Here is a 56378-nt window from a genome sequence, read left to right as displayed (position 1 = left end):
CGCTCGCAGGCCCAGCGCACGGCCATCGGTTCGATGGTGCGGCGCAGGTCGAGCAGATCGTCGACGAAGTTTTCCGGCAAGCCGCTGCGCGACAGCCAGCCGACGACTTGTGGATCGAAGAGGTTCCAGCGCCGCACCGGCAAAACCCGCGTGCCGACTTTCGGCCCGACCTCGAGCATGCCTTTGGCAACCAGGGTCTTGATGGCTTCACGGATGACCGTGCGGCTTACACCAAGTTGTTCGCCAAGGTCGGCTTCGACCTTGAGTGACTCACCCGGCTTGACCTGCCCCGTGGCGAGCCAGCAACCCAACCAGTCAACCGTCGATGCATGAAAGCTGCTGGACATGGACACCTCAAAGCCGTACGTGATGGAAGCTCACGCTAATCATCATACGATTGGATGTCAAATAAAAAAGATCGCAGCCTGCGGCAGCTCCTACAGGAGTCCACATTCCCCTGTAGGAGCTGCCGCAGGCTGCGATCTTTTCAAGGCTCAAGCCCGATGGGGAAGAACTCGCCGCCACTCCATACACCGAGCCAGCGCTGGCCGTCGATCTCGCGACTCACCGCCAGCTCCACCAATTGATAGAACACGTTGCGATGGATCAACGCTTCAAGATTGCTGCGCACGTGCACGTAAGGCGCTGGCTCCTGTGTTGCCGGGTCTATGACCACGCGCATCGGATGCCCGGCACCGGCCTCGCTGGTTTCATCGACGTTGGTGGTAAAGCGCAACACCTGCGCCTCGCCCTCGCCTTCCACGTCCACCGCAATTGCTACGAACGGCGCATCGTCGACCTTGATGCCGACCTTTTCCACCGGAGTGATCAGGAAGTAATCATCGCCGTCACGGCGAATGATGGTGGAGAACAGTTTGACCATCGGCTTGCGCCCGATCGGCGTGCCCAGGTAATACCAGGTGCCGTCCCGGGCGATGCGCATGTCGATGTCGCCACAGAAGTCGGGATTCCACAGGTGCACCGGCGGCAAGCCTTTGGTCTTGGGGATTTGCCCCAGCAAGTCGTTGGCTTTTTGCGGGTCACTCATGGCGTACTCCTTGGAATTACTGGTCGCTGAGCCCCAACAGGCTGCGCGCGTATTGCTCCAGCGGCGGGCCCATCAGGTCTTCGGGTTTTTTATCGTGGAACGTCAGTAAACCGCCACGACTCTTGATGGTTGCAGTATCAATCAAATACTGGGTGCTGGTCTCGATCAACATGATCTGAATCATACCGCTGTCGATGCCGAGACGATCCAGAGCTTCCTGGTCCAGCCACTCGTCCGAGTTGCCGATACGGTCGTCAGACTGGGCAAATCGGGTGTAGAGCAGATAGTGCGCACCGGCGGCACGGGCTTGACCCATGGCCTGGTCGAGGCCTTCCGGCGTGCGGGCACGGCGGACCATCGGAAAGTATTCGACGAAGCCATCGAACGCGACTTCGGCAATCACATTGGGCCGCGGGTAAACGGTGCTGCCCGGCGGCATGAAAGCGCCCTGGGCGATGTAGACGAACGAGTCCGGCTGAATGCGCAGGTTGTTTACACGACGGCTGTCACTGTGGTCGAGCAACCCCGCATCGCTCATATGGTAACGAGTCCCTTCGGCCATATCGCTGACGTTCATGCAGCCACCAAGTGCCAAAACGGCCAGCAGCAAAACCAGGCTACGCATCCTATCCTCCAGAGGCCGGTGTCGGAAAACCGGCGAATGGCCGTAGGATGCAGCTTTTGCGCCAGCTCATTCACATCAGCATCTGACAGACCGAATCGCGAGCAAGCTCGCTCCCACAGATGATATGCGATCCCCTGTGGGAGCGAGCTTGCTCGCGATTGCGAAGGATCAACCGCCGATAATCTTCATGACAGTCGCACCACCGGAGAACGCCACTTCCTGCTTGTCCCCCAAGGCTTTCACCAGCAGCCGCTGCAAGGCCGGCAGCGCCTGATGGCGCGGCTTGTCCAGCAGATCGCCGATGTAATGGCGATTGCTCGACGACAGGCAGCCATGCAGCCACCCGGTGGAAGATAAACGAAGGCGCGAGCAAGTACGGCAGAACGGCACACTTTCGTTGGCGATCACGCCGAAATGGCCTTGCCCCGGAATTTCATAGCGCACCGCTGTCGCATCGACGGGCGCGTCGGCTTGCAGATATTCGTAGCGCTCGCCGATCAGGCTCAGCAATTGCTGGAGGCTGACGAACTGTTGCAAAAAGGCATTGGAGTCGTTGGCCAGATGGCCCATGCGCATCAACTCGATAAAGCGCAGTTCATAACCGCGCTCCAGGCAGTAGTCGAGCAGCGGCATCACTTGATCGAGGTTCTGTCCGCGCAGCGGCACCATGTTGACCTTGATCTTCATGCCGGCCGCACTGGCCTCGTTCATGCCGTCGAGCACGGTGGCCAGGTCGCCGCCCCGGGCAATGCCGCGGAACGCACTGGCGTCGAGGGTATCGAGGGAAACGTTGAGGCGCCGAATGCCGGCGTTCACCAGCAGCGGCAGTTTCTTCGCCAGCAACTGGCCATTGGTGGTCAGGCTGATGTCTTCCAGGCCCATCTGCCCGACCGCCGTCATGAACGCTTCGAGTTTCGGGCTGACCAGCGGCTCGCCGCCGGTAATGCGCAGACGCTCGATGCCCGCTGCTTCAATCAGATAAGCCACGCCGCGCGCCATGGCTTCGGCCGACAATTCATCCTGCGCAGCCACCAGCCGCTTGCCGTTGGGCACGCAGTAGGTACAAGCGTAATTGCAGGCTGAGGTCAGACTGATTCGCAAGTTGCGAAAACGCCTGCCTTGACGGTCAACGATCATGGTCACTCCGGCGGAAGAATATCGGGCCGCTAAAACTTGACTCAGAAATCAAGTTTTAGCAAGTCCTCTACCTGAGTATATTCCTGCGGTACTGCGCCATGTAGCGAAATCATGGCGCAATAAAGCAACTGAATGGCTCAGCTGCCGGAAGTGTCGGTGTCACGCTTGCGCTTGTTGCCCATGCGCACGCCGATGTCCATCAGGAACTGGAAGAAACCTTCCTGATCTTCCAGCACATTGCTCCAGAACGGCGAGTGATACAGCGCGACGGCACCGTGCACCAGCGCCCAGGACGCGCAGTAGTGGAAGTAAGGCGGCACGTCTTCCAGCTTGCCTTCGCTGATCCGCCCCTTGATCAGCAGGGTCAGGCGTTCGAAGTTCGAGGCACGGATCTTGTGCAGCTCCTCGATCATCTCCGGCACCTGGTTGCCCTTGACCACTTTCTCTTCGAGGCGGTCGAACAGGCGATAGCGTTGTGGATCGCGCATGCGGAATTCGAAGTAGGCCCGGGACAGGGCTTCCTTGTCCTTGTCGACATCGGCCGAATGCAGAAGAGCGTTCAAATCGCGCTCGTAGTCGAGCATCAGGCGCAGATAGATTTCCGCCTTGGATTTGAAGTGCTTGTAGATCGTGCCTTTACCGATACCGACGGCATCAGCAATCATCTCGACGGTGACACTGTCTTCACCTTGTTCGAGGAACAGCTTGAGCGCGGTATCGAGAATTTCCTGCTCGCGGCGACGGAATTCACGGACCTTACGAGGTTCTTTATGCATAAGAAAAGGTCTGTCGGGGTCAAAATTCGAAGCCGCGTATTATGCCTAACTTGCGCAAAAATGCACGGATCATCCGACCATATCTGCGCTTTCTGGTCATTCCGCGTACGTTTACAGGGTGATGAGAACTCTTCCGAAGCGCACGTATTCCAAATTTGTTTAAAAACCCGTGCCGCTAAACTGGACGAGGCGCAATCCTGATCAATACTTGAACTGTCGGCGGGGCATCTCCCCCAAGTGTCACGCCGATATTGGTACCAACGGACCGCGTGCCATTGTTTTACTCCTAATGGTCTTAACCCGGATTCACCCCCCAGAACCCGGGTTTTTTTTGCCTGCGATTTAACCTTTTACGTGTGCCAGCGGGAACAGTCGCTTGAAATTCGCCGTGGTTTGCTCGGCAAACCGCTCGTAGGGCTCACCACGCAACATTGCCAGAAATTCCGCAACTTCACGCACGTACTGCGGCAGGTTTGGCTTGCCGCGATAGGGAATCGGCGCCAGGTACGGCGAGTCGGTTTCCACCAGCAATCGCTCGGCCGGCACCTTGCTGGCCACATCGCGCAACGCATCGGCATTGCGAAAAGTGACAATCCCGGACAGGGAAATGTAATAGCCCATGTCCAGCGCGGCCTTCGCCATCTCCCAGTCTTCGGTAAAGCAATGCAATACGCCCGCCTGGGGCAGCGCTGCTTCACGCAGCAAGTCCAGGGTATCGGCGCGGGCGCCACGGGTGTGGATGATCACCGGTTTGCCGGTCTGTTGCGCCGCTTGCAGATGCAGTCGGAAGGACTCCTGCTGCAACTCTGCCGCTTCCGGTTCGTAGTGATAGTCCAGGCCGGTTTCGCCGATCGCCACCACCCGCGGGTGATTGAGTTCCTGCAACAGCCAGTCCAGCGCCGGCGCGGCACCCGGCTGCACATCCAGCGGGTGTACGCCCACCGAGCAGTCGACGTCGTCATAACGTTCGGCCAGGGCCTTGACGTCGGCCGCGTTGTCCGCGCTGACACCGATACACAGAAAGTGCCCTACCCCGCGCTGCCGGGCTGCATCAAGGGCAGCATCCAGGGAGCCGTCGTGGGCGGTCAGGTCGAGGCGATCAAGGTGACAATGGGAATCTACGAGCATAAGGGGCTGCAACTTGTATCGAATGGGTGGGACGGTCGGATGTACCGATACTCAGAGTTTAGGCGCAGACGGTCATCGCTGGGCAGGCAACGACGCCCATTGCACCAGCAATGCCTCCAGCAGCAAGGCCGGATTGAGGTTGGCCTTGCTCAGGACTTTCTGCCGCTGGGCGAGGATCCAGTCCTGGATATCGAGGACTTTGCCCTGGGCGCTTTTCTGCGCCAGGTATTGCACGACCTTGCGCATGTCGGTCAGGCCGAGGCCGGCTTCGTCCTGGGTCAACTGATAGCGCAGGATCAGGCTCGACCAATCGCAGAACCAGTCGAACAGGCGCAACATCGGAATGTTTTTCCATTCTTCGGCCAGTTGCGTCGGCGACTGCTGTTGCTTGAGGAGTTTTTTCACCCCTTCCACCACGTGCGCGCGCTGTTCACGCACGCCCTGCCCCTGGAGGTTGACCGCCGCCAGCGGCGAACCGGCGGCCAGCGTGAGCAGTTCGACGCGCTCGTCTTCGGAACACTCCGGCAGCGCCTGGGCCAGCCACTTCAAACTCATGGCCTCGCCCGGTAGCGGGCAGGCCTGCTGCACGCAGCGACTCTTGATGGTTGGCAACAAGCGGCTCGGCTGATGGCTGACCAGCAACAGGACGGTATCGCCGGACGGTTCTTCAAGGCTTTTGAGCAAGGCGTTGGCGGCGTTGATGTTCATCGACTCGACCGGCTCGATCAGCACCACCTTGCGCCCGCCCAACTGCGCGGTCTGCACCACGAAACCGACCAGGTCGCGAACCTGGTCGACCTTGATCGCCTTGTCGGCTTCTTCGGGCTCCAGGATGTAGTTATCCGGGTGGCTGCCAGCCTTGAGCAGCAGGCATGATTTGCATTCGCCACAGGCCTCCAGTGCGTTCGGGCGCTGGCACAGCAAGCTGGCCATCAAGCGCTCGGCCAGTGCCCGCTTGCCGATCCCCGCCGGGCCATGCAGCAGGTAGGCGTGCGCATGCTGGGCGCGACCGGCCAGTTGCTGCCAGAGGGCTTCCTGCCACGGGTAGGCCTCAGCCACGGTTCAACTCCAGCAGGCGCGGCAGCAAGGCATCCAGCGATTGCTGGACCTTTGCCAACGGCTGGGCAGCATCGACCAGCACATAACGCGCCGGATCCGCCTTGGCGCGCTCGAGAAAGGCACTGCGCACGGCATCGAAAAAGGTCCGGCCTTCAAGCTCGAAGCGATCCAGACGACCACGAGCGCTGGCGCGGGCCAGGCCAACCTCGACAGGCAGATCGAAAATCAGTGTCAGGTCCGGGCGCAGATCGCCCTGGACGAAGGCTTCCAGGGTCGCGATGCGTTCCAGCGACAAGCCCCGACCGCCACCCTGGTAGGCGTATGTCGAATCGGTGAAACGATCACACAAGACCACGGCACCGCGAGCCAGCGCCGGGCGAATCACCTCGGCCAGGTGCTGGGCACGCGCCGCGAACACCAGCAGCAGCTCGGTGTCCGGGTTCATGACTTCATCGACCGGAGCCAGCAGCACGTCACGGATGCGCTCGGCCAACGGCGTGCCACCCGGCTCGCGGGTCAGCACCACCTCGATGCCGGCGGCGCGCAGGCGCTCGGCCAGGTATTCGCGATTGGTGCTCTTGCCGGCGCCTTCGGGGCCTTCCAGAGTAATAAACAAGCCGGTCACAGGCAGTCCTTAGTCAGAGTCATTGCGAGCTTTTCGGTGCGTTGGCATCGAGTTCGGGCGTTTCGGGGGTTGGCGCAGGTTCTTGCGCCGGCACTTGCGGCAGCGCCTCGGGAGCCGTATTCGGTGAAGCGGCCGGAATCGGTGTTTGTTCCTGCGAAGCCTTGGCCTCCTGCGTACCGTTTTGTTCAGTATCGGTCGGCGATGTCTCTGGCGTGGCAGTGGGTGCCGGGCTGGAGCGGTAATCGGCGCGACGCTTGATCTGGAACTCCTTCACGGCATTGTTGTGGGCATCCAGGTCGTCGGAGAACACGTGAGTGCCATCACCACGCGCCACGAAGTAAAGGCTGTTGCCCTCCACCGGATTGAGTGCCGCATGGATGGCTTCGCGACCGACCATGGAAATCGGGGTCGGCGGCAGGCCCGCATTCATGTAGGTGTTATAGGGCGTCGATTCCTTGAGGTGAGCCCGGGTCAGCTTGCCGCTGTAGCGGTCGCCGAGGCCGTAGATCACTGTCGGATCGGTCTGCAGCAGCATGCCTATTGCCATGCGGCGCACAAACACGCCGGCAATCTGTCCGCGTTCCTGTGGCACACCGGTTTCCTTTTCCACCAGCGAAGCCATGATCAGCGCCTGGTAGGGTTCGGTGTACGGCGTATCTGCAGCGCGCTTCTCCCACTCCTTGGCGAGCACTTCATCGAGGCGGTCGTAAGCGGTTTTCAGCACCTCGACATCGGACATGCCCCTTACGTATCGATAAGTGTCAGGGAAGAAGCGCCCTTCCGGAAAAATCCCGGTGTGGCCGAGCTTGTCCATGACCTGGCTATCGCTCAAACCGTCGAGGCTATGATCGAGTTTTTCTTCCTTGGCCAGCGCTGCGCGGACCTGACGAAAATTCCAGCCTTCGACCAGGGTCAGGCTGTATTGAACCATTTCCCCGCGTTTCCACAGATCGATCAGGCCTTCGACGGTCATGCCAGGTTGAATGCGGTATTCCCCGCTGTGCAGAGGTTGTTTGGCCAGGTTGAAGCGCCAATACACCCGCAGCCAGAATGCGTCCTTGATGACGCCATTGGCTTCGAGTCGGTAGAAGGTGCGGGTCGGCGTGGTGCCCTTGGGCACATCCAGCAATTGTTCCTGGGCAATGTTCAGCGGCTGTACCAGCGCCGAATGAATCTTCCAGGCAGAAGCCCCCATCAGCAGCCCCGCCAGAACCACTCCGGTTTCCAGCAGCAGCAAGAGTTTACGTCTCACGTATCAAGCATCCAGTAGCACACGGGCAATGGTTTGGAGTTTACGGGTGAGCGGCCCAACCGGCCAGTGAAGAGCAGCATAGGCGCGCACCGGCCAGATACCATACACGCTGTTGCAGACAAAGACTTCGTCAGCCCATTGCAGCTGCTCGAGGGGGATATCGGTGATTTGCGTGGGGATTCCCAGCGACTTGGCCTGAAACAATATTTCGGCACGCATCACGCCTGCCACGCCGCAGCGCTTGAGGTCGGCAGTGATGAGCACGCCATCACGCACCAGGAACAAGTTGCTGAACACGCCTTCAATCACGCGCCCGGCCTGATCGAGCATCAAGCCTTCGGCATGCTCGCTGTCCTGCCATTCGGCACGGGCGAGGACTTGCTCAAGACGATTCAGGTGCTTGAGGCCGGCCAGTAATGGCTGCCTGGACAATCGCGTGACGCAGGGAAACAGACGAACACCCTGCTCACCGTGGACCCCAGGGTAAGCCGCCGGTGGATTGCCTTGCAGAATGCGTCGGGCCTGGGCCGAAGGATCCGGGGCGTAACCGCGCAGTCCGTCGCCACGGGTGAGAATGAGCTTGAGCACCCCATCACCCAGTGCCGCGGCGTAGGCCAACAGTTCGCTGCGGATCAGCTCATGCTCGGCGGTTATCGCCAGGCGTGAGCAGCCATCCGCCAGACGCGACAGATGCCGGTCCAGCAACACGGGCCGACCACTGCGCACGGCGATGGTCTCGAACAGACCATCGCCATAAGCCAGGCCGCGATCCTTCAGCGACAAAGCGTCAGCCGGCTGACCGTCGACCCAGCTGTCCATCAGCCTGCGAACCGGCGGAACACCAGCGAGCCGTTGGTGCCACCAAAACCGAAGGAGTTGGAAACGACCACATCGATATCCATGTTGCGCGCCGTGTGCGGCACGAAATCGAGGTCGCAGCCTTCATCCGGCTCATCGAGGTTAATGGTCGGCGGCGCCACCTGGCCGTTGATCGCCAGCACGCTGAAGATCGCCTCGACCGCGCCCGCCGCACCCAGCAGGTGGCCGGTCATGGACTTGGTGGAACTGACGGCCAGCTTGTAGGCGTGCTCGCCGAACACCGACTTGATCGCATTGACTTCGGCCAGGTCGCCTGCCGGAGTCGAGGTGCCGTGGGCGTTGATGTACTGCACTTGATCGCCATTGATTTTGGCATCGCGCAGTGCATTGGTGATGCAGCGCGCAGCACCCGCGCCATCAGCTGGCGGCGAGGTCATGTGGTAAGCGTCGCCACTGGTGCCGAAGCCGATCAGCTCGGCATAGATGGTCGCGCCGCGGGCCTTGGCGTGCTCGAGTTCTTCCAATACCAGCGCGCCGGCACCATTGGACAATACAAAGCCATCGCGGCCCTTGTCCCATGGACGGCTGGCGCGGGTCGGCTCATCGTTGCGGGTCGACAGCGCGCGGGAGGCACCGAAGCCGCCCATGCCCAGACCGCAGGCCGCCATCTCGGCGCCGCCGGCAATCATCACGTCGGCTTCGTCGTACATGATGTTGCGGGCCGCCATGCCAATGCAGTGGGTACCGGTGGTACAGGCCGTGGCGATGGCGTAGTTGGGTCCCTGTGCACCGAGGTGGATGGACAGGAAACCGGAAATCATATTGATGATCGAGCCTGGCACGAAGAACGGAGAGATCCGTCGCGGGCCGGTCTCGTGCAGCGTGCGGGCGGTTTCTTCGATATTGGTCAGACCGCCAATACCCGAGCCCATGGCCACGCCGATACGCTCACGGTTGGCGTCGGTGACTTCCAGACCGGAATTGCGTACCGCCTGAAAACCTGCGGCCAGACCGTACTGAATGAACAGGTCGAGCTTGCGGGCTTCCTTGACCGAGAGGTATTCCTCGACATTGAAGTCCTTTACCGAGCCGCCAAAACGGGTGGAATAGGCAGAAAGGTCGGCGTGTTCGATCAGACCAATGCCACTACGGCCAGCCAGAATGCCCTGCCAGCTGCTCGGCACATCCGTGCCCAGTGGCGACAACATACCCATACCGGTGACTACGACGCGTCTACGCGACACAGCACTCTCCTTTTTTCAAATGACGACTTTGCATCAGGCCTAAAGAAAAAACCGCACGCCTTGATGGCAGTGCGGTTTTTCCATGACAGCGAGCAACGATTACAAACTATTACGCCTGGTGGCTAGTAACGTAGTCGATTGCAGCTTGTACAGTAGTGATCTTCTCGGCTTCTTCGTCAGGGATTTCGGTCTCGAATTCCTCTTCCAGAGCCATCACCAGCTCAACGGTGTCAAGGGAGTCGGCACCCAGGTCTTCAACGAAGGAAGCAGTGTTGACCACTTCTTCTTCTTTAACGCCCAGTTGCTCAGCAACGATTTTCTTGACGCGCTCTTCGATGGTGCTCATACCTTGTTTTCACTCCTAATGGACAAATTCAGGCAGCTGGCCAGTGGGTAAGTGTATAGAAAGACTTTTCAGCTTTTCAACTGAAAGCTTCACTCCTCGTACCCGGTGACCCTCTGCCTATAAATAGATTGCAGCTTTATAACGGATTTTAGACAGCTCGTATGACATTTTTTTGAAGCAATCCGTCACATTTGAATTACATGTACATCCCGCCGTTCACCGGGATTGTAGCTCCGGTAACGTAAGCCGCACCGTCCGACGCAAGAAAAGCGACCACGGACGCGATCTCTTGAGCCTGCCCCAGACGCCCCAGCGGAATCTGCGTCTGCAAGGCTTCACGCTGTGCCTCGGGCAGTTCACGGGTCATATCGGTATCGATGAACCCAGGGGCCACCGAGTTTACCGTAATCGAACGCGAACCGACTTCACGCGCCAGAGCACGGCTGAAACCTTCCAGGCCGGCCTTGGCGGCAGCGTAGTTTACTTGGCCTGCGTTGCCCATGGCACCCACAACCGAGCCAATACTGATAATTCGGCCCCAACGGGCTTTGGTCATGCCGCGCAAAACGCCCTTGGACAGGCGGAACAGACTGTTCAGATTGGTATCGACAACGTCGTGCCACTCGTCGTCTTTCATGCGCATCATCAGGTTATCGCGGGTGATACCGGCATTATTGACCAGAATTGCCGGCGCACCGAACTGCTCCTGAATGCTCGCCAGAACACTTGCCACGGACTCGTCGCTGGTGACATTGAGTTCCAGGCCTGTGCCCTGGATACCGTTTTCCTTCAGGGTCGCGGCGATGCGCTCAGCACCCGACGCGGTGGTCGCGGTACCCACAACGATAGCGCCCTGACGCCCCAGTTCCAGGGCGATGGCCTGGCCTATGCCACGGCTTGCACCGGTGACCAGTGCAACTTTACCTTGCAGACTCATGCAAGCTTCTCCTGATTCAGGCCAACGCTGCACGGGCGGCAGCGAAAGCGTCTGGGGTATTGAGGTTGGATGTCGACACGCCTTCGGCGCAACGTTTGTTCAGACCGGCGAGCACTTTGCCCGGGCCACACTCGACCAGGTTGGTCGCGCCTTTGGCGGCCAGCGCCTGGACCGATTCAACCCAGCGTACTGGCTTGTACAGTTGTTCGAGCAGATCGCGCTTGAGGGTTTCCAGATCGGCCGGCACCTGGGCACTGACGTTCTGTACCACGGGAATCTGCGGCGCCTGCCAGTCGATCGCAGCGATCGATTCGGCGAAACGTTCGGCAGCCGGACGCATCAGCTCGCAGTGCGACGGCACACTGACCGGCAGCGGCATGGCGCGCTTGGCACCACGCGCCTTGCAGCCTTCGATGGCGCGCTCGACGGCAGCCTTGGCACCAGCGATGACCACCTGGCCCGGCGAGTTGAAATTGACCGCGCTGACCACTTCGCCTTGCGCCGCTTCGGCACAGGCTGCCAGTACGTCGGCATCGTCCAGGCCCAGGATAGCGGCCATGCCGCCCTGCCCGGCCGGAACGGCTTCCTGCATCAACTGGCCACGACGCTCGACGAGTTTCACCGCGTCGCCCAGGCTCAGGCTGCCTGCCGCGACCAGCGCGCTGTATTCACCCAGGCTGTGCCCGGCAACGTAGGCCGGGCGTGCGCCACCTTCAGCCAGCCACAGACGCCACAAGGCGATGGAGGCGGTCAGAATGGCCGGCTGGGTTTTATCGGTTTGATTGAGTTGCTCTTCCGGCCCTTGCTGGGTCAGTGCCCACAGGTCGTAACCCAGTGCATCGGAAGCTTCTTTGAATGTTTCAAGGACAACCGGATGTTGCGCGCCCAGCTCGGCCAGCATGCCGAGGGACTGCGAACCCTGTCCTGGAAAGACGAATGCGAGGGAAGCAGACATGTAACAAGCCCCTAATGATCTTGTCGTCGGAGAGTTGGCGCCCCACTTCGGGGACGCAAGAAACTGACAGTTGGATGGCCCATCGAACCAAGCGGTCACATTTAAGCATTGTCCGACGAAAACGCCTAAAGCAACAAATCCTCCAGACGACCGTGCAGGCGCTCGGGAAGATTCTCCTGAATCTCGATCAAGGCGCGCTCAATGGCACTCTGAAACCCCTGGACCCCTGCAGAACCGTGGCTTTTCACCACAATACCCTGCAAGCCGAGAAAGCTCGCGCCGTTGTGTCGGGCAGGCGCCAGATCGGCCTGCAGGCGCTTCATCAAGGGCAGCGCCAGTGCGCCAACCACGCGAGAGGCCACGTTCTTCCTGAACAACGCCTCGATGCGCCCGGCAATCATGGTCGCCAGACCTTCGCTGGACTTGAGCAGGATGTTGCCGACAAAACCGTCACACACCACCACATCCGCTTCGCCACGGTACAAACCGTCGCCCTCGATAAAGCCGATGTAATTGATGCCACGGGCGCCTTGCAACAAAGTCGCTGCCAACTTGACCTGTTGATTGCCCTTGATGTCTTCGGTGCCGATGTTCAGCAACGCCACCCGAGGACGCGCGATACCCAGGGTCTCAGCCGCAACCGAGCCCATGACCGCAAACTGCAGCAGATGCTCGGCACTGCAATCGACGTTGGCGCCCAGGTCGAGCAATTGGCAGTAACCCTTTTGTGTCGGAATCGCCGCCACCATGGCCGGGCGGTCAATGCCCGGCAGGGTCTTGAGCACGAACCGCGACAACGCCATCAGCGCACCGGTATTGCCGGCACTGACACAGGCCTGGACCTTGCCGTCACGCAACAACTCAAGCGCCACGCGCATCGACGAGTCAGGTTTGCCACGCAGGGCCTGGGCCGGCTTCTCGTCCATTGTGATGACTTCGCTCGCCGGGGCAATCGACAGGCGCGCGCGATCCACAGCCGGATGGCCAGCGATCAATTCTTCAAGAAGGGAGGGTTGACCGACGAGGGTCAGGTGCAGCGAGGGCGTAGCAGACAGGCAAGCAAGGCTGGCCTGGACAATGCTGCGGGGACCGAAGTCCCCGCCCATTGCGTCAATCGCGATGACTTGAGCGGACAAGTGATTACTCGTCAGCGCCCTTGTCGATCACTTTACGGCCACGGTATACGCCTTCTGGCGATACGTGGTGACGCAGGTGAACTTCACCGGTGGTTTTTTCTACAGACAGGGTGCTAGCCTCGAGAGCGTCGTGCGAACGGCGCATGTCACGGGCAGAGCGGGATTTTTTGTTCTGCTGAACAGCCATAATTGATTAACTCCTAAACGTTTGGGTCACGCTTTAACTGCGCCAATACACTGAACGGGTTGGACCGCGTTACCTCGTCCTCGCTCGGTTCGGGCTCATCGAGACCCGCCGGCTGCTGGCATTCTTCCGGATGATGAGCAGGCACAATGGGCAAGGCGAGCAGAAGCTCCTCCTCGATCAGTGACTGCAGATCCAAAGGATCTTCGCCCAGTTCCAGCACGTCATAACCTTTCGGCAACGACTGGGTATTCGCACCCTCCTTCACCACAGCGTAACTGCATTCGCTGTGGATCGGCAGGGTGACCAGCTCAAGACAACGCTGGCAAACCATTTTGACCTCAGTGTCGATAAAGCTGTGGATGACCACAGATTTACGTTCATCTCGTTCAAAAACGAATTTAGCCTGCACCGTACCGACATTGTCGGAAAGCGGGTCGCAGAGTCTCTCCAAATCGGCCAGCAGCATTTCACCTTGAAGGGTGGTGCCACGATCAGCCAATTTGCGCGGGTCAACGTGAGGTGGAATCGGGTCATTCAACATAGGCGCAGCATTATAGGGATGCCCCCGCCCATGTCAAAGGAAATTCAGCCCTGTCCGTCACTTGGAAGCCTCGCTAGAATTCGCACACGCCTTATGGAGTTGCGCATGCTGCCTTTATTACTCGCTTCCAGCTCGGCCTATCGCCGGGAATTGCTGACCCGCCTGCAGCTGCCTTTCACTTGCAGCTCGCCGGATATCGATGAAAGCCATCGCCCGGGCGAGTCCGCCATCGAGCTGGTCAAGCGCCTCGCCGAAGAGAAAGCGCGCGCCCTGGCCGACAGCCATACCGCTCATCTGATAATCGGCTCCGACCAGGTCGCTGTGCTGGGTGAGCGGATTATCGGCAAGCCCCACACCTTCGAAAAGGCCAGCGAACAACTGCTGGCCGCCAGCGGTGCCAGCGTGACGTTCCTGACCGGCCTGGCCCTGCTCAACAGCCAGACCGGGTACTGCCAGGTCGATTGCGTGCCGTTCACCGTACACATGCGCACACTCGACGCAACCCGCATCGAACGCTACCTGCACGCAGAGCAACCCTACGACTGCGCAGGCAGCTTCAAGGCCGAAGGCCTGGGGGTCAGCCTGTTTCGCAGCACCGAGGGCCCTGACGCCACCAGCCTGATCGGCCTGCCACTGATTCGCCTGATCGACATGTTGCTGGCCGAAGGCGTGCAAATCCCCTGAAAGCAAAAGATCGCAGCTTGCGGCAGCCCCCACACGAATTAGCGTAGGAGCTGCCGCGGGCTGCGATCTTTTGACCCAAGGCCGGATCAGCGCAACGACGGACCGTTAAAGCCCATCCACATCGCCAAATGCTCAGCCACGCTGGCACCGAGTTTTTTCGAGAAGCGATCGAATGGCGACTCCTGAACGGTGAAGTCCACCAGCTCTTTCTCGCCGATCACATCCCGTGCAACCGAACTGGCATTGCCCAACCCATCGATCAACCCCAGCGGCAGCGCTTGCTCACCGGACCAGACCAGGCCGGAGAACAGCTCCGGATGCTCCTTGTCCTTCAGGCGATCGCCACGCCCCTGCTTGACGCTGTTGATGAACTGCTTGTGGGTCGTATCGAGCACGCCCTGCCAGAAAACGGTTTCTTCCGGCTTCTGCGGCTGGAACGGATCGAGGAACGACTTGTGCTCGCCAGAGGTGTAGGTGCGCCGCTCGACGCCCAGCTTCTCCATGGTGCCGACAAAACCATAACCGGCTGCCGTCACACCGATGGAGCCGACCAGGCTCGCCTTGTCGGCGTAGATCTGATCTGCCGCGCTGGCGATGTAGTAAGCGCCGGAAGCCCCCAGATCGGAAATGACCGCATAGAGCTTGATATCCGGGTGCAGGCCACGCAGACGACGGATCTCGTCATAGACATAACCCGACTGCACCGGACTGCCGCCCGGGCTGTTGATGCGCAGGATGACGCCCTTGACTTTCTTGTCCTCGAAAGCCGCGCGCAGGCTGCCAACGATATTGTCTGCGCTGGCCGATTCCTTGTCGGCAATCATGCCCGTCACATCGATCAGCGCCGTGTAATTGGCACTGAGGGTAGCGGCCTTCTCCATATCCATCAGTGGCGAAAACAGGGCAATTGCGCCGAACAGATACACAAAAGTCAGTAATTTGAAGAATATCCCCCAGCGACGGGACCGGCGCTGCTCCTGCACGCCAGCCAGCAGCGTTTTTTCCAGCAGCTTCCAGCTCTTGTCGTCACCGCTCTCTGCGCTCGCCTTGGCGGGCGCCTTCCATTCGTCGGCCATGCCATCCACCCCAAAAACAACCGGTTAAGCCCGCTGACTCAGCCAGGCATGCAATTCTGAAAAACGGTCGATGGCCAGTCGCGGCTCATACAACTTCAACGCATCGATCGATTGAGCACCATAACTGACGGCCACCGAACCCATGCCGGCGTTGCGTGCCATCTGCAAATCGAAGGACGAATCACCGACCATCAACGCCTGCTCCGGGCGAACCTCGCAATGGGCGAGGATCTGCTCGAGCATCAGCGGATGGGGCTTGCTGGCGGTCTCGTCGGCGGCGCGAGTGATATCGAAGTAATTCTCCCAACCATGGGACTTCAACACCCGATCCAGCCCGCGACGGGCCTTGCCGGTCGCCACGGCCAGATGATAGCCCTCGGCACGAAACGCCTCGAGCGATTCGACCACACCCTCGAACAGCGGCGAAGGCACAGCCTCCGACGCAATGTAATGCTCGGCATAGTGCTCGCGGAACGCGATCAGCCCGGCATCGTCGATTTCGGGGTACAGGGTGCGGATCGCTTCCGGCAAGCCCAGGCCGATGATCCCCTTGACGGCCAGATCATCGCGCAGCTCAAAACCGGAACGCCGGGAGGCAACGTGCATCGCCTCGACAATTCGGCCAATGGAGTCGGCCAGGGTGCCGTCCCAATCAAAGATCAGCAGCTTGTAATCAGATGGGCGCACTCAATCGCTCCACGGTTTTGGCCCACATATCGTCAACCGGCGCTTGCAGCTTCAGTTCACCGCCATCGGGGAGCGGCACGGTCAGCATGTAGGCGTGCAGGAACAGGCGCTTGCCGCCCAGATCACGGATTTCCTTACTGAAATCGTCATCGCCATACTTGGTGTCGCCGGCAATGCAGTGCCCGGCGTGCAACGTGTGGACACGGATCTGGTGAGTGCGGCCGGTGATCGGCCTGGCTTCAACCAGGGTGGCAAAGTCGCCAAAGCGACGCAGGACCTTGAACACGGTCACAGACTCCTTGCCCTCCTCCTCGTCGACCTCGACCATACGCTCACCGGAGCGCAGATTGCTCTTGCCGAGCGCCGCTCGGACTTGCTTGATCGAGGACGCCCAGTTACCGCGAACCAGCGCCATATAGCGCTTATCAACGCCATCACCGCGCAAGGCTGTGTGCAGGTGACGCAGCATGCTGCGTTTCTTGGCGATCATCAGCAAGCCGGAGGTGTCGCGGTCAAGACGATGAACCAGTTCGAGCTCCTTGCAATCGGGACGCAACTGACGAAAGGCTTCGATGACACCGTAATTCAAGCCGCTGCCGCCGTGAACGGCGATGCCGCAAGGCTTGTTGATCACGATCAGCGCCTTGTCTTCGAAGACAATCGAGGCTTCGAGCCGCTGCAGCAGGCCTTGTGCCAGCGGTACCGGCTCGTCGCGCTCGGGCACGCGAACCGGCGGCACGCGCACGATATCGCCCGCCTGCAGCTTGTACTCGGGCTTGATCCGACCCTTGTTCACGCGCACTTCGCCCTTGCGCAAAATGCGGTAAATCAAGGTCTTGGGCACGCCTTTGAGTCGGGCGAGAAGGAAATTATCAATGCGCTGGCCGGCATATTCCGGCGAGACCTCAAGCAGTTGTACGCCTGGAGTCGGGGGGGTAGTCGTCGTCATGGCGCGGATGATAACAATTTTTTATGGAATTGAAGCACTTAATCATTGCTGCTATAGTCGCGAACGCCGCCAAAAGCGGCCTGGACAGCGGACCAACGGTCAAAAACCGGCCCTGACCAACGCAATTCACCAGGACGCGAGGCCGTCCTACGGGGCTTTCGCTACGTAACGGTGGAGTTTGCAGGTGTAACGAGCGCAGGTGACATGAGGCCTGAATCACGCCACAAAGCAGAGTTTTCCACTCGTTTTGCGAGCCATATTCACGGCCAGTTCACAAAGTGCAGTCAGCTGCGAATGACCCCGAGCGAAGGCATCGGAAACAACGCCTAAATTAGCCATGATGCGTGACCTCCCCTTTCGGAGCTCACGGTAAATGCCAACCCGCTGCGGATTCTGCGCGCGGCAGCACCCGAATTATCAGGGATACGTGTAGGGTGGAGATGCACAACCGCCGGACTGTGTAGCAACAGGCTTTCTCAAGACGCTTCATCTCGTCCACAGCCGCTGGTTGATTCCTCCTCCTGACTGAGTGCTTAAGTAGCCACAGCAAGCAGGACGCGTACGTCGCGATGAAGGCCCACATTGGCCGGACTTCGCTGGACACGGGAAATGGCCAACCACTCCCGACGCACCTGACACCGACCGTGAGAAGTCGTGTGTGCCGAACGCCGTTTCCGGCAGCCCGGAAACCGACGGTACTACATGAAAAGAATGCTGATTAACGCAACTCAACCCGAAGAGTTGCGTGTTGCACTGGTAGATGGCCAGCGCCTCTACGACCTGGACATCGAATCCGGTGCACGCGAGCAGAAGAAGGCCAACATCTATAAAGGCCGGATTACTCGCATCGAACCAAGCCTCGAGGCTGCCTTTGTCGATTTCGGCTCTGAGCGCCACGGCTTCCTGCCCCTCAAAGAAATCTCCCGCGAATACTTCAAGAAAGCCCCTGAAGGTCGCGTCAACATCAAGGACGTCCTGAGCGAAGGCCAGGAAGTCATCGTTCAGGTCGAAAAAGAAGAGCGTGGCAACAAGGGCGCCGCCCTGACCACCTTCATCAGCCTGGCCGGTCGTTACCTGGTGCTGATGCCGAACAACCCGCGTGCCGGCGGTATCTCCCGTCGCATCGAAGGCGAAGAGCGCAACGAACTGCGTGAAGCCCTGAACGGCCTGGTTGCCCCGGCCGACATGGGCCTGATCGTGCGCACTGCCGGCCTGGGCCGCAGCAGCGAAGAAATGCAGTGGGACCTCGACTACCTGCTGCAACTCTGGACCGCCATCAAGGAAGCTTCGCTGGACCGCGCCGCGCCGTTCCTGATCTACCAGGAAAGCAACGTGATCATCCGCGCGATCCGCGACTACCTGCGCCAGGACATCGGCGAAGTGCTGATCGACAGCGTTGAAGCCCAGGACGAAGCCCTGACCTTCATCCGCCAGGTGATGCCGCAGTACGCCAGCAAGATCAAGCTGTACGAAGACAGCGTTCCGCTGTTCAACCGTTTCCAGATCGAAAGCCAGATCGAAACCGCTTTCCAGCGCGTTGTCGAACTGCCTTCCGGCGGTTCCATCGTTATCGATCCGACCGAAGCCCTGGTGTCCATCGACATCAACTCGGCGCGCGCCACCAAAGGCAGCGACATCGAAGAAACCGCACTGCAAACCAACCTTGAAGCGGCCGAGGAAATCGCCCGTCAGTTGCGCCTGCGCGACATCGGTGGCCTGATCGTCATCGACTTCATCGACATGACCCCTGCCAAGAACCAGCGCGCCGTGGAAGAGAAAGTCCGCGAATGCCTGGAAGCCGACCGCGCTCGCGTGCAAGTCGGTCGCATCTCGCGCTTCGGCCTGCTGGAAATGTCCCGTCAGCGCCTGCGTCCGTCCCTGGGCGAAAGCAGCGGCATCGTCTGCCCGCGCTGCAACGGCACCGGCATCATCCGTGACGTTGAATCGCTGTCCCTGGCGATCCTGCGCCTGATCGAAGAAGAAGCCCTGAAAGACCGTACCGCCGAAGTTCGTGCACAAGTGCCGATCCCGGTGGCCGCGTTCCTGCTCAACGAAAAACGCAACTCGATCACCAAGATCGAACTGCGCACCCGTGCCCGTATCGTCATCCTGCCGAACGATCACCTCGAAACGCCGCATTTCGAAGTGCAGCGCCTGCGTGATGACAGCCCGGAAGCCGCGACCAACCAGTCCAGCTACGAAATCGCCGCTGCCGCTGCCGAAGTCGAAGAAGTCCAGCCAGCCGCTGCGACCCGCACCCTGGTTCGCCAGGAAGCCGCGGTCAAGACGGCCCCGGCCCGCGCCAACGCTCCGGTTCCGACCGAAGTGGCCGCTCCAGCCCCTGCTCCGGTTGCAGTGCCTGAGCCAAGCCTGTTCAAAGGCCTGGTGAAGTCGCTGGTGAGCCTGTTCGCCACCAAGGAAGAGCCTGTTGCTCCGGCCGTGGTTGAAAAGCCTGCGACCACCGAGCGTCCAGCCCGCAACGAAGAGCGCCGCAACGGTCGCCAGCAGAGCCGCAACCGTAACGGTCGCCGCGATGAAGAGCGCAAGCCTCGTGAAGAACGTGCACCGCGTGAAGAGCGCGCACCACGTGAGCCGCGTGAAGAACGTCAGCCACGTGAAGTGCGTGAACCTCGCGAGACCCGCGAAGAAACGCCAGCAGTAGCCCGCGAAGAACGCGCACCACGCGCGCCTCGTGAAGAACGTGCACCGCGCGCTCCGCGTGAAGATCGCAAGCCGCGTGGCGAGCGTGAAGAACGCGTTCGTGAACTGCGCGAGCCCCTGGATGCCACTCCGGCTGCTCCGGCCGCCGCTACAGCTGCTACGGCTGCTACCGCTGAAGAGCGTCCAGCTCGCCAGCCACGTGAAGAACGCGCTCCACGCCCACCGCGTGAAGAACGCCAGCCACGTGCCGAACAAGCTGCCGCAGCCACAACTGAAGAAGAACTGGTCACCAACGAAGAGCAACTGCCGGAAGACGGTCAGGAAGGCGCCGAGGGCGATCGTCCACGCCGCCGCTCCCGTGGCCAGCGTCGTCGCAGCAACCGTCGCGAGCGTCAGCGTGACGCCAACGGCAACGTGATCGAAGGTTCGGAAGAGTCCGAATCCGGCGAAAACGCTGAAGCGCCAAGCACTGCTGACCTGGCCGCCGGCCTGGCTGTCACCGCAGCCGTTGCCAGCAGCGTGATCAGCGCTCCAGCCGAAGCTGAAGCCAATGTGCAAGCCGAACGCGCCACTGCCGCGACGCTCGAAGCAGCTCCGGTTGAAGCGCCAGTCGTTGAAGCGACCACTCCGGTCGAAGTCACCGCCTCGCCGGAAATCGAAGTAGCGCCAGCGCCGGAAGCTCAGCCAGCTGTTGAAGCGGCTGCCGAGCCAGCGCCAGTGGTAGAAGCTCCTGCCCAGGTTGCAGACGCGGTTGTTGAAACCGTGACTGAAACCGTGCGTGAAGTTCGCGAAGAGCAAACCGCATTCAACTGGGTTGCCGAGCCAGCCGTCGCTGAAGCCGCTGCACCAGCCGCTGAGACCCAAGTGGCTGAAGCCATGGTTTCCGAGCCGGTGGTTGCCGCCGCGGAACCGGCTCCAGCGCCGGTGATTGAAGCGCCAGTCGTTGAAGCGCCGGTCGTTGCCGAAGCACCCGCTCCGGTAGTCGAAGCCGCGCCTGCCAGCTCCCTGACGCCAAGTGGCCGTGCGCCTAACGACCCGCGTGAAGTGCGTCGTCGCAAGCGTGAAGCCGAGCGTCTGCAGAAGGAAGCTGAACTGGCTGCCGCTGCGGCTCCTGCTGAAGCGGCTGTCGCTGCCGAACCTGCACCGGCCGCCGAAGTGACTGCCGAGCCGGTTGAGTCGGTGATCCACGAAGCACCGCGCTCCGTTCAGGAAGCGGTAGAGCAACACGAGCAAGCCGAGGAAAAAGAACACGAGCCTAAACCTCTCGTCTGATTCCATCGGCCAATGAAAAGCCCCGCCTGGTGATCCAGGCGGGGCTTTTTATTTCAGTAAAGATCAAAAGATCGCAGCCTTCGGCAGCTCCTACAGATGAACGACGTAGGAGCTGCCGAAGGCTGCGATCTTTATGACTTCACTCAAAAACCAATTTCTGCGGCACATCCACATCCCACAAAACCCCGGGATCATTCACCGCAACCTCAACCACCCGCCCCTGGGCGAACAACGGCTTGGCGCCGCGATCCCCCGATAGCGCCATCAACCCCGCCGCGAAGTCCCGTCCGAAGCCGACCGGATGCCCGTATTCGCCGTCCTGCACGGGCACACTGATACAGTCATCGCCAATACCTGTCACCACCTGCTCGATACTGGATGGCAGAATGAACGGCATATCTCCCAGCACCATCAACCAGCCATCGAGCTGCTTGCAGGCAGCGACTCCCGCGGCAATGCTGTCGCCCATTCCCGTCGATTCGATCAGTACAATCTCGCAGCCATAGGCCTGGGCCATGCGAATCACTTGCGGGCGGTCAGCAGTGGTCACCAGCACGCGCTTGTCCAGCACCGCCGGCAGGTTGACCAACGTGTGCTCGATGACGGACCGCACCACGCCGTCACGCCCGGTGCAATCGGCCACCAATTTATCCTTTTCGGCACCCGCCACCTGGCGAAATCGACTGCCCTGCCCCGCCGCCAACACGATGACGCCAATGGACTTGCTCATACATCCTCCCGCAGGGTTTTCTTCTGCTTCAGTTCGATGCCGTTTTTGACCGCCACGATTTCCGCCATGAGCGACAAGGCAATTTCCGCCGGATTATGACTGCCGATGTGCAAACCGATCGGACCATGCAAGCGGTCAATCGCCGATTGCGACAACCCCAGTTGAGCCAGGTTTTCCCGGCGCTTCTGGCTGTTGACCCGCGATCCCAGCGCCCCGACGTAGAAAGCCCTGGAATCCAGGGCTGTGAGCAGCGCCATGTCGTCCAGACGCGGATCATGGGTCAAGGCCACGATGGCCGTGCGCTCATCGGTCTGGATGTTCAATACCGCCTCATCCGGCATGCCCGAAACGAATCGTCCGTGCTGCTCCTCCCAGCCGTAGACGAACTCGCTACGCGGATCGCAAATCAGCACCTCGAAATCCAGCAGCCGGGCCATTTCCGCCACATAGCGCGACAGCTGCCCCGCGCCGATCAGCAGCAAGCGCCAGCGCGGACCATAGATCGCTCGCAACGTCTGCCCGTCGAACATCAACACGTCAGCTTTACCGGCCGGCTGCAAAATCACTTTGCCGGTGGTCAGGTTCAGTTCACGGGCAACGATTTCATGGGCCTCGCATCGAGCAAGTAATTGTTCGACCCAATCCCCATCGTCGATACGCTCCTCGGTCAAGCGCAAGGTGCCACCGCAGGGCAAGCCGAAACGTGCGGCTTCCTCGCGGGTCACGCCGTAGGTGATCAATTGCACCGGCGGCCCGTCAAGCGCGAGGCGCCCGTCGTGCAGCCGGGCAATCAAGTCATCTTCGACACACCCACCCGAGACCGAACCAATCACCATGCCGTCTTCGCGCAAGGCCAGCATGGCGCCGGGTGCCCGGGGCGCTGTGCCCCAGGTTTCGACCACGCTGTACAACACCACCCGCTGACCGGCGCGATGCCATTGCAACACGCTGCGCAGGACGTTCAGATCGGCGCTGTCCATCAGGCGTCGGCCTTCTGCCAACCCGACAGCTGATAACGAACCGGCAGATTGCGAATGCGTTTGCCAGTGGCAGCAAAGATCGCATTGCACAGGGCCGGCGCAATCGGTGGCACACCCGGTTCACCCACACCGCCCAACGGCACGTTGCCCGGCGGCGTCACCAGATGCACCGCCACTTCCTTCGGCGCCAGGGACATGCGCGCCACTTCGTACATATGGAAGTTATCCTGCTGGACCTTGCCGTCCTTGAAGCTGATCTCTCCCAGCACCGCGTTGCCCAGGCCCATGACGCAGGCGCCCTCGAACTGCGAGCGAATCCGTTCGGGGTTGATCTGCGGACCGCAATCCACCGCAATATCCGCCTTGTGCACGACCAAGGTGCCGTCGTCCTTGACCTCCACCTCGATCACCGCCGCCACATAGGTCACGAAGCTGTAATGCACCGCCAGGCCAAGGCCGCGCCCCTTGGGCAACTCACGCCCCCAACCGGCGGCTTTGGCGGCGGTCTCCAATACCGTGCGCAGGCGCGCGGTGTCGATCGGATAACGCTCGGGGGACTCGCCGTAGTTCCACTCTTCACTCAAGGTGCGCGGATCGATCTGACGGTCCGGGCCGAGCAATCTGATCTGGTACTTCAGCGGGTCCTGCCCGGCCTTGTGCGCCAGTTCATCGATAAAACTCTGGATCGCGAAGCCATGGGGAATGTTCGACACCGAGCGATACCAACCCACCCGGGTATGCACCGTTGCCTCGGGGTTCTCCAGGCGAATGTTGGGAATCGCATACGCCATGTTGGTGAACCCCATGCCCAACTCGAACGCCGCCTCATGGTTCATGCCCGGCGCAAACAACGCAGTGATGCTCGGCGCCACCGTACGGTGCAACCAGCCGGACGGCAGGCCATCCTTGTTCAGGCTGGCCTTGAGATATTCGGCCGACACGGTGTGGAAGTAGGAATAGTGGATGTCGTCTTCACGAGTCCATTGCACCCGCACCGCTTTGCCGGGGAACTCCTTGGCGAGGATGGCGGCTTCGATGATGAAGTCAGGCTTGGACTTGCGCCCGAATCCGCCACCGAGCAGGGTCACGTTGAACGTGACTTTGTCGAACGACAGGCCCAGGCGCTCGCCGATCCGCTCCCGGGTGACCTGCGGCGCCTGGCTCGGCCCCCAGGCTTCGCACGCACCGTCCTTGAACCGCGCAATGGCGACCATCGGCTCCATCGGCGACTGTGACAGATGCGGCAAGTAGTAGGAGGCTTCCAGGGTGCTATCGGCGCTGGCCATGGCCTCTTCAATGTTGCCGGCATTACGCACCACCTTGCCCGGCTTGAGCGAGGCAGCTTCGAGCTCCTTGCGGTAAGCAATCGAGTCGTAGCTGGCGTTGGGGCCGTCGTCCCACTCGATTTTCAGTGCCTCGCGGCCCTTGATCGCCGCCCAGGTATTGCTCGCCACCACGGCAATGCCGCCCAAGGGTTGGAACTCCGAAGGCAACGGACGGCTTTCGATCTGCAGCACCTTGAGCACGCCGGGGACTTTCATCGCCGCGCTGCCATCGAAGCTTTTGACCTTGCCGCCATACACCGTCGGCCGCGCAATGGTCGCGTACAGCATGCCGTCGACATGCACGTCGGCGCCGTACACCGCACGACCGTTGACGATGTCTTCACCGTCGATGGCCTTGGTGCCTTCCTTGCCGATATATCGAAATTCCGAAGGTTGCTTGAGTCTCAGGCTGTCGCGCGCCGGCACGGCCAAAGCGCCAGCAGCGGCGGCCAGGGCTCCATAGCCCAGCTCACGACCCGACGGTTTATGGATGACTTTATGAAGTTGCGCATGGCACTCGCCGACGGACACTTTCCACTGGTCGGCGGCAGCCTGTTCCAGCATGGCCCGCGCAGCGGCACCGCAGCGACGCATCGGCTCGTACCAGTGACGCATGCTGCGCGAGCCGTCGGTGTCCTGGTTGCCGAAACGTACTTCATCGCCGGGGGCCTGCTGTACTTTGACCCTTGCCCAATCGGCCTCCAGTTCATCGGCCACCACCATGGTCAGGCTGGTGCGCACGCCCTGGCCCATCTCCGAGCGATTGCAGATCACGGTCACCGTGCCATCGGCGGCGATGCTCACATAGACTTTCGGATCGTCGACCCAACCGTGAGGCATGCCGTCGGCACCGAACTTTTTCTCTTTGTCCTCGGCAAAAGCGTCTTGCCAGCCCCAGCTCGCCGCCAAAACCAGCGCGCTGGTGGCGCCCACGCCTTTCAGAAAACCACGGCGACTAAGGTTGCTCAGGGCGAAATCATTCGGTAACCGGCTCATGCCTTGGCCTCCTTCAGGTGAGTGGAGGCCTGGCGGATCGCGGTCTTGATGCGATTGTAGGTGCCGCAGCGGCAGATGTTGCCGACCATGGCTTCCTCGATCTGCTCGTCGCTCGGGTTCGGATGGGTCTTGAGCAGCGCTGTCGCCGACATGATTTGCCCGCCCTGGCAGAAGCCACATTGGGCCACTGCCGTGTCGAGCCAGGCTTGCTGCACGACTTTGCCGATCGGGTCGGCGTGCAGGTTGTCGATGGTGCTGACATTCTGCCCGACGACAGAACCGATGGGCGTGATGCAACTGCGTGCCGGAGCCCCTTCGATATGAATGGTGCAGGCGCCGCACAGGCCCATGCCGCAACCGAATTTGGTGCCGTTGTAACCGGCCACATCGCGGATTGCCCAGAGCAACGGCATGTCCTCGGTGACGTCGAGTTGATGGTCTTGACCATTGAGTTTCAGGGTAATCATGGGCACGCCCGCATAGATCTTGAGTGATGGGGTCGAGCAATCTGCCGCTGGATCTCGGTGGGTCGCACGCAGATCGACTCAGGCTAATGGGCTCTCTTGTACAGACGAAAACGGTCTGCACCGGGCCTTTGGTGGAGCAAGAGTGTGCATCGTTAGCTGACTAAGTTAACCGAGCATTAACAAAAAAGCCCTGCACAATAAACATTGTGCAGGGCTTTTTGATCTGTCCTGGAAGCTTAGGGGGCGTTCTCAATAGCGGTTTGGCTCCATTTCCAGATCGACATGGAAACGCTCGGAAATGTCTTTCTGGATGCGCTGCGCCAGGTTCAGCAGTTGCAGGCCCGTCGCGCCGCCATAATTGACCAGCACCAGCGCCTGCAATTTATGCACGCCAGCATCAGCCTCACGGAACCCCTTCCACCCTGCCCGCTCGATCAGCCAACCGGCGGCCAGCTTCATCTGCCCGTCGGGTTGCGCATAGGCCACCAGGTCGGGGTATTCGCCCTTGAGTCGTGCAGCCAGCGCCGCCGACACCAAAGGGTTCTTGAAGAAGCTGCCGGCATTGCCGAGTACGGCCGGGTCCGGAAGTTTTTCGTTGCGGATGCTGCAAATGGCCTGGCTGACATCGCTGGCGGTCGGATGCTCGATGCCCTGTTCGGTCAGGCGCTGACGCACCGGGCCGTACTCCAGGTGCAGATGCGCGGCGCGGTCGAGGGCGAAACGTACGCGCAGGATCAACCAGCGCCCCGGCTCCTGTTTGAACAGGCTGTCGCGGTAAGCGAAGTTGCACTCTTGCAATGTGAAATCGCGCAGTTCGCCGGTCTGGCGATCGAGGGCAGTGAGGCCGGCGAAGACGTCCTTGATCTCGACCCCATAAGCGCCAATGTTCTGCATTGGTGCCGCACCGACAGTGCCGGGAATCAGGCTGAGGTTTTCCAGACCGGACAAACCCATGGACAGTGTGTGTTGCACAAAAGGATGCCAGGGCTCGCCCGCCTCGGCCTCGACCACCACTTTACCGCCCTCATCGCTCAGCACGCGACTCCCGCGGGTGGCCATGCGCAGCACCAGTGAATCGATATCCGCCGTCAGCAGCAGGTTGCTGCCGCCGCCGATCACCAGCACCGGGACCTTGCGCTCCAGCCCGTAGGCCAAGGCTTCGCGCACATCGGCGTCGCTATGGGCCTCGGCAAAGAACCGGGCCTGGACATCCACGCCAAAGCTGTTGAACGGCTTGAGCGAAACCTGCGATTGAACCTGCAAACTCATAACCGTCCCTTCAATTCGATCACCAGCAAATCACTGGCGCGTTCGATCAGGTCCAGCACCTGCTCGAAGCCCTGCTCGCCGTCATAGTACGGATCCGGCACTTCATCGACCGGCGACTGGTAGCGACGCAGGAACAGGTCGAGTTCGGCCTTGCCCTTGGCCGGCTGCAAGGCCTTGAGGTTGCGCAGGTTGCTATTGTCCATCGCCAGGATCAGGTCGTAGGTGGCGAAATCGGCACGGCTGACTTGCCGGGCGCGCTGGGCGGACAAGTCATAACCGCGCAGCTTCGCCGCTGCCTGACTGCGCTTGTCCGGCGCCTTGCCGACATGCCAGTCACCGGTGCCGGCGGAGGCCACTTCAACTTGATCGGCCAGGCCGGCCTCGCGCAGTTTATGCCGCAGCACGCCTTCGGCCGTGGGGGAACGGCAGATGTTGCCCAGGCAGACAAACAGAACCCGCATCACGCCTCCAGCAGGCGACGAACGCGCTCAAGGTCTTCAACGGTATCGACGCCGGCTGGCGGCGCGATCAGTGCGTCGGCCACGTGGATCCGCACGCCGTGCCACAGCGCACGCAGCTGTTCCAGGCACTCGGTGTTTTCCAGCCAGCATGGGCCCCAGCTGACGAAATCCTGGAGGAAACCGGCGCGGTAGGCATAGATACCGATATGGCGGCGATACGGCACACCTTCGGGCAACTGCTCAGGGTTCACGGCGAATGCATCCCGCGCCCAAGGCAAAGTGGAACGACTGAACGTCAGCGCCAGGCCATTGAGGTCGCTGACGACCTTGACCACGTTGGGATTGAACAGGGTGTCCGCGTCTTCGATCGGCTCGGCCAGGGTGGCCATGCGCGCTTCGGCGTGGGCCGCCAGGTTGGCGGCGACCTGATCGATCACGCTCGGCGGGATCAGCGGCTCGTCGCCCTGGACGTTGACCACGATGGCGTCGGGCGCCAGGCCCAGCTTCATCGCGACTTCGGCCAGGCGATCAGTGCCGGAGTTGTGGTCTTCACGGGTCAGTACCACTTCGGCACCAAAGCCTTTGCAGGCCTCGACGATGCGCGCGTCGTCGGTGGCCACCACCACACGCCCGGCGCTGCTTTTACTCGCCTGTTCCCAGACGTGCTGGATCATCGGCTTGCCGGCGATCAGCAGCAGCGGCTTGCCCGGCAGGCGGGTGGAGGCGTAACGCGATGGAATGACGACGGTAAAGGCTGTGGTCATTTATCCAGGCGCTCGTCGGTGGTCAGGGTGCGCGCTTCGGATTCGAGCATCACCGGGATGCCGTCGCGAATCGGGTAGGCCAGGCCTGCACCCTTGCTGATCAGCTCGGTCTTGTCGGCGCTGAGCTTGAGCGGGCCTTTGCAGACCGGGCAAGCGAGGATATCGAGCAATTTGGTGTCCATGAGCATTCCCTGGAAAAAACGGAGTTAAGGCAACAAACGAGCCGGCAGCAGGCGCATCAACTGTGTGTCGAACCAGGCCACGAAGGCCGGCGACGGCACGGCATCGACCGCCAGGTACCACCAGTCGGCGGCGGCAAAGGCACGGCATTTCACCGCGTCCTTTTCCGTCATCACCAACGGCAATGACGGCGTGAAATTCAACGCCTGCACGCTGTATTCGGCGTGGTCGGCAAACGCATGTGGAACCGGCTGCCAGTGTAGCGTTTCGAGGGTCTTGAAGAAACGTTGCGGATTGCCGATGCCGGCCACCGCGTGCAGGGCCTGGCCGCTGGGGAAGTAGTCAAGGGGACGTCGTTCGCCGCTGCGCAGGTTGACCAGCGCGGTGGGTTGCAACTGGAAGGCAAATCCATCATCTCGGTCAGATGCGGCACCATTGTAGAGCACCGCGTCGACGCTTTGCAGACGCTCGACCGGCTCACGCAATGGCCCGGCAGGCAGGCAACGGCGGTTGCCCAGGCCGCGGGCGGCATCGATCAGCACCAGTTCCAGGTCACGGGCCAGGCGGTAGTGCTGCATGCCGTCGTCGGACAGGATCAGGTCCAGCGGCTCGCTGGCCAGCAAGGCTTTGACGGCATTGCTGCGATTGGGGTCGATCATCAGCGGCACGCCTGTGCGCTGGACGATCAGCAACGGCTCGTCACCGGCGACGTCGGCGCTGTGCTCGGCCTCGACCCGCCATGGCAATTGCGGCGGTTTGGCGCCGTAGCCCCGGCTGACCACGCCGACCCGCAGGCCGCTGCGCTGGCAGTGGTCGATCATCCACAGAATCAGCGGCGTCTTGCCGGTGCCACCCACGGTGATGTTGCCGACCACGATCAGCGGCACCGGCGGCTGATAGATCTCGCCCTCACCCGCCAGAAAGCGCTTGCGCTTGTTCATGACCACGCGCCGGTACAACCATTCCAGCGGCTGCAGCAGTTTCAGGGCCGGATGACCTGCGTACCACGCGGCGAGCAATCGATCGGACATGGCCATCAGGGCGCCGGGGGCGCCGCCTCGATGGTGGTCATGCGCAAATGACTGAAGCCGAGCTTGCCGGCTGCATCCATGGCTGTCACCACGGACTGATGCGCAGTCTTGCCGTCAGCGCTGATGGACAGCGGTCGGCTGGTGTCGCCATTGGCTTCTTTTTGCAGCGCGTCCATCAGCGAAGCCAGGTCGCTTTTCGGCAAAATCCGGTTGTTCACCGAGAACACGCCGTCGGCGCTGATGGCGATGTCCAATGACTTGTTCTGATCGTCGGCCGGCGCGCCGCTGACGGCTTCCGGCAGATCGACGCGTAGCTGGGTTTCACGGGTGAAGGTGGTGGTCACGACAAAAAACAACAGCAGGATGAACACCACGTCGATCAGCGACGCGAGGTTGATGTCCACCGTTTCCCGTGGTTTGCGGCGGAATTTCACGCTTTGCCCTCGGCCAGGTCCACGTCGCGGTCGCCCTGCACTACCTCGACCAGTTTGATCGCTTCCTGCTCCATCCCTACCACCAGCTCATCGATCCGGCGTTGCAGGAATCGATGGAAGAATACCGCCGGGATACCGACCATCAAACCGGCGGCCGTGGTGATCAGGGCCTTGGAAATACCACCGGCCAGCACCGAAGCGTTGGTGGTCATGCCACTGCCGGTAAACGCGCTGAAAATATCGATCATGCCCAGCACGGTACCAAGCAAGCCCAGCAACGGGGCCATGGCAGCAATAGTGCCGAGGGCGTTGATGTAACGTTCCAGATCGTGGATGACCCGCGCAGCAGCCTCTTCGATGCACTCTTTCATGATCTCGCGACCATGCTTGGAGTTGGCAAGGCCCGCGGCGAGGATCTCACCCAGCGGCGAGTTGGCGCGCAGTTCCTTGAGTCTGTCTTTGTTGAGTTTCTTGTCCTTGATCCAGACCCAGACCTGCCCGAGCAAGTGCTCCGGGGTCACGCGGCTGGCCCGCAGGGTCCACAGACGCTCGGCAACGATCGCCATGGCCGCGATGGAACTCAAAATGATCGGCAGCATCATCCAGCCGCCGGATTTGACCAATTCCCACACAGTGACAGCCCCCTCGAAAAAGTGCGCCACTCTAACATAGGGGGTGCAAGCACCGAAGACCGTGATGTCGCATCCGGTCGTGCCTTTATAATGCTCGTTTATGGATTCAAGGGCGGCGGATCGCGCCAGAAACGCCGTTCCTGGCGCATTGACCACGGCGACTCGAAGCGTCCCAGTTGCAGACGAATGGCACCCTGTTCGACGCTGTCGTAGATCGCCACTCCACGTTTTTGATAACGCGCGATGACCGTAGGATGCGGATGGCCAAACGAATTGCCTTGCCCGCGAGAGATCAGCCCCCCTTTGGGTCGCAGGACATCCAACAGGACATTGGACGACGAACTGCGACTGCCGTGGTGTGGCGCCTGCAGCCAATCGGTGGGCCGGGCCAACGCGCTGTCCAGCAGGGCTCTTTCGGCGGCGGCATCAATGTCGCCACTCAACAGCAACCGTTCACCATTGGCTTCGATCAACAAGACACAGGAGTTCTGGTTGCTGTCGCCGGCCAATGGCCAGTGCCAGAACTGGAAATCGACTTCATCCCAGGTCCATTGCCGACCGCTCTCACAGCTCCCGGCTTGCAATTGCGCAGGCAAGTCTGACGGTTCACCACTGACCACCTGTTTCACCGGCAAGCCCCTGGCAATCGCCGGGGCACCGCCGGCATGATCGGCATGGGCGTGGCTGATAAGCATCATGTCGAGCCCCTTCACCCCCAGTTTGCGCAATGCCGGCAGCACCACCCGCTCCCCTTGGTCGAGTTCACCGAAACGCGGGCCGGCGTCGTACAGCAACGTGTGATGCCGAGTGCGTACCAGGATTGACAAGCCCTGCCCCACATCCAGTTGCCAGACTTCGGCCATGCCCTCCTGCAACATCGGCCTGGGCGAAAAAACCAGCATCAACAGCATGGGCCAACCTAACGGGCGCATCGGCAAGCCTCGCGGCAGCAATAGCAAAAAGGCGCCAATGGCACCGATTACCCAAGCCCATGGCGGGACTGCCGCGGGCACCCACGCGGGAACCTGGCCGGAGACGAGCCCCAACGCCCTGAACCAGCCATCGATCAGGCCACCGGCCAGCCACAGCAACTTCTCACCCACGTAAGGCACCGGCAGCAACAGTGTCCCGAGCAACGCCGGCGGCAGGACCACCAGACTGATCCAGGGCACCGCAAATAAATTGGCCAGCGGCCCGCTGAGACTGATTGGCAACCCCAGCGCCAGTAACAACGGACACAGACCGATTGCAATCAGCCACTGGGCACGGGTCCAGGTCTGCCACCAGCGCCAAGGCCCCAAACGTCCGCCGAAGGTCAATATCAAGACTGCCACGGCCGCGAAAGACAGCCAGAAACCAGGCTGGAGACTCGACAGCGGTTCCAGCAGCAATATGCCGTCGAGTGCCAGCAACAGTGGCCACCATGCACCGAGATGACGGAACCGCAGACGCCACAACAACACCATTGCAATCATCAGGCAGGCCCGCCGCACCGGCACCTCGAAACCGGCCAGCATCCCGTAGCCGAGCGCAGCGGCGAATGCCAGGCCACACGCCCAGGGCAACCATGGCAGACGGTTCGGCCATAACCCGAAGCGGGCCAGGCCGGCGATCAACAGATACACCACGCCCGCCAACAATCCGATGTGCTGCCCGGAAATCACCAACAGATGCACCGTGCCGGTGTCCTGCAATACCTGCCAGTCTTCGCGGCTCAGCCCGGCGCCGTCCCCGAGTACCAATGCCGTCAACGCGCCGCTTCGCCCTTGGGCATCCACCGCCAGCAAACGCTGGCGGATGGCATCGCGCCAGGCCCATCGGGCTGGCGCAAGGCGTTCGCCCTGCTTGATCGTCCCGATGGCCCCGATGCGTTGCGCCAACAACCAGGCCTGATAGTCGAAGGCCTGCGGATTGAGGAGCCCGACCGGGCGCTTCAACTTGACGGCCAGCCGCCAGCGCTCGCCACCGCTCACCGGCGGTCCGCCATACCAGGCCAGGCGCATTTGCCGCGGCAGCCGGGTCCGTCGGGACTGGATGTCGGTCAATTCGAAACGCACGACGCCATCGTCCTGCCGGGGCAAGCCCGTGACCCGGCCTTCGACCCAGCGGGTTTCTCCATCCAGCGCCGGCGGCAACCGGTCATCCAGCGCCCACTGCGCATTCGCGCAGGCCCAACTCAAGCCGAACAGGTAAAACGCCACCGGATAGGTCCTGAACGGCAGCAACATCAGACCCGCCACCGGCATCGCCAGCCACAACCAGACCGGCGGTAATACCGGTAAAAAACGCAAGGTCAACAGACCCAGCGCCAGCGCCATCATCCCTGTGCGCATAAGCCCGTCCTTGAAAGTCCCCTCCAAGGCTTAGCCCGCCCATCGCGCCAGCGCCGTTATTAATTGTCACAAAGTCTGAATGGGTAGTTCATGGAATCCAGACATACTTGCCGCCTTGACCGACCGAGAAGCCTTATGCCCCGGCGCTTATTCAAACGTTACATGCCAGACCCGATGAGTATCAGGGAACACAAATCCTTACGCTTTCTCGGCACGCTGCTGCATGACCCGAACCTGTGGCACCTCAACCGCCACTCCGTTGCCCGCGCCATGGCGGTGGGCCTGTTCGCCGCGTTCCTGCCGATCCCGCTGCAGATGCTGCTGGCGGCAATCCTCGCCATCATCGTGCGCGGCAACATGCCGATAGCCGTGAGTCTGGTCTGGCTGACCAACCCGATCACCATGCCCGCGGTGTTCTTCTGCACCTACCAGACCGGCGCCTGGCTGATGGACGTTCCCGCCCGACAGTTGCCGGACTCACTGACCTGGGAATGGATCAGGGGTGAAATCTCGACCTTGTGGCAACCGTTCCTGCTGGGCTCGGTAGTGACGGGGCTGGTACTGGGTGCACTGGCCTACTTCCTGGTGATGATGTATTGGCGCTGGTGGGTGGCCAGGCAGTGGAAGCGGCGCAAGAAAAGCCGGATGTGAGAATGCAGAACGGCCTCCACTTGGGAGGCCGTTTTTTTTCGGTGGCTGGGCTGACGCCATCGCTGGCAAGCCAGCTCCTACAAGGGTTTGCTGCGGGTCAGGTACGCATCCCGCGTCCACTCACCAGCAACCGCGCACTACCGAGATACAGCACCACGGTCGCAACCAGCATGAAGGCGATGGCCACGCTGATGCGGATATCCGAAACGCCAAGGATGCCGTAACGGAACGCGTTGACCATGTGCAGCACCGGGTTGGCCAGGGACACGGTCTGCCAGAACGGCGGCAGCAAGGTGATCGAGTAGAAGACCCCGCCCAGGTAGGTCAGTGGCGTCAGCACGAAAGTCGGAATGATCGAAATGTCATCGAAGTTGCGCGCAAACACGGCGTTGATGAAGCCCAGCAGCGAGAAGATCGTCGCGGTCAGCACTACCACCAGAATGGTCACGCCCAGGTGATGCACCTGCAAATGGGTGAAAAATAGCGACAGCAGAGTCACGATGATCCCCACCATCAACCCGCGCAGCACACCGCCCAGGGTGTAGCCGATCAGAATCGTGTGCGGCGACAGCGGCGAGACCATCAGTTCTTCAATGGACCGCTGGAACTTGCTGCCGAAGAAACTCGACACCACGTTGCCGTAGGAGTTGGTGATCACCGACATCATGATCAGTCCCGGCACGATGTACTCCATATAGGTGAAGCCACCCATGTCGCCGATCTGCCGACCGATCAGATTACCGAAGATCACGAAGTACAAAACCATGGTGATCGCGGGTGGCAGCAGGGTCTGCGGCCAGATCCGGGTGAAACGCCGGACTTCACGGTAAACGATGGTGTTGAGGGCAACGAGGTTGGGGCGCAGCTCGGAACTCATACCGCCACCTTCGACAGATTTTTCTCCACCAGGGACACGAACAACTCCTCAAGGCGATTGGTTTTGTTACGCAGGCTCTGTACTTCGATGTTCTGCTGCGCCAACTGGGTGAACAGCGCGGTGATGCCCATGGACTTGTCCACCTGGACTTCCAAGGTGTGGCTGTCGATCAACCGGGACGGGTAGCCGAGCAACTGCGGCGCCACTTGCAACGTGTTCTTCATATCCAGCAGGAAGGTTTCTACATGCAATTGGCTGAGCAACTGCTTCATGCTGGTGTTCTCGACGATGGTGCCGTGGTCGATGATGCCGATGTTGCGGCACAGCTGTTCAGCCTCTTCCAGGTAGTGGGTGGTGAGGATGATGGTGATGCCTTTCTGGTTCAGCTCGGTGAGGAAGCTCCACATCGAACGACGCAGTTCGATGTCCACCCCGGCGGTCGGTTCGTCGAGGATCAGCAGGCGCGGTTCATGAACCAGCGCGCGGGCGATCATCAGGCGACGCTTCATGCCGCCGGACAGCGAGCGTGACGGCACGTCCTTCTTGTCCCACAGGCCGAGCTGGGTCAGGTACTGTTCGGCGCGTTCCTTGGCGATTTTCGCCGGGATGCCGTAGTAGCCGGCCTGGGTCACGACGATGTCGAAGGTCTTTTCGAACTGGTTGAAGTTGAATTCCTGAGGCACCACGCCGATGGAGCGCTTGAGCTGCGCGGGATTCCTGTCCAGGTCGTGACCGAAGATATTCACCGTGCCGCTGGTCTTGTTCACCAGGGTCGAGAGAATGCCGATGGTCGTGGATTTGCCGGCGCCGTTGGGGCCGAGCAAGGCGAAGAAGTCACCTTCGGCGACATCCAGATCGATACCACTCAGGGCCTGGAAACCGTTGCCGTAGGTTTTGGTTAGCTGCCGGATGGACAGAGCGGAACTCATATCTGATTTACGCACCAAGAAGGGAAGAAAGGAATAAGTATGGGCGGCGGCGAACAATACAACCGCAGCGAACTGGCACAATGGTGCTTGTCGCCGCCACACAAGTACAGTCAAGCGTGTCGATAGTGAGTATTAAGTCAACGCGGTCATGACCGCCTTTTGATACGCCGGACGCTGTTTCAACCGCGCGTACCAGGCCTCCAGATGAAGTTGCGGTGCACGCTCGATCGGCATTTCGAACCAGGCATAAATGAAACTGCCCAGGGGAATGTCACCCATGCCGATCTCGTCTCCGGACAGGTAGGGTGTGGCGGCCAGCGCCTGATCGGCCATCGCCAGCAACGTGTCGCATTCCTTGATCGCCGCCTTGATGGCGGGCCAGTCCTGCTGGTCTGCCGGGGTACGCAGCACACCCCAGAACACAGTACGGAGCGGGCCGGCAAAGCTCGAGGTGGTCCAGTCCATCCACTTGTCGGCAGTGGCGCGGGCCTTTGGATTTTTCGGGTACCAGGCCGTGTCGTCAGCATGCAAGGCCATCAGGTAACGCACGATGGCGTTGGATTCCCACAACACAAAACCGCCGTCTTCAATGACAGGCACGCGACCATTGGGATTCATGGCGCGGTACTCGGGCGTATCGACGACACCAAAGGCGCCACCGGCATCGATAGCCTCGTAGGCCAGTCCCAGTTCTTCGGCGGCCCACAATGGCTTTCTGACATTCGACGAGTTTTTCCGACCCCAGATCTTCAGCATGACCGCCTCTTTTTCGGTAAGTGGGCAGGCAGCATACGCCGGATCAGGCGCGACTCAAATCGCTCTGCATGTCGCCCAGCAGCGGTTGCTGTTGCTCACCGAACAGGTGCGGATAGCACTTTTCCAGGTGTTCGAAAAAGAACGTTTCAGGTACGTCGGCGAACTGGCCGTGATCGACGAGGTACTCCATCAGCTTCGCGCCATCGCGGTTGAAGGGATGGAAAACGCTGTCGTTGACCCCGTCGAATTCCAGCGGCGCCACATTGAACAGGTCGCAGAGTTTGCGGTTGAACGCTGGTGTCGCCTTGACCCAGCGATCCTGCAAATAGAATTCGGTGTAGCCATGCATGGCGAACATGTCGCTCTTGAGCAATTCGAGCAGCCGTGGCGTCGACAGATGATTGCGCACATCCGCCAGGCCGATCCGTGCGGGAATCCCGCAATGCCGCGCCGCACCTGCCAGCAGCGTGGCCTTGGGCACGCAGTAACTCTCACCGGTCGCCAGCGCATAACTGCCGCGCAAGGTCTGCGGATCGCGACTGAACGTGTACGGGTTGTAGCGCACCGCTTCGCGCACGGCGTAATAGAGACTGATCGCCTGCTCCAGCGGATCGCGACTGACGCCACGGTGTTGTTCGGCGAACTCCACGACGGACGGATGGTCACTATCGATGAAGCGGCCGGGACTCAGATACTCGTGCATCAGAATAATCTCCTGGGGAAGCCTTGAGTCTAACGAGAGCTTCAGCACAGAGATAACGACGTTTCGGCCAAACATGGGCGCTTTGCCGCTTGCTCGATGAACGCTTTTCCCACGATTCCAATCACATCGCTCCAACCAGCCTGTTTCGCGGATGCCGTCTAAGCTCTGTGGGCTGGTTCGCCCTGGTTTCACGGAGGAATGAATATGCTGTTGTTGTGGATACTGGTTCTGCTGGTCGCAATTGCCTATTTGGCTCACCGCCGCATCGCCCCGATGCCCGCCCTAATCATCGTGGCCGTCTATGTCGTGGCCATGGGCGCTTTCAGCCGCGCGCCGGGCTGGTTGCTGTTGGTTTTCTGGGTGTTGATCGCCGCCGTCGCAGCCCCCCTGTTGCTGCCCGACCTGCGCCGCAAATTGTTCAGCGCGCCGATGTTCAACTGGTTCCAGAAAACCCTGCCGCCGATGTCGCAAACCGAACGCGATGCCATCGACGCCGGCACGGTCTGGTGGGACGGCGAACTGTTCAGTGGCCGTCCGGACTGGAACAAACTGCTGTCCTATCCCAAGGCGCAATTGAATGAAGAGGAACAGGCCTTCATCGACGGGCCGACCGAAACACTCTGCGCCATGGTCAGTGAATGGCAGCTCGGTCAAACCATGGACCTGCCGCCGCAAGCCTGGACCTTCATCAAGGACAACGGCTTTTTCGCCCTGATCATCCCCAAGGAGTTTGGCGGCAAAGGCTTCTCCGCCTATGCCCACTCGCAAGTGGCGATGAAACTGGCGAGCCACAGCGGCGACCTCGCCTCCACCGTGATGGTCCCCAACTCCCTCGGCCCGGCCGAACTGTTGCTGCATTACGGCACCGACGAACAACGCAACCATTACCTGCCCCGCCTGGCGCGCGGCGACGACATCCCGTGTTTTGCCCTGACCGGTCCGCTGGCCGGCTCCGACGCCGGCGGCATGCCGGACTCCGGGGTGATCTGCAAAGGTCAATGGGAAGGCCAGGAAGTCCTCGGCCTGCGCCTGAATTGGGAGAAGCGCTACATCACCCTCGGCCCGGTGGCCACCCTCCTCGGCCTGGCCTTCAAGGCCTACGATCCGGATCACCTGCTGGGCGACAAGGAAGACCTGGGCATCAGCCTGGCGCTGATTCCGACCGACACCGCCGGTGTCGACATCGGCCGTCGGCATCTGCCGTTGGGCGCGGCTTTCATGAACGGCCCGAACTCGGGCAAGGACGTGTTCGTCCCCCTGGAGTTCCTCATCGGCGGCCAGGAGATGCTCGGCAAAGGCTGGATGATGCTGATGAACTGCCTGTCGGTCGGGCGTTCGATTTCCCTGCCGGCGGTGGGCACCGGCATGGCCAAGTTCACCAGTCTGGTCACGGGCCAATACGCCCAGGTTCGCGAGCAGTTCAATGTGCCGATTGCTTCGTTCGAAGGCATCCAGGAAGCCATGGCCCGCATTGGTGGCAATGCCTGGATGATGGACGCCGCCCGCATGCTGACCGCCAATGCGGTCGATCTGGGCGAGAAACCGTCGGTGCTGTCGGCGATTCTCAAGTACCACCTGACCGAACGCGGCCGCGACTGCATCAGCGATGCCATGGATGTGCACGGCGGCAAGGCGATCATCATGGGGCCGAACAACTACCTCGGTCGCAAATGGAACGGCGCGCCGATTTTCATCACCGTCGAAGGCGCGAACATTCTTTCGCGCAACCTGATGATCTTCGGCCAGGGCGCTATTCGCTGCCATCCCTTCGTGCTCAAGGAAATGGCCCTCGCCGGCCGTGAAGACAAGGATCAGGCGCTCAGGGAATTCGACGACCTGCTGCTCAAGCACATCGGTTTTGCCGTGGGCAACGCCGCCAGTACGCTGGTGCTCAATCTCGGTTTCGGGCACCTGGAACACACACCGGGCGACAAGCTCAGCCAGGGGTATTTCCGTGCCCTCAACCGTCAGGCCGCTGCATTCGCCCTGCTCGCCGACCTCAGCATGATGTTGCTGGGCGGCGCACTGAAACGTCGCGAACGCCTGTCCGCACGGCTAGGCGATGTCCTGAGCAACCTTTACCTGGCCTCGGCCGCACTCAAGCGCTACAACGATCTCGACTCACCGCAGTACATGACACCACTGCTGAGCTGGGCCATGGAAGAAAGCCTGGGCCAGGCGGAACGGGCCATGGATGAACTGCTGAGCAACTTCCCGAACAAAGTCGCAGGCTGCCTGTTGCGAGTGATCGTGTTCCCGTTCGGTCGCCGACACAAAGGGCCATCGGACAAACTCGGTGCCGAAGTTGCCGGGGTAATTGGCCGCGCCAAAGGCGACCCGGCACTGGAGGAAGTGCTCCTGGGTTGCTACCGCCCGCAAGCGAGCGACGATCCGGTCGGTGCATTGCAGCACGCCTGCAATCTGTTGAGCGCCGCACAGCCGTTGCAGAAGAAGTTGCATGTGGCACTCAAGAGTGGCCAGGTCAAACCGGTGGCCGGCGAGTCGGTGATCGATGCCGCCCTCGAAGCTGGCGTGTTGCAGCCGGTGGAAGCCCAAACCCTGCGCGAAGCCGAAGCGGCCCGGCGCAAGGTCATCGATGTCGATGACTTTGACCAAGAGGCCTTGGCGCTGGCCGAGGGAAAAGTCCGCTGATCCCGTCAAGCATGTAAAAACGGGCGCGGGCGCTTTATACTCCCGCGCCCGTTTTGCTCTTGAGGACTTATCTCGTGTCCAACATCGTTGCCGATCATCTCGTTTTACTCGACCACCTGCGCAGCATCCTGGTCGCCGTAGGTGAGGCCGAGCAGGTTCCCGAAGAAAGCCATGCCTTGTTCCTTGAGCGCTTCGACGAACTGCTGGCGTCACTGCCGATCGAGCCGATCGAAAGCCAATACCTGGGCCAGGACATCCTGACTCAAGTCATTTCCCGTTATCCGCAAATCGCCCACCTGATTCCACGGGATCTACTGTGGTATTTCGCCGGTGACTGCCTGCACTACTTGTCCGATGAAGAAATCGACCTGTATCAGGCACTGGAAGAACGCCGCTTCGAAGCTGAACAGAACGACGAACCTTTCGACTGGAACCAGGAAAAGCAACTGCTGGCGCTGTCGAACCAGGACAGCAAGCACTGATTGAAGATCAGTGATGCCAAAGGCCCGCATGCTTGAGCATGCGGGCCTTTTTTATTGCCTTGAGCGTAACCCGCCAGTTTCAGGCAACCGCACCGTGCTGCGACCTTGCCCGCCCCCCTCATCCGCCTGCCTGAATCCAGCCTTTGCACCAAGGGTTTTGTTTAAATTCATGGCACTTTGGTTTGATTGAACTACCTTCAAACTACAAGAAGTCATAACGGCTCGAGTTTCCACGTTAGCTTCAGTGATCAGATAGCGGATTGGCAAAAGGAGTTACCTCACCATGATCCTGGCAGGCGTTTTCCGGCTCTGTTCCTGTATTGCCGATTTGTTTCAGGGGAAACCAGGACAGCAGACAGTGCCATCCCCAGGCGCGGGTATCGCTCTGGCGCGCAGTCCAGGTTACCGAATCACTGAAAACCGTTTCAGCAAAGGTCGCTCGCTATCCAGCCAGATCAGCGAATGGCGCCCGCTCGTGTGTAGCACGCAAGGAATAACGCCTGGGCCATGGATGAGTGGTCTGGCGCATTGGGGGGGATAGTCCGATCCCCATGAAGTGATCCGAGACAACTCTGTCAGCCTAAAGATGGCCTATCCAGCGAGGATGTACTTGATGAGCTTTCGTACCGAGCCCGCTTTCAAGCGAATTATCCATGGCCTGTTCTGGATGGGCCTCAGCGTGGATGCGGCTCAGGCCGCGCCAGCCAATTGCCCGCAGCTGGACAATTGGCCGACAACGTACGAGGTCGGTCAGGGACTGCAGAATGAACTGCGCAGCCCCGTTCCGGTAACGCAACTGGCGGTGGGTGACCCGAAAATTGCCGACGTGCAACCCAGCGGCAACAACGCGTTCATTCTCACGGGCATTGCACCGGGAACCACCAGCCTGATGGTCTGGACCGCCTGTTCGAAAACGCCGCGCCAAAGCATGGTGTTCGTCAAGGGCAAGGCCACGTCGGCGCTGACCAGCGTGCCGTCGGTGCCTTCCGACGACCCGCTGCTGCCGAGCCAGGTGCAGACTGATGTCCGCTTCGTTGAAGTCAGCCGGACCAAGCTCAAGGAAGCCTCCGCCTCGATTTTCGGCGTCCGGGGCAACTGGCTGTTCGGCTCGCCGAGAACCTTGCCCACCATCGGCGGCATAGTCACGCCGGCGATACCGGTGAGAAACGACCAGTTCAACCTCACGTTTGCTACCGGCAGTACCCTGGTGGCGATCAACGCGCTGGAAGGCAGCGGTTTCGCCTACACCCTGGCGCGACCAAGCCTGGTTGCGCTCAGCGGGCAGAGTGCGAGCTTTCTGGCCGGCGGTGAAGTACCAATTCCAGTGCCCAGTTCAGGCAGCGATAACGTGTCCATCGAGTACAAGGAATTCGGTATACGCCTGACCCTGACGCCGACCATCGTCGGGAAAAACCGTATCGCACTGAAGGTGGCGCCGGAAGTCAGTGAACTGGACTTCACCAACGCCGTAAGCATCGCCGGCACGATAGTCCCGGCCCTGACCGTGCGCCGTACCGATACCAGCATCTCCCTGGCCGACGGCGAAAGCTTCGTCATCAGCGGCCTGATCAGCACCCACAACGACTCCCAGGTGAACAAGTTTCCGGGGTTGGGCGATATCCCGATTCTGGGCGCGTTTTTCCGCGACAACACCATCAACCGTGAAGAGCGCGAACTGCTGATGATCGTCACCCCGCATCTGGTCCAGCCATTGGCTGCCGATGCACCACTACCGTCATTGCCTGGCGAGCAGCTGCGCAATTACGACCCGAACTTCTATCGCATGTTTTTCCTGGAAAATGGCGACTTCGACAGTCTCAGCGGGCTCTCGCAATGAAACGAAGCCTGAACCGCACTGACCTCGCCCTCACTCGTAACGGTGACTTTGAACGCTTGCCGGGCCAGCTGTGCTGCCATTGGCCAGGCGTTCAACGTGTTGTAGCCAGGGGACATTCAATGAAAGCAGTCATTGCAATAGCGGCGACATTGATGCTCGCAGGTTGTGCCAGCAATGGCCTGTCTTCGCGACCGGGTAGCTGTGCCAAGCCCGGTTCGGACCAGGAACTGACCCTGAACCTTGCCGACAACATGGCCAGCGAAGGCCGCTTGTATGCCAGCCTGGCGAATCTGGAAGGTTTGCCCGATAGCGTGGTCCAGGTTCGCCTGCGCAAGGCTCGGGTGCTGCGCTTGATGGGGCGTAACTCGGAGGCGGAGCCGTTGTATCAAAGCTTGCTCGGCACCTGTCTGGCAGCTGAAGGGGAACATGGCCTGGGCCAGTTGGCCGCCGCCAGAAATGATAACGCCACCGCTACCACTCACCTTGAGCGTGCGGTGTGGATGGCCCCCACCGACGACAGGATGCGAAATGACCTGGGGGTCGTCTACCTCAATCAACGACGGATCCCCGAAGCACGCATTGAGTTCATGACCGCCATGGAGCTCAAGCAGGCAAACACACTGGCGGCACTCAATATGGTGACGTTGCTGATCTATCAGGATAACTGGAAGGCGGCAGCCGAACTCGTGACCCGCGCCGACTTGAGCCCCAAGCAAGTCGTAGAGGCTCAAACCCGCGCGGAAAAACTCAAGACCTCCGCCAAAAAAGTGGTGGCCTCCGAGGGGAATCGCAAGACTGAGGTAGCCGATGCCTCTTCCAGTGCGAACAAGTAGAACGTACGAGGAGTCGAGATGAATACCAAAAGGCTGTTGATCGTGTGCATGGCTTGCCTGTCCACCAGTGCCTGGGCCATTGGGCCGGGGCCCTCCTCGCCGTATCAACAAGGCACCGAGCAGTGGTTGCAGCTGCAGATTCGCGGTGTGGTTGCCTCCCCGCACCTGCAAACCGCCTCGGCCACCGAACGTGACCTGGCCATGCAGCGCTGGCTGAACAGTTTCAACTTTCCGATACCGGAATTTTTTGACCAGGATGCAGCGGGAGATATGAGCGTCAGCGGCGGCAACTGAGGCATGTCGATGGGTGATCAGCCTCTGACGTAGTCTAGATAGGCCTGGCTGCAAAGCCGGGCTTGATGTCGTGTGCAGGAAGGCTGTGGCATCTACGCATTATCCATCCCAGGACGGATTACCCCGGAGCAGATGTTTAGATCCCTGGCAGGAAAGTGCAGATCAGGCTCGAGTGGCAAGGCCGTCGCACTCGACAGCCTCAAGCCCCTTGACCTCACCCGAATGCTCTCAATACCCCGATCAGGGCCGGGCCGATGGCAACCAGAAAGAAGCTCGGCCACAGGCAGAAAATCAACGGGAATATCAGTTTGGTACCGATTTTCGCCCCCGCCTCTTCGGCGGCTTGGGTACGCCGGTCACGGAATTCATCGGCATAGATACGCAGGGTGTCGGCCACGCTGGTACCAAAGCGGATGCTCTGCGCCAACAGGCCGACCAACCCTTGTACGTCATCCAGACCGGTGCGCACAGCCAGTTGCTTGAGTGCCTCGGTACTGCTAATGCCCGCGCGGATTTGCGCATTGACCAGAGCCAGTTCTTCAGCCAGTTCGACCTGACTGACTGACATTTCCTCAGCCACCCGTTCGATCGTCGTGGGCAAGGCCAGGCCAGACTCCACGCACACTACCATCAGATCCAGCGCATCCGGAAACGCGGCACGCAGCCGACCTTGTCGCAACTGCTTGCGCTTGGTGACATACAGCGCTGGCGCCAACCATCCGATAGCGGCCACCATGAACACCAACGACATCCCCATGATCAGGGAAACCTTGGGAATCATCGGCAACAGCAACAACGCAATACCGATCAATAACAGAGGCAGCATCAAGCGCACCGCCCAGTACATCTGCACCGCCGACGAGGAACGGTACCCCGCATGCATCAACAGGGTCTGGGTGATACTAGTCTGAGCCGACTCGGCCGAGCCAAAGCGCTGGCCGACCCGCTCCAGCAACAGTTGCAAGTTACCCGGCGCTTCCTGCCCCGTCGTATTGCCGAAATGACCACGCTTGATCAGCGCCAGACGACGCTGCACCGGGTCCTGAAGCCCCTGCATCAGCAAGATCACGGCGACGACCACAAGCACCGTACTCAAGCCGACCGCGCCAAGGAACAACAGGCGCGCCATCTCCTCGTTCTCTGTGACCCGACTGAACAACCCGAGCAAAAAGTCCATTATCTGTACCTCCCGGTAGCGAACACCGCTTAAACCTGAATCCTGATGATTTTGCGTATCCAGAAAATCCCGATCAACATGGCGCAGAACGCCCCGATGATCAGCTTGTGACCGGTGGGGTCATTGATCAGCACAGGCAAGTAACTGGGAGTGGTGAGTATGATCGCGATCGCCAGCACAAAGGGAATGGTCACCAGTATCCAGGCTGACATCCTCCCCTCGGCCGACAGGGTTTTGACCTTGCGCTGGAAGCGAAAGCGCCCACGGATCAAGCGACTCAACCGTTCCAGCACCTCGGTCAAATTGCCGCCAGTCTCGCGATGGATGAGGATCGAAGTCACGAGCATCATCACCGTCATGCTCGGCATCCTCTCCAGCAGGCCGAGCATGGCCCGGCGCACATCGTTGCCATAGTTGATATCGGAGAAGGTCAGGCCGAACTCATGAGCCACCGGCCCTTTGTGCTCCTCGGCCACCAGGCGCAAGGTTTCGTTGAAGGGGTGCCCGGCGCGCAGAGCGCGGCACATGGCATCCAGCGCATCCGGCAAGCCTTCCTCGAACGCTGCGAAACGCTTGCTACGGTCACGAGATATTTTCAGTATGGGTAACCAGAAAACCGCGAAACCCGCCACCAGCGCCATCCACCAGACTGACGAAACCATCCAGACCAGGATACCCACCCAGCCCCCCAGTACCAGCCCGAGCAACAATACCCGATAGGCTCGGTACTCGTGCCCGGACTGCTCTATCATTTGCGTCAATGCTTCCATGAAGGGCAGTTGTTCAAGACTGGCCTCCAGTGGCGACAGACGCGTCAGGTATTTCTGTCGCAACACTGTCTGCATGTTGGGCTGATTGTTGGCTTTCTCCATTACATTCAAGCGGCCGCGGATGCGCTTGCGCATCTTGCCGGCCTCGCCGAATACCGGCACCGCAACGCTCTGGGACAGGAGGAAGACGGCGATAAACACCATGCCAAGGAACATCAGAATGAATTCACCAGGAATACTGCTCATGACTGCCGTGCCTCCATCCACTCAGGCCTGAACATCGCAAGCGGCAATTCGATGCCGCGTTTGGCAAGCACATCGCGGAAGGCGGGGATCATGCCGCTGGGCCGATAATCACCCAACACTTCGCCGTTTTCGCCCATGCCATGGCGTGCAAAGGAGAAGATTTCGGTCATGGTGATGATCTCACCCTCCATGCCGTTGATTTCCTGCACGCTGACCAGGCGGCGCTTACCGTCCTCCTGACGCTCCAGCTGGATAACCACATCGATGGCCGAAGCAATCTGTTGACGCATGGCCTTGATCGGGAAGGTCGCCCCGGTCATCGACACCATGTTCTCGACCCGCCCCAACGCATCGCGCGCGGTGTTGGCATGGATCGTGGTCAACGAGCCGTCGTGGCCGGTGTTCATCGCGGTCAGCATGTCCAGCGCCTCGACGCCGCGCACTTCGCCGATCACGATGCGGTCCGGGCGCATCCGCAGGCTGTTGCGCACCAACTCCCGCTGGCTCACCTCGCCGCGCCCCTCGATATTCGAAGGCCGGGTTTCCAGGCGCACCACGTGGGGCTGCTGCAGTTGCAGTTCAGCCGAATCCTCGATGGTGACGATCCGCTCGTTGTGCGGAATGAAACTGGACAGGACATTGAGCATGGTGGTCTTGCCGCTGCCGGTACCGCCGGAAATCAGCACGTTCAAGCGCCCACGGACAATCGCCTTGAGCAGCAGGGCAATGGCCGGGGTCAACGTCCCCACCTGGATCAGGCTGTCGGTATTGAGCAGGTCCACCGCAAAGCGCCGGATCGACATGCTCGGGCCGTCGATGGCCAGTGGCGGGATAATCGCGTTGACCCGCGAACCGTCTTTGAGCCGGGCGTCCACCAAGGGCGAAGACTCGTCGATACGCCGCCCCAGGCTGGAAACGATACGGTCAATGATGTTCAGCAAATGCTGATCATCGCGAAAGCGCACATCGGTGCGTTGCAGCTTGCCGAAGCGCTCGACATAGACCGAGGAAAAGCCGTTGACCAGAATGTCGGACACGCTGTGATCGGCCAGCAACGGCTCCAGGGGGCCAAGGCCGAGCACCTCGTCGGTGATCTGCTTGATGATCAACTGGCGGCTGGAAGTACTCACCGGCGCCGAATGCTCATCGAGCAGGCGCTGGCAAATATCGCGAATCTGCCGCGTGGCCTCAGCCTGTTCAAGGGAGTCCAGCAGGGACAGGTCCATGACCTTGAGCAACTGCTGGTAGATCTTTTCTCGCCACTCGGCTTCCACCGGGGTGACCTGGGTTCTGGTTTCGTACATGACATCCGGGATTGCGTGCTCCCAAGCCATCAGTTCATCTGCCGGATCCGGCTGGTCACCGTCCAACGGGGTCACCGACGATGAGGCGGTTTTACCGGACTGTTTGCGCAAGCGGTTACGAAAGTCGCTGATCATGGGTCATCCCCCGAAAAAACGGTTGAAGGCGCGTTTGAGTAAGCTTTTGTTCCCGGCAGCCTGTTGACCGATCAGGTTCTCGGTCATGTCGCGCAGTGCAGCAGTGATCGCTGCCTTCGGCGCATGCAGCCCCAACGGCACGCCAGTGTTCTGGCTCTGGCTGACCAGGTTGAAGTCGTTGGGTAATTTCGACAGGTTCGTGCAGCGCAGCGCCTCGCCGATATCCTTGAGACTGACCGCTGCCGACTTGTCATAGCGGTTGACCACTATCTGCAATTGATCCCCACGCACGCCCAGGTCTTCGCGAAGAATCCGCACCAGGGAGCTGGCATCGCGCAGATGGCTGACGCTCTGCTGCACCACCACGTACACCCGGTCCGCCTGCTCCAGCACGGAGCCGGTGAGGTGATCGATCTGCCGTGGCAGATCGATCACTACCCAGTCATAGGTGGCGCGGGCCAACTGCAACAAGGTGTCAAGTTGCTCGGGTTGGGCATCCTGCGGCAGACACAGCTCACCGGCCCGGCCACCCAGCACATGCAAGGTCGGGCTGAAGTGGCTGCAAAAACCCCGTAGCGCGACACTGTCCATGCCGTCGATCTGATGCAACACCTCAAGATGGCTGTGGGTTTGCGCCACATCCAGGTAATGCGTCACGCTGCCAAATTGCAGGTCCATATCCAGCAACAGGGCACTGCCACCCTTCATGCTGAGCTGCTGAGCCAGATTGCAAGCCAGCATGGTGCCGCCGGATCCGCCCTTGGAGCTGGTCACGGCGATCAATTTGCCTTCAGTCCCACTGCCGTTCCGAACCTCCACGACCAGCCGATTCAAGGCGGCGACCAGTTCTGCCTCGGCTACTGGCTCGGGCAGCACGTCACGGGCGCCGGCCTGCATCGCCAGGCGCATGCCTTCCTGCTCGCTCAGCAGCCCGCACACCAGCATTGGTGGACGCTCATGGGCCGGGCGCTGCAACAGGGCCGCCAATTCCTCGCGCCACAGGTGGCTGACGCGCAACAGCAACAAGTCGGGCATCCGGTCCAGGCCATAGAGCGGGTCGACATGCCCATTGCTCACCAGGCGAGTGCTGACCTCCAGGCTGGGCATGCGTTGGCAGACGCTTTGCAGGTCGCGCAACGACGTGGCATCACGGCTGCTGATCAGCAACCTGAGCCCGGCTTTGCCGGTCGAGGCAGAGAGTGGAGTGTCCTTGGTATTCAGCATGGCGTGATCTCCCCGGAATCGGAATGACGCCCGAGGCTTTCGCGTGGCAACGTTGCCCTGAATGCAGGCAAGGTAATGGACACGCCGAACCCGGGAATGAACAGATTGAAAACGAAGTTTTGCAGACTCAACCGGACATAGCGGATGGCACGAAATCCATTGGCCCCACTCGTGTCGGTGGGGTTGGCTACCAGCGCACCGGTTGCGTCCAGATAGCTCAGCGTCAGGTTGGTAGTGCTCAGATTTCCAATCAGTTGGCTCGTACCCGCATCGCCCGCCGCGTTGAAGATAGCCCGCTGCAACACCACCGGATCGCTGATATTGCACACCGCTGCCAAACGTGTCCCACGGCGCACGGCTTCATCCAGCGCATTGACCGTGAAGTACAGGCGGCCCATTTCCAACACGCCGAACAACAGCGTGAACATCAGCAGACCAATGAAGGCGAACTCCACGGTATAGGTGCCGCGCATGTGTTTTCGGTTCATCACAGGGCCCTCATCACGGTAGTGGCGACCAGCGGAATGCTCAGCGCAATCTGATTACCAATAAAACCGGGAAGCGATCCGGTGCAGTTGCCACCGCCAATCACCGGGCAGAACGTGTAAGTGATAGTGACCCGCACATGGTCGGTGCCCACTGCTACGACGTCCACGTTGGCAGTCGTCAACCCTGACACCACAGCGGTCCCGGTGTTGGCCGGCACGCCATACACCGCAACGTTTTTCGTCTCGGTCAGCAGCGTACTGCTCAGGGCAACCATGCCAAGCGTCGAGTTCCAGGCCTGACTGGCGACAAATCGGTCGGCATCGCGGCTGGCCTGCAGCAATAAGTTGTACTGGTAGAGCATGCGGCCGAACTCACCGAAGGCCAGCATCAGCAACAGTAATACCGGCAGGACGAGGGTGAACTCGACCAAGGCCAGGCCTTGCTGGCGCTGTGAATGCTTAAATCCGTGAAGTCTCATGACACCTCCTACGAGTCAGTGCTCGGAGTGCCGCTGCCGTTGATATAGGTTTTGTAGAGCTGGATGATCTGCGGGCCGGAATCGGTCGACGGCGACGGGCCGGCCACATTGTCGCCTTCGCACTCGCGCACAAACTGGCCGAAGATCTGCGCTTGCGTGCCGCCGCCATCCATGGGCTGCACCACGAAATAGCAGCCAAAGCCCAGGACAGGGATCGTAGTTGAACCGCCCTGTTTGCCGGTGCAGTCACCAACGACGATTTTCAGCATCCGGCGCTCGAATACCCCACCGCCCTGACAACCACTGCCGGACCCCGCTACACAGGCGGCAACACTTGCCTTCCAGTCGTTGTAGTCCAGTATCGCGTTGCTGCCCGCAGTGAGATTGCCACCACTCGAGATGACGGGTTGCCCCTGGTACAGCGTCTGCGCCGGGGTAACCGAGTCGTTGTAAGTGATCGCGGGATTGCTCGACGACGTCACCATGTCTGGCGGATAGTTCGAGGCACTGACCGGGCCGTTGTAGATGCCGAAGCGCGTATTCAAGCCTTGAGACGCAGGGCCGACCGTGTTGCCGGGTGAGGTCTGGACAGTCTCCCCCACATTGCGGCAGACCGAGCCGCCACCGGCCAGGTCTTCTCTGACCGAACTGCCGCCCGAACCGAAATCGAGCAATTGGAAGTTGCCAGGGCCAATGGCGGACGAATTGTTGGCAGCTGACTTCAACACCTGCAAATCACCAAACTGGAAGCCCCAGAACATGCCGGCGGCCGGGTCGTATTGAGTCGAGTCGCCACAGATCATCAACGGTGCGACATCACATGGGTTGGTGGGGCTGGGTCCGGCGGTGGCTATCGCCGCCACCGCTTTGGCTCCCAGACCGCCAGCGCCAAATACCTGGGCGAAGTTCCAGAAAAATCCTGTCAGGCTGTAGCTCGGTACCGATACCCGGACGTACTTGGCATCCGACGGGCCGGGATAGGAGAACGGGCCATAGACGCTGCTTGCCAGCTCCACCACCGCAAATGCAGCGGCGTTGCCGCCCACAGCCGTGGCCAGTTCGTTGTTGCCCAGGGCATTGGCATTCTGTACCAGCGTATTGAGCGCGGCGGTGCGCGTCGTGCTGGCGCTGTTGCTGCCACCCGCCACCTGGCTCAGGGTTTTGGCGCCACTCAGGGCGGCGGCATCCACCACATTCTGCAGGCGCGTTTTGTTCAGCAGAATATGCCCGCCATCCAAAGCCAACGCCGCCATCATGGCCATCGCCGCCAACGCGATCACCATCAAAACACTCACCGATCCTTCCTGGCGCCTTGGCGTCGAAGTGAACGGCCGCTGAATACGAAGATTCATCATCAAGCCCTCGATTGCCGACACTGATCCGGATCGGCTCCGCCAATACCCTGGTGCCCAGGCACCTGTTGCACACTGTCAGCGAATGTTGACCACTTTGGCGTCGGTCCCGCGGATAACGGTGATACCCGCGCCCTCGCCACTGCTGCGCTGTACCACACGTTTTGGCGCCTCGGCGGTGGCCACGGCCATGGCCGGGGCAACAGGTGCGACAGGCGTGGCAGGCGTGGCAGGCGCAACGGCCGGGCTTTTCTTCTCGAGGTTCAGCGGGTTGCGCAGCGCCAGTTGCAACTTGCCTTCCGTCTGCGCCGTGACCAGGGTTTCCGCTTCAGCGGCCGACATCTCCAGGGTCACTGCGCGCACCACTACCGGTTGGGTCTTGTCGGTGCCCGCAGTCTGATCCACCGCCAGCACCCGCAAGTTCTCGAGGATGGTCCTGGACGTGGCGCTGTTACTGCCGGCATTGGTGGTTTTGGTCGCCAGTACATCGACCCGGTTACCCGGCAACAGGAATCCACCGACGCCGACCACATCGTCCACCCGTACCGAAATGGCGCGTTTGTCAGGCGCAATCAACGAGGCCAGGGTGCTGCCCCCCAGGTGTTCGCTCAGCCGTGCGCCGCGCACAATGTCGCCCCGCAGAATGTCGAAGGTTGCGATCTTGCCCACGGCTTTTTCACTGGCATCGAAGGCATCGTCCGGGATCGTATCCAAGGGCATGCGTACGGTCGTGACCTGCTGGGCCTCGACCATTTGCCCGAATGGAATTTCTACCGTGGCGACCACCACGTTTCGAAGGTGGTCATCCGGGCTGGCATTGAGCCGCGCGCTCAGCCAGGAGTCGGCCATCCATGCAGCCCCTAGGCCCATGGCCAGGGAAACGCCTATCAGGGTAAGCGTGCGAGAGCTCATGTCAGTATCTCCGTATCAAAGAAAGTCGAGCTGGACGAAGTAGTTGTGCCAGGCCCATTCCAACTCTTTCGGTGACAGTGGTCCGGAACCGCCCATATAACGCTGGCGATCGAGTGCCATGTTCAGGAGATCGCGGGGATGGCAAGGCACCAGGGGCATGCCTTCACTTGCATAAAGCCTTTGCAGCACATAACGCACCAGCAGCGGGTCATAGGAAATGCCCAGACGCTCGCTTTCCTGACGCCAGATCTTTTCGTACTCCTCAGGCTTCAGGTAACCGAATTGCAGCTTGTAGCCAATCCGGCGAAGGAAGGCCTCATCGGCCAGCTCCAGGGGATTGAGGTTGGTGGAAAACACCAGAATCAGATCGAACGGCAACTCACAATGCCGACCACCGCCCAGGTTGAGGAAGTCGCGCTTCTCTTCCATCGGGACGATCCAGCGATTGAGCAGCTCGGCGGGAGCCATGCGCTGGCGCCCCATGTCGTCAATGATGAACAGGCCATTGCTGGCCTTGAGCTGCAAGGCAGCCTGGTATTGACGGGTGAAAGGGTCATAGCGAACGTCCAGCTGTTCCATGCTCAACTCACCGCCAGTGATGACGATCGGGCGTTTGCAGCACAGCAGTCGACGGTCGATGCCTTCGTTGAGCATCAAAGTGTTCTGTTGAGCGTTATCATCGAGCCGCTGATGCACCTGCGGGTCATAGATCTCGATCACCGACTCGTTGATGACGATGGCATGGGGGATCCAGATGGCCTCGGCGAACAGACGGATCAGCCGACTGCTGACATAAGTCTTGCCGGTACCCGCGGGGCCATAAATCATGATCGCGCGCCCGGAGTTCATCGCCACACCCAACTGATCCAGCATCTCCTCCGTGAGCACTACGCCAGCAAGGGCATTGCGCATATCGTTGGCGTTGATGCGACCATGGTGAATGGTCTGCAGTTTGATCAGGGACCGGTAGGTACTCACCGGAAACGGTGCTGCGCCTATATAACCGCTACGCGACAGGGCATCGCGGGCGGCACTGCGACCACGTTCGGTCAGGCCATAACGCAGCATCTGCCCGCCCGTTTGACTCACCTGGCCCAGCACTTCGACACGGCCATCCTTGCGCAGAAACGCCAGGACCTCCTCTAGTACCGCGCCGGTCAGCGCCAGGCGTTCCACCAGCCGCGACATGTCCAGCACCCCGGCATCAAACAAATGCTTGCACACCAATTCGCCGAGAAAACTGTCGGTCAGACCGGTTTCGCGGATTGTGCACGGCTGAGGAGCCAATCTTTGCACCGCTCCCCGATCGCTGGGGTAGGCATCACTATCGACGATGACGTGCATGTCTAACCTCCGAATCCACCGGCAACTTGCCAGTAGACTATGTTCAAAGTGCCGATCAATATTGCAATCGAATATGGGAAAGGCTTGCCAGCGACTTCATCTGAAGTTGGCGCCAGATAAGCCTGCGCCCTTAGAATCAGCCAATAGCGCCCCAGGGTCTGACGCAATTGACCGCGAACCAGCACGATCAATAAACCGCATACGCCGCCAGCTATCAGGCTGAACATTGCAGCCCACAACGCGAGCTGGAACGGTAGAAAACTGCCGACCATGGCCATTAACTTGACGTCACCGGCGGCCATGCCACCGAAGGCGTACATCGGCAGAAACAGCGCAAAACAGATCAGGATACCCAGCAGGCCGTCACCCAATCCGCTGACACCACCTGTGTACATTTGACCGATCAATCCCAAGGTAAGCCCCACCAGGACAAGCATGTTGGGAATACGGTGGCTAAGCAGATCGCTCACCACCGCCACGCCCAAAAGTCCTATCAGTAAAACCATCGATACCAGTTCCGTGGACATGGCATGTCTCCCTGCGGGTATTAATCGTTAGCACACAACGTTGCTGTTGGCGGCCTTGAACAACGCAGTGATTTGGAACAGGGACAACGTGAAGCCCATTAAGAAAGTTGCCGGCGCCCTATCAGAAATAGCGGCAACCGGCTGCTCCGTGGACATCGACGCGTCCCCCAGCGGGAACTATCAGCAAGCGGAACCTTTGATCGCGGTGCACAGTGTCTGCATTTTTGTCTGAACCGCTAAGCCAAGGTTCGTGAAAATTGTGACGACAAGCGCCGTAACCAACCCACCGGCTACCGCGTACTCCACAACGGTCAGGCCATCTTCGTCTTTGACGAACTTCACTACCGAAGCCTTGATTGTTTGCATGATCATTTTGCCCACCTCACTCGAATGTTGTTTTTTCTGAGGCAGTACGTTCTGCGCTGCCTGAGTGCAACACTAGTCAGGAGCAAGGCATGAGCGTTAGGAAGATTTTGCGCATCGCTAGGACTTTTTTGCGGGACGACCAAATACGCAGCATTGGCCTTTGCAGCAGTAACGGGAGGGGTAAACAAGGCATTGAAACGCAAAGGCAATTGCCACTGATTCACAAGCGACAGGCGGTTCAACCCGGTTTTTTCGAAGACTCACGAGCAAACACTCGCCCTGGACAGACTTCCAGGCAACCCATAGAGCGAATGGAACTAAAAACCGTCTTTTCTATCGGGATTAAATCTGCAAAGTGATAGCACATTGGCAATACTGGCGAAGAGAGTCACTAGAACCACCGAGTAGAGACATGACGTCCAATTTGACCAAAAGGCCATCGCTCCTGTGGTTCGATCTGACTCATGATCGGTCCACGAAAGAACTCGTCACGCAGTTCGAGGACGCCTGCGAGTGCAATCTGGCGAAAAACTCCGTGTTGCCCATCAGGGAACACGCAGACATGATCTGCGTCCATTTCGATCGCCCCGACACTCCAGGTTTGAAGCTATTGCTGGAGATCAAACGCACAACCCCCACCATCCCGATCACCATGTTCACCGTGCAGCACTCAGAGGAACTGGCTGTATGGGCCATGCGCTCCAGCGTCTGGGAATACATGGTGCTTCCGCTCTCGACCACCGAGAGGAAGCGTTACCTGACGGCAGTGCTGCAGCTCTGCGAGCTGCGCCGAAATGCCCACGGCCAGGGCAAGTCATCGCAGATCGACCACTCCCCGACTCTGCCGGACAGCATCCGGCTGACCTCAGGACACCAAAAACACCAGGCGTTGAGCAATGTCATGCTGTACATCGAACAGCACTTTCGTGACAGCATCGATCAGAGGGACCTGGCGCAGCGCTGCGGCATGACGACATTTCGCTTCAGCCGCCTGTTCAAGGAAGCCAATGGGCAGGGCTTCACGGATTACATCCTGGACAAGCGCATGAACTTCGCCAAAGACCTGCTCGACAACAGCCAGATGCCGATTACCAGCATCGGCTATGAAGCCGGCTTCAAGGATCCTTCCTACTTCGCCCGTGCCTTCAAGCAGTTCGCCAACTGTACGCCCAGCGAATACCGACTGGCACGCCAACTCAAAGCGGCTGCAGCTGCGCAACAGGTGCAGGATGAGAAAACCACTGAAGCGCTCGAAAGCCTGGTACAAACCCTCAGCGGTTGATCCTGCTTTTTACGCGCAAACGAAAACGCCGCTCAATGAGCGGCGTTTTCGTTAAATATGGAGCGGGAAACGAGACTCGAACTCGCGACCCCGACCTTGGCAAGGTCGTGCTCTACCAACTGAGCTATTCCCGCAAATGGCGTCCCCTAGGGGACTCGAACCCCTGTTACCGCCGTGAAAGGGCGGTGTCCTAGGCCACTAGACGAAGGGGACACGCTACCCGGAACACATGGTGTGTGTTTCGGTGTCCAGAGCCGCATCCGAAGACTTGGTTCTGGTTTCACTCAGCCCTGCCCGAAAGCAACGCTGTTTAAAATTGGAGCGGGAAACGAGACTCGAACTCGCGACCCCGACCTTGGCAAGGTCGTGCTCTACCAACTGAGCTATTCCCGCATTGGCGTCCCCTAGGGGACTCGAACCCCTGTTACCGCCGTGAAAGGGCGGTGTCCTAGGCCACTAGACGAAGGGGACACACGTACAACATTCACTCCCTGCTTCGTTTCGCTGTGTGCTTTACGCTGCAAGTGGCGCGCATTCTATGGATGGATTGAGAGGTCGTCAACCCCCTGATATAAATTTATTTAAATCAATGACTTCGACCTGCTTTTGGGAGCCGTTGCGGTTTTTCCGCTGCCCGGCGTTTGACGCCTATATTCTGGCACCCGCCAAGACGTTATAGTCCACGGGGTGATGGCAATCTGTATATCGAGTGCCATCATTTATAGAAACGGGGCTCCGGCCGATATAAGTACAAGCATGTCCGATCCAACCCGTCGTGCGGGCCTGGGCGCTCAATTGCCAAGCCACCAGACTCCCATGCGTAACCTATAAAGAGGTCTTACCGGTGACGCCACTCATGATCACCCTGCTAGTTGTAGTCGGGATCGCACTGTTGATCGCCATTGGCTACATGAACCATGTGGTGGAAAACAACAAGCTGGAAAAGGCCCGTACCAAGATCGAGCTCAACGATCGCCTGCGACGCTGCGGCGAGATCACCGAGACATTCCCCGGCCAGCTGATGACCCCGGCCCTCAAGCTACTGTTGGCCCGTCTGGAACTGAACGTCTGCCAGCGCCTGCTCAACCTGGAAAAATCCAGCGCCAACCTCAAGGCGCGGATCGCCGAACTGGAGGCCCTTGTCGGCCAGGGTGAATCCATCCCGGTCAACAATCCGCCAGCACCGATCCAGACGGAAGCCAAGGCCAAGGATGTACGCTTCCTGCTCGAAGCCCTGCACGGCCAGATTACCCGTGCGGCACAGGACGGTTTCCTGCCCCCCAACGAAGCCAAGCGCTGGATTCGTGAAGTGCGCCACATCCTGGTACTGCTGCACATCGAGTTCTTTAACAACCTCGGCCAGCACTCCCTGCAACAGAACCAGCCCGGACAGGCTCGCCTGGCATTCGAGCGCGGCGTGCAATACCTGCGCAAACAACAGGACCCACAGGTCTACGCCGAGCAACTGGGGTACCTGGAAAAACTCCTGGCCCGCGCCAACGACCAGGTCATGGATCGCATCGCACCGGTCGAAGGCGAGGTCAACCAATTGACCGAAGGCCTCAAGGACGTCGAGGCTGATGCGGACTGGAAGAAGAAAGTGATCTACGACTGATCAACGGAAATGGAAAAGCCACCGAGAGGTGGCTTTTTTTGGGTTCTTCACGCAATTCCGGGGAACACCGATACCTGTAGGAGACGGCTTGCTGGCGATGGCGGCCTCCTGGCTGGAGTATTTTATTGGTGGTGTACATATCTGGAAAAGCGCCAAGTAACCAAACGCTTTTGCCCCTTACGTTCGGTGCCTCGCCTAGGCTCGGCATCCCCTTGCTCCGGTCCTGCTCCGTGGGCCCGCCGCGATCGGCCATCCATGGCCGTACGCGGCTAACCCGGCATCCATGCCGGGTTGCCCACTGCGCAGAACCTGCGCTCGGCCTCTCGAGGGGGCGTGCACCGCAACAGCACCGCGAGGCGAGCTAACGCTCGACCTCGTTGTATGGTGGTGTACGCGC

At 60.3% G+C, this 56378-nt stretch carries 57 protein-coding genes and 4 tRNA genes (1 of these 61 cut by a window edge); 10 read left to right on the top strand and 51 right to left on the bottom strand.

Annotation, left to right across the window (positions count from 1 at the left end):
• From ASD95_RS25570 to ASD95_RS25490, 17 genes are all read right to left on the bottom strand, one after another.
• Positions 1-347, bottom strand: the 5' portion of a protein-coding gene (locus ASD95_RS25570) for a FadR/GntR family transcriptional regulator (protein WP_056727210.1). Its footprint begins 370 nt before the window's first position; 347 of the gene's 717 nt are visible here — the first part of the coding sequence; it begins with the start codon at positions 345-347; the stop codon falls past the left edge of the window.
• A 140-nt stretch (positions 348-487) separates the two neighbouring features.
• Positions 488-1048, bottom strand: a complete 561-nt coding sequence (locus tag ASD95_RS25565) for a DUF1285 domain-containing protein (protein ID WP_056727211.1) — start codon at positions 1046-1048, stop codon at positions 488-490.
• A 16-nt stretch (positions 1049-1064) separates the two neighbouring features.
• Entirely contained in the window at positions 1065-1673 is a 609-nt protein-coding gene (locus ASD95_RS25560; protein ID WP_056727212.1) for a DUF4823 domain-containing protein, read from the bottom strand.
• Positions 1674-1841: 168 nt separating this feature from the next.
• Positions 1842-2810 carry a GTP 3',8-cyclase MoaA gene (locus tag ASD95_RS25555; protein ID WP_056727213.1) on the bottom strand — a complete coding sequence of 323 codons (969 nt, stop codon included), beginning with the start codon at positions 2808-2810 and terminating at the stop codon, positions 1842-1844.
• Positions 2811-2947: 137 nt separating this feature from the next.
• Positions 2948-3586 carry a TetR/AcrR family transcriptional regulator gene (locus ASD95_RS25550; RefSeq protein WP_007977040.1) on the bottom strand — a complete coding sequence of 213 codons (639 nt, stop codon included), beginning with the start codon at positions 3584-3586 and terminating at the stop codon, positions 2948-2950.
• Between the two features lie 342 nt (positions 3587-3928).
• Positions 3929-4714 carry a TatD family hydrolase gene (locus ASD95_RS25545; RefSeq protein ID WP_056727214.1) on the bottom strand — a complete coding sequence of 262 codons (786 nt, stop codon included), beginning with the start codon at positions 4712-4714 and terminating at the stop codon, positions 3929-3931.
• A 72-nt stretch (positions 4715-4786) separates the two neighbouring features.
• Positions 4787-5773: a DNA polymerase III subunit delta' gene (locus ASD95_RS25540; RefSeq protein ID WP_056727215.1), complete on the bottom strand. Its 987-nt coding sequence runs from the start codon at positions 5771-5773 to the stop codon at positions 4787-4789.
• Complete coding sequence (tmk, locus tag ASD95_RS25535) at positions 5766-6398, bottom strand: dTMP kinase (RefSeq protein WP_056727216.1); 633 nt, start codon at positions 6396-6398, stop codon at positions 5766-5768. The genes ASD95_RS25540 and tmk overlap by 8 nt, the downstream gene beginning before the upstream one ends.
• 19 nt (positions 6399-6417) lie before the next feature.
• Positions 6418-7650 carry an endolytic transglycosylase MltG gene (gene mltG / locus ASD95_RS25530; RefSeq protein ID WP_056727217.1) on the bottom strand — a complete coding sequence of 411 codons (1233 nt, stop codon included), beginning with the start codon at positions 7648-7650 and terminating at the stop codon, positions 6418-6420.
• A gap of 3 nt (positions 7651-7653) precedes the next feature.
• Positions 7654-8469 (bottom strand): aminodeoxychorismate lyase, encoded by an 816-nt coding sequence (gene pabC, locus ASD95_RS25525; RefSeq protein WP_056727218.1) that lies wholly within the window; start codon positions 8467-8469, stop codon positions 7654-7656.
• Positions 8469-9713 (bottom strand): beta-ketoacyl-ACP synthase II, encoded by a 1245-nt coding sequence (gene fabF, locus ASD95_RS25520; RefSeq protein ID WP_056727219.1) that lies wholly within the window; start codon positions 9711-9713, stop codon positions 8469-8471. The genes pabC and fabF overlap by 1 nt, the downstream gene beginning before the upstream one ends.
• Positions 9714-9822: 109 nt before the next feature.
• Complete coding sequence (gene acpP, locus ASD95_RS25515; protein WP_003175607.1) at positions 9823-10059, bottom strand: acyl carrier protein; 237 nt, start codon at positions 10057-10059, stop codon at positions 9823-9825.
• A gap of 196 nt (positions 10060-10255) precedes the next feature.
• Entirely contained in the window at positions 10256-10996 is a 741-nt protein-coding gene (gene fabG, locus ASD95_RS25510) for a 3-oxoacyl-ACP reductase FabG (protein WP_056727220.1), read from the bottom strand.
• A gap of 16 nt (positions 10997-11012) precedes the next feature.
• Positions 11013-11951, bottom strand: coding sequence for an ACP S-malonyltransferase (gene fabD / locus ASD95_RS25505; RefSeq protein ID WP_008050436.1), 939 nt, complete (start codon positions 11949-11951; stop codon positions 11013-11015).
• Positions 11952-12076: 125 nt separating this feature from the next.
• A complete protein-coding gene (gene plsX / locus ASD95_RS25500; protein WP_082563017.1) occupies positions 12077-13087 on the bottom strand; it encodes a phosphate acyltransferase PlsX in 1011 nt (336 codons plus the stop codon).
• A gap of 4 nt (positions 13088-13091) precedes the next feature.
• Positions 13092-13274, bottom strand: a complete 183-nt coding sequence (gene rpmF, locus ASD95_RS25495; RefSeq protein WP_003179396.1) for a 50S ribosomal protein L32 — start codon at positions 13272-13274, stop codon at positions 13092-13094.
• 13 nt (positions 13275-13287) lie between these two features.
• Positions 13288-13815: a YceD family protein gene (locus ASD95_RS25490; RefSeq protein ID WP_008050439.1), complete on the bottom strand. Its 528-nt coding sequence runs from the start codon at positions 13813-13815 to the stop codon at positions 13288-13290.
• 105 nt (positions 13816-13920) lie between these two features.
• On the opposite strand from ASD95_RS25490, the gene ASD95_RS25485 reads away from it, so the two are divergent.
• Positions 13921-14499 carry a Maf family protein gene (locus tag ASD95_RS25485; protein ID WP_056727222.1) on the top strand — a complete coding sequence of 193 codons (579 nt, stop codon included), beginning with the start codon at positions 13921-13923 and terminating at the stop codon, positions 14497-14499.
• A gap of 86 nt (positions 14500-14585) precedes the next feature.
• Here the strand turns inward: ASD95_RS25485 and ASD95_RS25480 are convergent, their stop codons facing one another.
• The 3 genes from ASD95_RS25480 to rluC are packed head-to-tail and all read right to left on the bottom strand — an operon-like array spanning position 14586 to position 17211.
• A complete protein-coding gene (locus tag ASD95_RS25480) occupies positions 14586-15575 on the bottom strand; it encodes a S49 family peptidase (RefSeq protein WP_056727223.1) in 990 nt (329 codons plus the stop codon).
• A gap of 24 nt (positions 15576-15599) precedes the next feature.
• Positions 15600-16262 carry an HAD-IA family hydrolase gene (locus tag ASD95_RS25475; RefSeq protein ID WP_056727224.1) on the bottom strand — a complete coding sequence of 221 codons (663 nt, stop codon included), beginning with the start codon at positions 16260-16262 and terminating at the stop codon, positions 15600-15602.
• Positions 16249-17211: a 23S rRNA pseudouridine(955/2504/2580) synthase RluC gene (rluC, locus tag ASD95_RS25470; protein WP_056727225.1), complete on the bottom strand. Its 963-nt coding sequence runs from the start codon at positions 17209-17211 to the stop codon at positions 16249-16251. Before rluC ends, ASD95_RS25475 begins: the two co-directional genes overlap by 14 nt.
• Positions 17212-17913: 702 nt before the next feature.
• On the opposite strand from rluC, the gene rne reads away from it, so the two are divergent.
• Positions 17914-21144 carry a ribonuclease E gene (rne, locus tag ASD95_RS25465; RefSeq protein WP_056727226.1) on the top strand — a complete coding sequence of 1077 codons (3231 nt, stop codon included), beginning with the start codon at positions 17914-17916 and terminating at the stop codon, positions 21142-21144.
• Between the two features lie 139 nt (positions 21145-21283).
• Here the strand turns inward: rne and ASD95_RS25460 are convergent, their stop codons facing one another.
• The 12 genes from ASD95_RS25460 to ASD95_RS25405 form a co-directional block, all read right to left on the bottom strand.
• Positions 21284-21874: a nucleotidyltransferase family protein gene (locus ASD95_RS25460; RefSeq protein ID WP_056727227.1), complete on the bottom strand. Its 591-nt coding sequence runs from the start codon at positions 21872-21874 to the stop codon at positions 21284-21286.
• Complete coding sequence (locus tag ASD95_RS25455) at positions 21871-22854, bottom strand: XdhC family protein (protein WP_056727228.1); 984 nt, start codon at positions 22852-22854, stop codon at positions 21871-21873. Before ASD95_RS25455 ends, ASD95_RS25460 begins: the two co-directional genes overlap by 4 nt.
• Positions 22854-25175 (bottom strand): xanthine dehydrogenase family protein molybdopterin-binding subunit, encoded by a 2322-nt coding sequence (locus tag ASD95_RS25450; protein WP_056727229.1) that lies wholly within the window; start codon positions 25173-25175, stop codon positions 22854-22856. The genes ASD95_RS25455 and ASD95_RS25450 overlap by 1 nt, the downstream gene beginning before the upstream one ends.
• Positions 25172-25642 (bottom strand): (2Fe-2S)-binding protein, encoded by a 471-nt coding sequence (locus tag ASD95_RS25445; protein WP_015096391.1) that lies wholly within the window; start codon positions 25640-25642, stop codon positions 25172-25174. Before ASD95_RS25445 ends, ASD95_RS25450 begins: the two co-directional genes overlap by 4 nt.
• Before the next feature lie 249 nt (positions 25643-25891).
• Complete coding sequence (murB, locus tag ASD95_RS25440) at positions 25892-26911, bottom strand: UDP-N-acetylmuramate dehydrogenase (RefSeq protein WP_056727230.1); 1020 nt, start codon at positions 26909-26911, stop codon at positions 25892-25894.
• A complete protein-coding gene (locus tag ASD95_RS25435; protein ID WP_056727231.1) occupies positions 26908-27372 on the bottom strand; it encodes a low molecular weight protein-tyrosine-phosphatase in 465 nt (154 codons plus the stop codon). Before ASD95_RS25435 ends, murB begins: the two co-directional genes overlap by 4 nt.
• Positions 27372-28136 carry a 3-deoxy-manno-octulosonate cytidylyltransferase gene (gene kdsB, locus ASD95_RS25430; protein ID WP_056727232.1) on the bottom strand — a complete coding sequence of 255 codons (765 nt, stop codon included), beginning with the start codon at positions 28134-28136 and terminating at the stop codon, positions 27372-27374. The genes ASD95_RS25435 and kdsB overlap by 1 nt, the downstream gene beginning before the upstream one ends.
• Complete coding sequence (locus tag ASD95_RS25425) at positions 28133-28318, bottom strand: Trm112 family protein (protein WP_003179363.1); 186 nt, start codon at positions 28316-28318, stop codon at positions 28133-28135. Before ASD95_RS25425 ends, kdsB begins: the two co-directional genes overlap by 4 nt.
• A 24-nt stretch (positions 28319-28342) precedes the next feature.
• On the bottom strand, positions 28343-29353 hold the full coding sequence (gene lpxK / locus ASD95_RS25420) for a tetraacyldisaccharide 4'-kinase (RefSeq protein WP_056727233.1): 1011 nt from the start codon (positions 29351-29353) through the stop codon (positions 28343-28345).
• Entirely contained in the window at positions 29353-29781 is a 429-nt protein-coding gene (locus ASD95_RS25415) for an ExbD/TolR family protein (protein WP_056727234.1), read from the bottom strand. Before ASD95_RS25415 ends, lpxK begins: the two co-directional genes overlap by 1 nt.
• Positions 29778-30413 carry a MotA/TolQ/ExbB proton channel family protein gene (locus ASD95_RS25410; protein WP_056727235.1) on the bottom strand — a complete coding sequence of 212 codons (636 nt, stop codon included), beginning with the start codon at positions 30411-30413 and terminating at the stop codon, positions 29778-29780. The genes ASD95_RS25415 and ASD95_RS25410 overlap by 4 nt, the downstream gene beginning before the upstream one ends.
• 98 nt (positions 30414-30511) lie before the next feature.
• Complete coding sequence (locus ASD95_RS25405; protein ID WP_056727236.1) at positions 30512-32746, bottom strand: DNA internalization-related competence protein ComEC/Rec2; 2235 nt, start codon at positions 32744-32746, stop codon at positions 30512-30514.
• A 135-nt stretch (positions 32747-32881) separates the two neighbouring features.
• On the opposite strand from ASD95_RS25405, the gene ASD95_RS25400 reads away from it, so the two are divergent.
• Positions 32882-33397, top strand: a complete 516-nt coding sequence (locus ASD95_RS25400) for a DUF2062 domain-containing protein (protein WP_056727237.1) — start codon at positions 32882-32884, stop codon at positions 33395-33397.
• 97 nt (positions 33398-33494) lie between these two features.
• Here the strand turns inward: ASD95_RS25400 and ASD95_RS25395 are convergent, their stop codons facing one another.
• The 4 genes from ASD95_RS25395 to ASD95_RS25380 form a co-directional block, all read right to left on the bottom strand.
• Complete coding sequence (locus tag ASD95_RS25395) at positions 33495-34274, bottom strand: ABC transporter permease (protein WP_008054107.1); 780 nt, start codon at positions 34272-34274, stop codon at positions 33495-33497.
• Positions 34271-35203 (bottom strand): ABC transporter ATP-binding protein, encoded by a 933-nt coding sequence (locus ASD95_RS25390; protein WP_056727238.1) that lies wholly within the window; start codon positions 35201-35203, stop codon positions 34271-34273. Before ASD95_RS25390 ends, ASD95_RS25395 begins: the two co-directional genes overlap by 4 nt.
• 132 nt (positions 35204-35335) lie before the next feature.
• A complete protein-coding gene (locus ASD95_RS25385) occupies positions 35336-35959 on the bottom strand; it encodes a glutathione S-transferase family protein (protein WP_056727239.1) in 624 nt (207 codons plus the stop codon).
• Between the two features lie 43 nt (positions 35960-36002).
• Positions 36003-36662: a transglutaminase-like domain-containing protein gene (locus ASD95_RS25380; RefSeq protein WP_056727240.1), complete on the bottom strand. Its 660-nt coding sequence runs from the start codon at positions 36660-36662 to the stop codon at positions 36003-36005.
• A 204-nt stretch (positions 36663-36866) separates the two neighbouring features.
• On the opposite strand from ASD95_RS25380, the gene ASD95_RS25375 reads away from it, so the two are divergent.
• The 5 genes from ASD95_RS25375 to ASD95_RS25355 all read left to right on the top strand — a co-directional run bounded on the left by ASD95_RS25375 (position 36867) and on the right by ASD95_RS25355 (position 42760).
• Positions 36867-39314, top strand: a complete 2448-nt coding sequence (locus tag ASD95_RS25375) for an acyl-CoA dehydrogenase (protein WP_056727241.1) — start codon at positions 36867-36869, stop codon at positions 39312-39314.
• A 74-nt stretch (positions 39315-39388) separates the two neighbouring features.
• Positions 39389-39796: a PA2817 family protein gene (locus tag ASD95_RS25370; RefSeq protein WP_056727242.1), complete on the top strand. Its 408-nt coding sequence runs from the start codon at positions 39389-39391 to the stop codon at positions 39794-39796.
• Positions 39797-40409: 613 nt separating this feature from the next.
• The gene (locus ASD95_RS25365; protein ID WP_056727244.1) at positions 40410-41633 is read left to right on the top strand and encodes a type II and III secretion system protein family protein; all 1224 of its coding nucleotides are present in this window, start codon (positions 40410-40412) and stop codon (positions 41631-41633) included.
• Positions 41634-41752: 119 nt separating this feature from the next.
• Positions 41753-42466 (top strand): hypothetical protein, encoded by a 714-nt coding sequence (locus tag ASD95_RS25360; RefSeq protein WP_056727246.1) that lies wholly within the window; start codon positions 41753-41755, stop codon positions 42464-42466.
• A gap of 18 nt (positions 42467-42484) precedes the next feature.
• Positions 42485-42760 (top strand): DUF3613 domain-containing protein, encoded by a 276-nt coding sequence (locus ASD95_RS25355; RefSeq protein ID WP_056727248.1) that lies wholly within the window; start codon positions 42485-42487, stop codon positions 42758-42760.
• Between the two features lie 214 nt (positions 42761-42974).
• On the opposite strand, the gene ASD95_RS25350 is transcribed toward ASD95_RS25355, so the two are convergent.
• From ASD95_RS25350 to ASD95_RS25300, 11 genes are all read right to left on the bottom strand, one after another.
• Positions 42975-43937, bottom strand: coding sequence for a type II secretion system F family protein (locus tag ASD95_RS25350; protein ID WP_056727250.1), 963 nt, complete (start codon positions 43935-43937; stop codon positions 42975-42977).
• A 29-nt stretch (positions 43938-43966) separates the two neighbouring features.
• Positions 43967-44953, bottom strand: coding sequence for a type II secretion system F family protein (locus tag ASD95_RS25345; protein WP_056727252.1), 987 nt, complete (start codon positions 44951-44953; stop codon positions 43967-43969).
• The gene (locus ASD95_RS25340; RefSeq protein WP_056727253.1) at positions 44950-46392 is read right to left on the bottom strand and encodes a CpaF family protein; all 1443 of its coding nucleotides are present in this window, start codon (positions 46390-46392) and stop codon (positions 44950-44952) included. Before ASD95_RS25340 ends, ASD95_RS25345 begins: the two co-directional genes overlap by 4 nt.
• Before the next feature lie 3 nt (positions 46393-46395).
• Entirely contained in the window at positions 46396-47616 is a 1221-nt protein-coding gene (locus ASD95_RS25335) for an AAA family ATPase (protein ID WP_056727255.1), read from the bottom strand.
• Positions 47610-48104 (bottom strand): TadE/TadG family type IV pilus assembly protein, encoded by a 495-nt coding sequence (locus ASD95_RS25330; protein WP_056727257.1) that lies wholly within the window; start codon positions 48102-48104, stop codon positions 47610-47612. The genes ASD95_RS25335 and ASD95_RS25330 overlap by 7 nt, the downstream gene beginning before the upstream one ends.
• Positions 48104-48583 carry a TadE/TadG family type IV pilus assembly protein gene (locus ASD95_RS25325; protein ID WP_056727259.1) on the bottom strand — a complete coding sequence of 160 codons (480 nt, stop codon included), beginning with the start codon at positions 48581-48583 and terminating at the stop codon, positions 48104-48106. The genes ASD95_RS25330 and ASD95_RS25325 overlap by 1 nt, the downstream gene beginning before the upstream one ends.
• Before the next feature lie 8 nt (positions 48584-48591).
• Positions 48592-49938 (bottom strand): pilus assembly protein TadG-related protein, encoded by a 1347-nt coding sequence (locus ASD95_RS25320; RefSeq protein ID WP_056727260.1) that lies wholly within the window; start codon positions 49936-49938, stop codon positions 48592-48594.
• A 75-nt stretch (positions 49939-50013) separates the two neighbouring features.
• A complete protein-coding gene (cpaB, locus tag ASD95_RS25315; protein WP_056727262.1) occupies positions 50014-50847 on the bottom strand; it encodes a Flp pilus assembly protein CpaB in 834 nt (277 codons plus the stop codon).
• 15 nt (positions 50848-50862) lie between these two features.
• Positions 50863-52191: a hypothetical protein gene (locus ASD95_RS25310; protein WP_056727263.1), complete on the bottom strand. Its 1329-nt coding sequence runs from the start codon at positions 52189-52191 to the stop codon at positions 50863-50865.
• A 2-nt stretch (positions 52192-52193) separates the two neighbouring features.
• Positions 52194-52718: an A24 family peptidase gene (locus tag ASD95_RS25305; RefSeq protein WP_056727265.1), complete on the bottom strand. Its 525-nt coding sequence runs from the start codon at positions 52716-52718 to the stop codon at positions 52194-52196.
• 180 nt (positions 52719-52898) lie between these two features.
• Positions 52899-53090, bottom strand: a complete 192-nt coding sequence (locus ASD95_RS25300; protein WP_056727267.1) for a Flp family type IVb pilin — start codon at positions 53088-53090, stop codon at positions 52899-52901.
• A 406-nt stretch (positions 53091-53496) separates the two neighbouring features.
• On the opposite strand from ASD95_RS25300, the gene ASD95_RS25290 reads away from it, so the two are divergent.
• Positions 53497-54366 (top strand): AraC family transcriptional regulator, encoded by an 870-nt coding sequence (locus ASD95_RS25290; RefSeq protein WP_056727272.1) that lies wholly within the window; start codon positions 53497-53499, stop codon positions 54364-54366.
• A 58-nt stretch (positions 54367-54424) separates the two neighbouring features.
• Here ASD95_RS25290 and ASD95_RS25285 read toward each other — a convergent pair.
• The 4 genes from ASD95_RS25285 to ASD95_RS25270 form a co-directional block, all read right to left on the bottom strand.
• Positions 54425-54500 (bottom strand) — tRNA-Gly (locus ASD95_RS25285).
• A 3-nt stretch (positions 54501-54503) separates the two neighbouring features.
• Positions 54504-54579: transfer RNA gene (locus ASD95_RS25280), tRNA-Glu, on the bottom strand.
• 104 nt (positions 54580-54683) lie between these two features.
• Positions 54684-54759 (bottom strand) — tRNA-Gly (locus ASD95_RS25275).
• Between the two features lie 2 nt (positions 54760-54761).
• Positions 54762-54837, bottom strand: a tRNA-Glu gene (locus ASD95_RS25270).
• Between the two features lie 385 nt (positions 54838-55222).
• Between ASD95_RS25270 and ASD95_RS25265 the strand changes: the two genes are divergently transcribed.
• Complete coding sequence (locus ASD95_RS25265; RefSeq protein ID WP_056727275.1) at positions 55223-55981, top strand: hypothetical protein; 759 nt, start codon at positions 55223-55225, stop codon at positions 55979-55981.
• Positions 55982-56378: the final 397 nt, after the last annotated feature.

This window comes from Pseudomonas sp. Root71 (assembly GCF_001429045.1).
GTDB lineage: Bacteria > Pseudomonadota > Gammaproteobacteria > Pseudomonadales > Pseudomonadaceae > Aquipseudomonas > Aquipseudomonas monachiensis.
Note: the sequence above shows the minus strand (reverse complement) of the source record. Positions and strands in the feature narration are given on the sequence as shown.

What these genes read in the sequence shown, in the direction of transcription:
- ASD95_RS25545 (WP_056727214.1), bottom strand. Translation starts at nt 4,714, where the DNA reads ATGCTCGTAGATTCCCATTGTCACCTTGATCGCCTCGACCTGACCGCC.
- ASD95_RS25310 (WP_056727263.1), bottom strand. Translation starts at nt 52,191, where the DNA reads ATGCACGTCATCGTCGATAGTGATGCCTACCCCAGCGATCGGGGAGCG.
- ASD95_RS25375 (WP_056727241.1), top strand. Translation starts at nt 36,867, where the DNA reads ATGCTGTTGTTGTGGATACTGGTTCTGCTGGTCGCAATTGCCTATTTG.
- ASD95_RS25455 (WP_056727228.1), bottom strand. Translation starts at nt 22,854, where the DNA reads ATGGACAGCGCCGATCTGAACGTCCTGCGCAGCGTGTTGCAATGGCAT.
- rne (WP_056727226.1), top strand. Translation starts at nt 17,914, where the DNA reads ATGAAAAGAATGCTGATTAACGCAACTCAACCCGAAGAGTTGCGTGTT.
- ASD95_RS25395 (WP_008054107.1), bottom strand. Translation starts at nt 34,274, where the DNA reads ATGAGTTCCGAGCTGCGCCCCAACCTCGTTGCCCTCAACACCATCGTT.
- ASD95_RS25365 (WP_056727244.1), top strand. Translation starts at nt 40,410, where the DNA reads ATGAGCTTTCGTACCGAGCCCGCTTTCAAGCGAATTATCCATGGCCTG.
- acpP (WP_003175607.1), bottom strand. Translation starts at nt 10,059, where the DNA reads ATGAGCACCATCGAAGAGCGCGTCAAGAAAATCGTTGCTGAGCAACTG.
- ASD95_RS25355 (WP_056727248.1), top strand. Translation starts at nt 42,485, where the DNA reads ATGAATACCAAAAGGCTGTTGATCGTGTGCATGGCTTGCCTGTCCACC.
- ASD95_RS25485 (WP_056727222.1), top strand. Translation starts at nt 13,921, where the DNA reads ATGCTGCCTTTATTACTCGCTTCCAGCTCGGCCTATCGCCGGGAATTG.
- ASD95_RS25435 (WP_056727231.1), bottom strand. Translation starts at nt 27,372, where the DNA reads ATGCGGGTTCTGTTTGTCTGCCTGGGCAACATCTGCCGTTCCCCCACG.
- ASD95_RS25360 (WP_056727246.1), top strand. Translation starts at nt 41,753, where the DNA reads ATGAAAGCAGTCATTGCAATAGCGGCGACATTGATGCTCGCAGGTTGT.
- cpaB (WP_056727262.1), bottom strand. Translation starts at nt 50,847, where the DNA reads ATGAGCTCTCGCACGCTTACCCTGATAGGCGTTTCCCTGGCCATGGGC.
- ASD95_RS25330 (WP_056727257.1), bottom strand. Translation starts at nt 48,104, where the DNA reads ATGAACCGAAAACACATGCGCGGCACCTATACCGTGGAGTTCGCCTTC.
- ASD95_RS25425 (WP_003179363.1), bottom strand. Translation starts at nt 28,318, where the DNA reads ATGGACACCAAATTGCTCGATATCCTCGCTTGCCCGGTCTGCAAAGGC.
- ASD95_RS25320 (WP_056727260.1), bottom strand. Translation starts at nt 49,938, where the DNA reads ATGATGAATCTTCGTATTCAGCGGCCGTTCACTTCGACGCCAAGGCGC.
- ASD95_RS25290 (WP_056727272.1), top strand. Translation starts at nt 53,497, where the DNA reads ATGACGTCCAATTTGACCAAAAGGCCATCGCTCCTGTGGTTCGATCTG.
- ASD95_RS25555 (WP_056727213.1), bottom strand. Translation starts at nt 2,810, where the DNA reads ATGATCGTTGACCGTCAAGGCAGGCGTTTTCGCAACTTGCGAATCAGT.
- ASD95_RS25450 (WP_056727229.1), bottom strand. Translation starts at nt 25,175, where the DNA reads ATGAGCCGGTTACCGAATGATTTCGCCCTGAGCAACCTTAGTCGCCGT.
- ASD95_RS25445 (WP_015096391.1), bottom strand. Translation starts at nt 25,642, where the DNA reads ATGATTACCCTGAAACTCAATGGTCAAGACCATCAACTCGACGTCACC.
- ASD95_RS25400 (WP_056727237.1), top strand. Translation starts at nt 32,882, where the DNA reads ATGCCCCGGCGCTTATTCAAACGTTACATGCCAGACCCGATGAGTATC.
- ASD95_RS25565 (WP_056727211.1), bottom strand. Translation starts at nt 1,048, where the DNA reads ATGAGTGACCCGCAAAAAGCCAACGACTTGCTGGGGCAAATCCCCAAG.
- ASD95_RS25350 (WP_056727250.1), bottom strand. Translation starts at nt 43,937, where the DNA reads ATGGACTTTTTGCTCGGGTTGTTCAGTCGGGTCACAGAGAACGAGGAG.
- ASD95_RS25385 (WP_056727239.1), bottom strand. Translation starts at nt 35,959, where the DNA reads ATGCTGAAGATCTGGGGTCGGAAAAACTCGTCGAATGTCAGAAAGCCA.
- rpmF (WP_003179396.1), bottom strand. Translation starts at nt 13,274, where the DNA reads ATGGCTGTTCAGCAGAACAAAAAATCCCGCTCTGCCCGTGACATGCGC.
- ASD95_RS25335 (WP_056727255.1), bottom strand. Translation starts at nt 47,616, where the DNA reads ATGCTGAATACCAAGGACACTCCACTCTCTGCCTCGACCGGCAAAGCC.
- ASD95_RS25460 (WP_056727227.1), bottom strand. Translation starts at nt 21,874, where the DNA reads ATGAGCAAGTCCATTGGCGTCATCGTGTTGGCGGCGGGGCAGGGCAGT.
- pabC (WP_056727218.1), bottom strand. Translation starts at nt 8,469, where the DNA reads ATGGACAGCTGGGTCGACGGTCAGCCGGCTGACGCTTTGTCGCTGAAG.
- ASD95_RS25380 (WP_056727240.1), bottom strand. Translation starts at nt 36,662, where the DNA reads ATGCACGAGTATCTGAGTCCCGGCCGCTTCATCGATAGTGACCATCCG.
- ASD95_RS25490 (WP_008050439.1), bottom strand. Translation starts at nt 13,815, where the DNA reads ATGTTGAATGACCCGATTCCACCTCACGTTGACCCGCGCAAATTGGCT.
- rluC (WP_056727225.1), bottom strand. Translation starts at nt 17,211, where the DNA reads ATGACGACGACTACCCCCCCGACTCCAGGCGTACAACTGCTTGAGGTC.
- ASD95_RS25265 (WP_056727275.1), top strand. Translation starts at nt 55,223, where the DNA reads ATGATCACCCTGCTAGTTGTAGTCGGGATCGCACTGTTGATCGCCATT.
- ASD95_RS25480 (WP_056727223.1), bottom strand. Translation starts at nt 15,575, where the DNA reads ATGGCCGACGAATGGAAGGCGCCCGCCAAGGCGAGCGCAGAGAGCGGT.
- ASD95_RS25325 (WP_056727259.1), bottom strand. Translation starts at nt 48,583, where the DNA reads ATGAGACTTCACGGATTTAAGCATTCACAGCGCCAGCAAGGCCTGGCC.
- kdsB (WP_056727232.1), bottom strand. Translation starts at nt 28,136, where the DNA reads ATGACCACAGCCTTTACCGTCGTCATTCCATCGCGTTACGCCTCCACC.
- ASD95_RS25550 (WP_007977040.1), bottom strand. Translation starts at nt 3,586, where the DNA reads ATGCATAAAGAACCTCGTAAGGTCCGTGAATTCCGTCGCCGCGAGCAG.
- ASD95_RS25405 (WP_056727236.1), bottom strand. Translation starts at nt 32,746, where the DNA reads ATGCGCACAGGGATGATGGCGCTGGCGCTGGGTCTGTTGACCTTGCGT.
- ASD95_RS25305 (WP_056727265.1), bottom strand. Translation starts at nt 52,718, where the DNA reads ATGTCCACGGAACTGGTATCGATGGTTTTACTGATAGGACTTTTGGGC.
- lpxK (WP_056727233.1), bottom strand. Translation starts at nt 29,353, where the DNA reads ATGGCCATGTCCGATCGATTGCTCGCCGCGTGGTACGCAGGTCATCCG.
- fabD (WP_008050436.1), bottom strand. Translation starts at nt 11,951, where the DNA reads ATGTCTGCTTCCCTCGCATTCGTCTTTCCAGGACAGGGTTCGCAGTCC.
- ASD95_RS25390 (WP_056727238.1), bottom strand. Translation starts at nt 35,203, where the DNA reads ATGAGTTCCGCTCTGTCCATCCGGCAGCTAACCAAAACCTACGGCAAC.
- ASD95_RS25340 (WP_056727253.1), bottom strand. Translation starts at nt 46,392, where the DNA reads ATGATCAGCGACTTTCGTAACCGCTTGCGCAAACAGTCCGGTAAAACC.
- ASD95_RS25300 (WP_056727267.1), bottom strand. Translation starts at nt 53,090, where the DNA reads ATGATCATGCAAACAATCAAGGCTTCGGTAGTGAAGTTCGTCAAAGAC.
- ASD95_RS25560 (WP_056727212.1), bottom strand. Translation starts at nt 1,673, where the DNA reads ATGCGTAGCCTGGTTTTGCTGCTGGCCGTTTTGGCACTTGGTGGCTGC.
- fabG (WP_056727220.1), bottom strand. Translation starts at nt 10,996, where the DNA reads ATGAGTCTGCAAGGTAAAGTTGCACTGGTCACCGGTGCAAGCCGTGGC.
- murB (WP_056727230.1), bottom strand. Translation starts at nt 26,911, where the DNA reads ATGAGTTTGCAGGTTCAATCGCAGGTTTCGCTCAAGCCGTTCAACAGC.
- ASD95_RS25345 (WP_056727252.1), bottom strand. Translation starts at nt 44,953, where the DNA reads ATGAGCAGTATTCCTGGTGAATTCATTCTGATGTTCCTTGGCATGGTG.